The 55,731-nt window shown below is 61.5% G+C and carries 57 protein-coding genes (2 of these 57 running past the window's edge); 28 read left to right on the top strand and 29 right to left on the bottom strand.

Annotation, left to right across the window (positions count from 1 at the left end; genetic code table 11):
- From NT26_RS14435 to NT26_RS14415, 5 genes are all read left to right on the top strand, one after another.
- On the top strand, positions 1–8 hold the final stretch of the coding sequence (locus NT26_RS14435; RefSeq protein WP_052639690.1) for an ABC transporter ATP-binding protein. Its footprint begins 1,027 nt before the window's first position; 8 of the gene's 1,035 nt are visible here — the last part of the coding sequence; its start codon lies off the left edge, out of view; its stop codon occupies positions 6–8.
- On the top strand, positions 5–859 hold the full coding sequence (locus tag NT26_RS14430; protein ID WP_052639688.1) for an ABC transporter permease: 855 nt from the start codon (positions 5–7) through the stop codon (positions 857–859). Before NT26_RS14435 ends, NT26_RS14430 begins: the two co-directional genes overlap by 4 nt.
- Entirely contained in the window at positions 859–1,653 is a 795-nt protein-coding gene (locus NT26_RS14425) for an ABC transporter permease (protein WP_425287714.1), read from the top strand. Before NT26_RS14430 ends, NT26_RS14425 begins: the two co-directional genes overlap by 1 nt.
- The gene (locus NT26_RS14420) at positions 1,650–2,420 is read left to right on the top strand and encodes a carbon-nitrogen hydrolase family protein (RefSeq protein ID WP_052639683.1); all 771 of its coding nucleotides are present in this window, start codon (positions 1,650–1,652) and stop codon (positions 2,418–2,420) included. The genes NT26_RS14425 and NT26_RS14420 overlap by 4 nt, the downstream gene beginning before the upstream one ends.
- 149 nt (positions 2,421–2,569) lie before the next feature.
- Complete coding sequence (locus NT26_RS14415) at positions 2,570–3,553, top strand: zinc-dependent alcohol dehydrogenase family protein (protein WP_052639681.1); 984 nt, start codon at positions 2,570–2,572, stop codon at positions 3,551–3,553.
- A gap of 62 nt (positions 3,554–3,615) precedes the next feature.
- Here the strand turns inward: NT26_RS14415 and ppsA are convergent, their stop codons facing one another.
- Positions 3,616–6,012, bottom strand: a complete 2,397-nt coding sequence (gene ppsA / locus NT26_RS14410; protein ID WP_052639679.1) for a phosphoenolpyruvate synthase — start codon at positions 6,010–6,012, stop codon at positions 3,616–3,618.
- Positions 6,013–6,129: 117 nt separating this feature from the next.
- Entirely contained in the window at positions 6,130–7,023 is an 894-nt protein-coding gene (locus NT26_RS14405; RefSeq protein WP_152335791.1) for a helix-turn-helix domain-containing protein, read from the bottom strand.
- Positions 7,024–7,182: 159 nt separating this feature from the next.
- Here NT26_RS14405 and NT26_RS14400 point away from each other — a divergent pair, with 159 nt between their 5' ends.
- The 6 genes from NT26_RS14400 (at position 7,183) to NT26_RS14375 (ending at position 13,297) form a co-directional block, all read left to right on the top strand.
- The gene (locus NT26_RS14400; protein ID WP_052639675.1) at positions 7,183–8,409 is read left to right on the top strand and encodes an amino acid ABC transporter substrate-binding protein; all 1,227 of its coding nucleotides are present in this window, start codon (positions 7,183–7,185) and stop codon (positions 8,407–8,409) included.
- 144 nt (positions 8,410–8,553) lie between these two features.
- Complete coding sequence (locus NT26_RS14395; RefSeq protein WP_052639673.1) at positions 8,554–9,426, top strand: branched-chain amino acid ABC transporter permease; 873 nt, start codon at positions 8,554–8,556, stop codon at positions 9,424–9,426.
- The gene (locus tag NT26_RS14390; protein ID WP_052639671.1) at positions 9,423–10,379 is read left to right on the top strand and encodes a branched-chain amino acid ABC transporter permease; all 957 of its coding nucleotides are present in this window, start codon (positions 9,423–9,425) and stop codon (positions 10,377–10,379) included. The genes NT26_RS14395 and NT26_RS14390 overlap by 4 nt, the downstream gene beginning before the upstream one ends.
- A complete protein-coding gene (locus NT26_RS14385) occupies positions 10,376–11,104 on the top strand; it encodes an ABC transporter ATP-binding protein (protein ID WP_052639669.1) in 729 nt (242 codons plus the stop codon). The genes NT26_RS14390 and NT26_RS14385 overlap by 4 nt, the downstream gene beginning before the upstream one ends.
- Positions 11,097–11,810: an ABC transporter ATP-binding protein gene (locus NT26_RS14380; protein WP_052639666.1), complete on the top strand. Its 714-nt coding sequence runs from the start codon at positions 11,097–11,099 to the stop codon at positions 11,808–11,810. Before NT26_RS14385 ends, NT26_RS14380 begins: the two co-directional genes overlap by 8 nt.
- Before the next feature lie 35 nt (positions 11,811–11,845).
- Positions 11,846–13,297, top strand: a complete 1,452-nt coding sequence (locus tag NT26_RS14375; protein WP_052642209.1) for an aldehyde dehydrogenase — start codon at positions 11,846–11,848, stop codon at positions 13,295–13,297.
- 71 nt (positions 13,298–13,368) lie between these two features.
- On the opposite strand, the gene NT26_RS14370 is transcribed toward NT26_RS14375, so the two are convergent.
- From NT26_RS14370 to ubiT, 4 genes are all read right to left on the bottom strand, one after another.
- Positions 13,369–14,022: a TerC family protein gene (locus NT26_RS14370; RefSeq protein WP_052639664.1), complete on the bottom strand. Its 654-nt coding sequence runs from the start codon at positions 14,020–14,022 to the stop codon at positions 13,369–13,371.
- Between the two features lie 354 nt (positions 14,023–14,376).
- Positions 14,377–15,309: a ubiquinone anaerobic biosynthesis protein UbiV gene (gene ubiV / locus NT26_RS14365; protein ID WP_425287713.1), complete on the bottom strand. Its 933-nt coding sequence runs from the start codon at positions 15,307–15,309 to the stop codon at positions 14,377–14,379.
- A 5-nt stretch (positions 15,310–15,314) separates the two neighbouring features.
- Positions 15,315–16,292: a ubiquinone anaerobic biosynthesis protein UbiU gene (ubiU, locus tag NT26_RS14360; protein ID WP_052639662.1), complete on the bottom strand. Its 978-nt coding sequence runs from the start codon at positions 16,290–16,292 to the stop codon at positions 15,315–15,317.
- Positions 16,283–16,792, bottom strand: coding sequence for a ubiquinone anaerobic biosynthesis accessory factor UbiT (gene ubiT, locus NT26_RS14355; RefSeq protein ID WP_052639660.1), 510 nt, complete (start codon positions 16,790–16,792; stop codon positions 16,283–16,285). Before ubiT ends, ubiU begins: the two co-directional genes overlap by 10 nt.
- 95 nt (positions 16,793–16,887) lie before the next feature.
- On the opposite strand from ubiT, the gene NT26_RS14350 reads away from it, so the two are divergent.
- Positions 16,888–18,393 (top strand): UbiD family decarboxylase, encoded by a 1,506-nt coding sequence (locus NT26_RS14350; RefSeq protein ID WP_052639658.1) that lies wholly within the window; start codon positions 16,888–16,890, stop codon positions 18,391–18,393.
- Positions 18,390–18,971, top strand: coding sequence for a UbiX family flavin prenyltransferase (locus NT26_RS14345; protein WP_052639656.1), 582 nt, complete (start codon positions 18,390–18,392; stop codon positions 18,969–18,971). The genes NT26_RS14350 and NT26_RS14345 overlap by 4 nt, the downstream gene beginning before the upstream one ends.
- Here NT26_RS14345 and NT26_RS14340 read toward each other — a convergent pair.
- From NT26_RS14340 to NT26_RS14330, 3 genes are read right to left on the bottom strand one after another with little or no spacing between them, the layout of a single operon-like run.
- Positions 18,968–20,251, bottom strand: a complete 1,284-nt coding sequence (locus NT26_RS14340) for a TRAP transporter large permease (protein ID WP_052639654.1) — start codon at positions 20,249–20,251, stop codon at positions 18,968–18,970. The genes NT26_RS14345 and NT26_RS14340 overlap by 4 nt on opposite strands.
- Before the next feature lie 46 nt (positions 20,252–20,297).
- Entirely contained in the window at positions 20,298–20,870 is a 573-nt protein-coding gene (locus tag NT26_RS14335) for a TRAP transporter small permease (RefSeq protein ID WP_197570687.1), read from the bottom strand.
- Between the two features lies 1 nt (position 20,871).
- Positions 20,872–21,864, bottom strand: a complete 993-nt coding sequence (locus NT26_RS14330) for a TRAP transporter substrate-binding protein (protein ID WP_052639652.1) — start codon at positions 21,862–21,864, stop codon at positions 20,872–20,874.
- Between the two features lie 266 nt (positions 21,865–22,130).
- Between NT26_RS14330 and galE the strand changes: the two genes are divergently transcribed.
- The 4 genes from galE (at position 22,131) to NT26_RS14310 (ending at position 26,345) form a co-directional block, all read left to right on the top strand.
- Positions 22,131–23,123, top strand: coding sequence for a UDP-glucose 4-epimerase GalE (galE, locus tag NT26_RS14325; RefSeq protein ID WP_052639649.1), 993 nt, complete (start codon positions 22,131–22,133; stop codon positions 23,121–23,123).
- A 123-nt stretch (positions 23,124–23,246) separates the two neighbouring features.
- The gene (locus tag NT26_RS14320; RefSeq protein WP_052639647.1) at positions 23,247–23,777 is read left to right on the top strand and encodes a DUF992 domain-containing protein; all 531 of its coding nucleotides are present in this window, start codon (positions 23,247–23,249) and stop codon (positions 23,775–23,777) included.
- 180 nt (positions 23,778–23,957) lie between these two features.
- Positions 23,958–25,064, top strand: coding sequence for a carboxynorspermidine decarboxylase (gene nspC, locus NT26_RS14315; RefSeq protein ID WP_280136216.1), 1,107 nt, complete (start codon positions 23,958–23,960; stop codon positions 25,062–25,064).
- A 39-nt stretch (positions 25,065–25,103) separates the two neighbouring features.
- On the top strand, positions 25,104–26,345 hold the full coding sequence (locus NT26_RS14310) for a saccharopine dehydrogenase family protein (protein WP_052639645.1): 1,242 nt from the start codon (positions 25,104–25,106) through the stop codon (positions 26,343–26,345).
- Between the two features lie 92 nt (positions 26,346–26,437).
- On the opposite strand, the gene NT26_RS14305 is transcribed toward NT26_RS14310, so the two are convergent.
- Positions 26,438–26,707, bottom strand: a complete 270-nt coding sequence (locus tag NT26_RS14305) for a DUF982 domain-containing protein (RefSeq protein ID WP_052639643.1) — start codon at positions 26,705–26,707, stop codon at positions 26,438–26,440.
- Between the two features lie 123 nt (positions 26,708–26,830).
- Positions 26,831–27,310, bottom strand: a complete 480-nt coding sequence (locus NT26_RS14300; RefSeq protein ID WP_052639640.1) for a pyridoxamine 5'-phosphate oxidase family protein — start codon at positions 27,308–27,310, stop codon at positions 26,831–26,833.
- A gap of 132 nt (positions 27,311–27,442) precedes the next feature.
- Between NT26_RS14300 and NT26_RS14295 the strand changes: the two genes are divergently transcribed.
- Positions 27,443–29,008 (top strand): putative bifunctional diguanylate cyclase/phosphodiesterase, encoded by a 1,566-nt coding sequence (locus NT26_RS14295; RefSeq protein ID WP_052639638.1) that lies wholly within the window; start codon positions 27,443–27,445, stop codon positions 29,006–29,008.
- Positions 29,009–29,091: 83 nt separating this feature from the next.
- Positions 29,092–29,913, top strand: a complete 822-nt coding sequence (locus tag NT26_RS14290; protein WP_052639636.1) for a bifunctional allantoicase/(S)-ureidoglycine aminohydrolase — start codon at positions 29,092–29,094, stop codon at positions 29,911–29,913.
- Between the two features lie 56 nt (positions 29,914–29,969).
- Here the strand turns inward: NT26_RS14290 and NT26_RS14285 are convergent, their stop codons facing one another.
- From NT26_RS14285 to NT26_RS14245, 9 genes are all read right to left on the bottom strand, one after another.
- Positions 29,970–31,688, bottom strand: coding sequence for an ABC transporter substrate-binding protein (locus NT26_RS14285; RefSeq protein WP_052639634.1), 1,719 nt, complete (start codon positions 31,686–31,688; stop codon positions 29,970–29,972).
- 69 nt (positions 31,689–31,757) lie between these two features.
- A complete protein-coding gene (locus NT26_RS14280) occupies positions 31,758–32,087 on the bottom strand; it encodes a DUF2160 domain-containing protein (protein WP_065814592.1) in 330 nt (109 codons plus the stop codon).
- A gap of 92 nt (positions 32,088–32,179) precedes the next feature.
- Positions 32,180–32,995: a carbohydrate ABC transporter permease gene (locus tag NT26_RS14275; RefSeq protein ID WP_052639630.1), complete on the bottom strand. Its 816-nt coding sequence runs from the start codon at positions 32,993–32,995 to the stop codon at positions 32,180–32,182.
- 10 nt (positions 32,996–33,005) lie between these two features.
- On the bottom strand, positions 33,006–33,872 hold the full coding sequence (locus NT26_RS14270; protein ID WP_052639628.1) for a carbohydrate ABC transporter permease: 867 nt from the start codon (positions 33,870–33,872) through the stop codon (positions 33,006–33,008).
- A gap of 2 nt (positions 33,873–33,874) precedes the next feature.
- Positions 33,875–34,945 (bottom strand): ABC transporter ATP-binding protein, encoded by a 1,071-nt coding sequence (locus tag NT26_RS14265; RefSeq protein WP_052639626.1) that lies wholly within the window; start codon positions 34,943–34,945, stop codon positions 33,875–33,877.
- A 10-nt stretch (positions 34,946–34,955) separates the two neighbouring features.
- Positions 34,956–36,038 (bottom strand): ABC transporter ATP-binding protein, encoded by a 1,083-nt coding sequence (locus NT26_RS14260; RefSeq protein WP_052639624.1) that lies wholly within the window; start codon positions 36,036–36,038, stop codon positions 34,956–34,958.
- 42 nt (positions 36,039–36,080) lie between these two features.
- Positions 36,081–37,595, bottom strand: a complete 1,515-nt coding sequence (gene glpD, locus NT26_RS14255; RefSeq protein WP_052639622.1) for a glycerol-3-phosphate dehydrogenase — start codon at positions 37,593–37,595, stop codon at positions 36,081–36,083.
- 80 nt (positions 37,596–37,675) lie between these two features.
- Positions 37,676–38,458, bottom strand: coding sequence for a DeoR/GlpR family DNA-binding transcription regulator (locus NT26_RS14250; protein WP_052639620.1), 783 nt, complete (start codon positions 38,456–38,458; stop codon positions 37,676–37,678).
- Between the two features lie 103 nt (positions 38,459–38,561).
- Positions 38,562–38,750 (bottom strand): hypothetical protein, encoded by a 189-nt coding sequence (locus NT26_RS14245; RefSeq protein ID WP_052642204.1) that lies wholly within the window; start codon positions 38,748–38,750, stop codon positions 38,562–38,564.
- A gap of 125 nt (positions 38,751–38,875) precedes the next feature.
- Here NT26_RS14245 and NT26_RS14240 point away from each other — a divergent pair, with 125 nt between their 5' ends.
- Complete coding sequence (locus NT26_RS14240) at positions 38,876–39,301, top strand: DUF4112 domain-containing protein (protein ID WP_244467613.1); 426 nt, start codon at positions 38,876–38,878, stop codon at positions 39,299–39,301.
- Between the two features lie 21 nt (positions 39,302–39,322).
- On the opposite strand, the gene NT26_RS14235 is transcribed toward NT26_RS14240, so the two are convergent.
- The 7 genes from NT26_RS14235 to uxaC all read right to left on the bottom strand — a co-directional run bounded on the left by NT26_RS14235 (position 39,323) and on the right by uxaC (position 45,724).
- Positions 39,323–39,652: a cupin domain-containing protein gene (locus NT26_RS14235; protein WP_052639618.1), complete on the bottom strand. Its 330-nt coding sequence runs from the start codon at positions 39,650–39,652 to the stop codon at positions 39,323–39,325.
- Between the two features lie 41 nt (positions 39,653–39,693).
- Positions 39,694–40,542 (bottom strand): 5-dehydro-4-deoxy-D-glucuronate isomerase, encoded by an 849-nt coding sequence (kduI, locus tag NT26_RS14230; protein ID WP_052639616.1) that lies wholly within the window; start codon positions 40,540–40,542, stop codon positions 39,694–39,696.
- Between the two features lie 29 nt (positions 40,543–40,571).
- Positions 40,572–41,342 (bottom strand): FadR/GntR family transcriptional regulator, encoded by a 771-nt coding sequence (locus NT26_RS14225; RefSeq protein WP_052639614.1) that lies wholly within the window; start codon positions 41,340–41,342, stop codon positions 40,572–40,574.
- A gap of 9 nt (positions 41,343–41,351) precedes the next feature.
- On the bottom strand, positions 41,352–42,632 hold the full coding sequence (locus NT26_RS14220) for a TRAP transporter large permease (protein WP_052639612.1): 1,281 nt from the start codon (positions 42,630–42,632) through the stop codon (positions 41,352–41,354).
- A 4-nt stretch (positions 42,633–42,636) separates the two neighbouring features.
- Positions 42,637–43,197: a TRAP transporter small permease gene (locus tag NT26_RS14215; protein ID WP_052639610.1), complete on the bottom strand. Its 561-nt coding sequence runs from the start codon at positions 43,195–43,197 to the stop codon at positions 42,637–42,639.
- Between the two features lie 100 nt (positions 43,198–43,297).
- Positions 43,298–44,275 (bottom strand): TRAP transporter substrate-binding protein, encoded by a 978-nt coding sequence (locus NT26_RS14210; RefSeq protein WP_052639608.1) that lies wholly within the window; start codon positions 44,273–44,275, stop codon positions 43,298–43,300.
- Between the two features lie 39 nt (positions 44,276–44,314).
- Positions 44,315–45,724 carry a glucuronate isomerase gene (gene uxaC / locus NT26_RS14205; RefSeq protein WP_052639605.1) on the bottom strand — a complete coding sequence of 470 codons (1,410 nt, stop codon included), beginning with the start codon at positions 45,722–45,724 and terminating at the stop codon, positions 44,315–44,317.
- A gap of 114 nt (positions 45,725–45,838) precedes the next feature.
- Here uxaC and NT26_RS14200 point away from each other — a divergent pair, with 114 nt between their 5' ends.
- Entirely contained in the window at positions 45,839–46,852 is a 1,014-nt protein-coding gene (locus NT26_RS14200; RefSeq protein ID WP_052639601.1) for a Gfo/Idh/MocA family protein, read from the top strand.
- A gap of 101 nt (positions 46,853–46,953) precedes the next feature.
- Here the strand turns inward: NT26_RS14200 and NT26_RS14195 are convergent, their stop codons facing one another.
- Positions 46,954–47,469: a ferritin-like domain-containing protein gene (locus NT26_RS14195; protein WP_052639599.1), complete on the bottom strand. Its 516-nt coding sequence runs from the start codon at positions 47,467–47,469 to the stop codon at positions 46,954–46,956.
- Positions 47,470–47,630: 161 nt separating this feature from the next.
- Between NT26_RS14195 and modB the strand changes: the two genes are divergently transcribed.
- From modB to mmsB, 4 genes are all read left to right on the top strand, one after another.
- Complete coding sequence (gene modB / locus NT26_RS14190; protein WP_052639597.1) at positions 47,631–48,332, top strand: molybdate ABC transporter permease subunit; 702 nt, start codon at positions 47,631–47,633, stop codon at positions 48,330–48,332.
- Complete coding sequence (modC, locus tag NT26_RS14185; RefSeq protein WP_052639595.1) at positions 48,329–49,399, top strand: molybdenum ABC transporter ATP-binding protein; 1,071 nt, start codon at positions 48,329–48,331, stop codon at positions 49,397–49,399. The genes modB and modC overlap by 4 nt, the downstream gene beginning before the upstream one ends.
- A 107-nt stretch (positions 49,400–49,506) precedes the next feature.
- On the top strand, positions 49,507–50,652 hold the full coding sequence (locus NT26_RS14180) for an acyl-CoA dehydrogenase family protein (protein ID WP_052639594.1): 1,146 nt from the start codon (positions 49,507–49,509) through the stop codon (positions 50,650–50,652).
- Positions 50,653–50,715: 63 nt separating this feature from the next.
- Entirely contained in the window at positions 50,716–51,600 is an 885-nt protein-coding gene (mmsB, locus tag NT26_RS14175) for a 3-hydroxyisobutyrate dehydrogenase (protein ID WP_052639593.1), read from the top strand.
- A gap of 14 nt (positions 51,601–51,614) precedes the next feature.
- Here mmsB and NT26_RS14170 read toward each other — a convergent pair whose 3' ends face one another.
- Positions 51,615–52,280 carry a sulfite oxidase-like oxidoreductase gene (locus NT26_RS14170; RefSeq protein ID WP_052639592.1) on the bottom strand — a complete coding sequence of 222 codons (666 nt, stop codon included), beginning with the start codon at positions 52,278–52,280 and terminating at the stop codon, positions 51,615–51,617.
- A gap of 106 nt (positions 52,281–52,386) precedes the next feature.
- On the opposite strand from NT26_RS14170, the gene NT26_RS14165 reads away from it, so the two are divergent.
- The 3 genes from NT26_RS14165 to NT26_RS14155 all read left to right on the top strand — a co-directional run.
- On the top strand, positions 52,387–53,559 hold the full coding sequence (locus tag NT26_RS14165; RefSeq protein ID WP_052639591.1) for an aminotransferase: 1,173 nt from the start codon (positions 52,387–52,389) through the stop codon (positions 53,557–53,559).
- A gap of 64 nt (positions 53,560–53,623) precedes the next feature.
- On the top strand, positions 53,624–54,880 hold the full coding sequence (locus NT26_RS14160) for a DUF763 domain-containing protein (protein WP_052639590.1): 1,257 nt from the start codon (positions 53,624–53,626) through the stop codon (positions 54,878–54,880).
- 44 nt (positions 54,881–54,924) lie between these two features.
- A protein-coding gene (locus tag NT26_RS14155) for a TIGR03885 family FMN-dependent LLM class oxidoreductase (RefSeq protein WP_052639589.1) crosses the window boundary here: on the top strand, positions 54,925–55,731 show its 5' portion. The gene runs 162 nt beyond the window's last position; 807 of the gene's 969 nt are visible here — the first part of the coding sequence; it begins with the start codon at positions 54,925–54,927; its stop codon lies beyond the right edge, outside the window.

Below are 55,731 nucleotides of genomic sequence, written 5' to 3'. Positions count from 1 at the left end.
CGCGATGAGGCGGGAGGCACCGCAGCGCCTGGCCGACTACGGGCCGCTCGTCTTTCCGGCAGGGATGCTGATCGTCTTCTTCGTCATTCCCTTCGCCACCATGATTGCTGTCTCCTTCTTCGAACGGCAGCAGGGCGGCTTCTACGAACCGGCCTTCGTCCTCGACAATTACGGACGCTTTCTCAGCCTGTTCTTCGGCAAGGTCCTCGGTTTCTCGCTTTTCCTCGCCATGGCGGTTGCGGCCGCATGTGTCGCCATTGGCGTGCCCTTCACCTATCTCCTCTCCTGCGCTTCGAGGCGCATGCAGATCTGGTGGCTCGTGGTCCTCCTCTCCATCCTTTCCCTCTCGGAGGTGATGATCGGCTTTGCATGGTCGACGCTCCTGTCCCGGACGGCAGGGCTTACCAACCTGCTCGTCATGCTCGGCCTCATGGAAGGCCCGCAGGCGCTCACGCCAAGCTTCGGCGCGGTGATGACTGCGATGACCTACCAGGCGCTGCCCTATACGGTTCTCGTCCTCTACCCGGCCCTTGTCAGGCTTGATCCGACGCTCACGGAAGCTGCCCGGACCCTGGGAGCCTCGCCTGTCAGGGCCTTCTTCTCCGTCGTGGTGCCGGCGCTTCGCAACACCATCCTCGCGACATTGATCATGGTGTTCATCTTCGCGCTCGGTTCCTACCTGCTGCCGCAACTGCTCGGCAGGCCGCAGCACTGGACGCTTTCGGTGCTCATTACCGATCAGGCGATCTACCAGTCGAACATGCCGTTTGCCGCAGCCATGGCAGTCTTCCTGGTGCTCGTCTCGCTCGCGCTGGTCGGTCTTGCCTTCTACGCTGGACGGCAAAAGGAGGTGGCGTGATGACGGCCCTGCGACGCTTCTTCTTCCTTGCCGTCGGCCTGTTTCTGGCACTGCCACTGATCGTCGTGGCAGGCGTCTCGATCAATGAGAAGCAGACCCTGGCCTTTCCGCCACAGGGATTTTCCCTGTCGTGGTATGGAGAGATCTTCGCAAATGACGAGTGGAGAAGCGCGCTTCTCGCCTCCCTGACGCTCGCGGCCACCTCAGCCGCACTTGCGCTGCTCGTAGCGCTGCCGCTTGCGTGGTTTCTGTGGCGTCGGGTGGCGCCGTGGGCCAACATCTTCCAGCTGCTCGGGGTTGCTCCGTTCACCCTGCCGCCCGTCATAACCGCACTTGGTCTCCTGACCTTCTGGGCAACCAGCGGGTTCTACGGCCAGCCGTGGACCGCCGTCATCAGCCACGCAATCTTCTTCGTGACGCTGCCGCTCGTCACGCTGTCGCTCGGCTTTTCGGCGATCGACCGGTCCCTCGTCGAGGCCGCCGCGACCATGGGAGCAGACGACCGGACGATCTTCCGCACGGTCATTTTCCCGCTGATCCTGCCCTATATGGTGTCCGGCTATGCCTTCGCCTTCGTCCTGTCGCTCAACGAGTATATCGTCGCCTACATGACGGTTGGCTTCACTATGGAAACCCTGCCCATCAAGATCTTCAACGCCTTGCGCTACGGCTATACGCCCACCATGGCCTCGGTAACCGTCTTCTTCCTGGCGATCGCAGCGCTTGTGTTCGGTGCAATCGCCAGATTTGGCGACCTTCCGAAGCTGCTCGGCGCAATGACGAGTGACCGATGAAGATCGCCGGTTACCAGATGCAGTCGATGACGGGCGACGTCGAAGCCAATCTCGACAAGATCGCCAGGGCTGCTGCACGCGCTGCAGAAGAGGGTGCGAGGCTGCTGATCGCGCCGGAACTTGCGATCAACGGATATGGCGCTGCTGAGGCGCTTGTCGAAACCGCGGTATCGGCACAGTCACCAACGATGGCGCGCCTGTCGGAGATGGCAGCCCGCACCGGGCTCACGATCGTTGCCGGTTTTGCCGAGTCCGATGGTGATGCCATCTACAACAGCGCAGTACTCACCGACGGCTCCGGGGAGTTCGCCGTCTATCGCAAGTCGCACCTTTACGGTCCGTATGAGCGGCGCTGGTTCTCCGTGGAAGAACCTCGCGCCATCCTGGCCGATGTCGACGGCATGCGCGTCGGCATGCTGATCTGCTACGACGTCGAGTTTCCAGAGAACGTCCGCCGGCTGGCGAAGGCGGGTGTCGATCTGGTGGTGGTACCGACGGCTCTTCCCATCGGCTGGTCGGGCAGCTTCATTGCCGAGCACATGATCCGGGTCAGGGCCTTCGAGAACCAGGTCTTCGTCGCCTATATCAACCACTGCGGTGCGGACCGGAATTTCGCCTATGCGGGCCGATCCCATATCGCAGCGCCTGACGGCAGCCTTCTGGCGGAGGCGCCTGCGGATGAGGAGGCGCTCTTCTTCGCCGAAATCGTTACCTCCGCCTTCGACCAGTCGCGCGCAGAGAATACCTATCTGAGGGATCTGCGCTAGTTGCTGTCGGTGGGATCTGCGGTCGTCCGCCTCGTGACGCGCCGCTGGATCGTTCGCGATCGGCGCTGATCGCTTCAGCGGCCTCGTGCCATGTCGACGTTGTCGTTCTTCATGGTGCTATACTCCGACCTAGTAGGGAGGATCGCATCATGCGCGCGATGGTATTGCACGAAATTGGGCAGCCGCTGGTGCTTCTGGAACGGCAAGACCCGCTGCCGGGAGCAGGCGAGATTCTCGTCCGGGTCGAGGCCTGTGCCGTCTGTCGCACTGATCTCCATGTCGTGGACGGCGACTTGTCCAGTCCGAAGTTGCCGCTCGTTCCGGGACATGAAATCGTGGGTCGCGTCGAGGCGGTCGGTGAGGGTGTTTCCCAAGAAAGGATCGGCCGTCGTGTCGGGGTACCCTGGCTTGGCCACACCTGCGGACACTGCAGTTATTGCACGAACGGGCAGGAAAACCTCTGCGACGAGCCGCTGTTCACCGGCTATACCCGCGACGGAGGCTTCGCTACCCATGTGGTCGCGGATCAGGATTATGCATTCGAACTTGCCGAGGATGGGGATCCGGTGTCCCTCGCGCCGCTTCTCTGTGCGGGCCTCATCGGCTGGCGATCGCTAAAGAAGGCCGGTGAAGGGAGGCGGATCGGCCTCTACGGGTTCGGAGCAGCTGCGCATATCATCGCCCAGATCTGCCGTTGGCGGGGACGCGAAGTCTTCGCCTTCAGCAAGCTAGGCGACGTGCAGGCGCAGGATTTCGCCAGAAGCCTCGGCGTCCGCTGGGCCGGTGCTTCCGGCGACAAGCCACCAGAGCTTCTTGATGCGGCAATCCTGTTCGCGCCCGTTGGGGACCTGGTGCCCGAGGCCCTGAAGGTGGTGAGGAAGGGCGGCCGTGTCGTTTGTGGGGGGATCCACATGAGCGACATTCCAAGCATGCCCTATTCGTTTCTTTGGGGGGAGCGAAGCATCTGCTCGGTCGCGAACCTTACCCGAAAGGATGCGGAGGAATTCTTCCCGATTGCCCTGGCGGCAGGGGTGAGAGCCCACACTGTGCGTTACCCTCTGGCCGAGGCGAACGCCGCGCTGGATGACCTGCGCTCGGGCCGGCTGTCCGGTGCGGCGGTGCTGGTGCCCTGAGCAGAAGCCGCGCCCTCATCGTGAGGTGCGCACGCCAGTGCGCCCCTCGGAACCGACCTGCCTCAGGCGGCTGCTGAGCGGCGTCCTTCCGCCTCTGCGACCTTCTTCTTCACAGCGACGAAGCTGTCCGGGCTGACGGAGATGCTGTCGATGCCGCAGTCCACGAGGAACTTCGCGAACTCCGGATGGTCGCTCGGTGCCTGGCCGCAGATGCCGATCTTAGCGCCAGCCTTTCCGGCCTCGGTGATGACGCTGCGGATCATCCACTTCACCGCCTCGTCCTGTTCGTCGAACAGGTCCGCAAGCTCGCCGGAGTCCCTGTCCACCCCCAGGGTGAGCTGGGTGAGGTCGTTCGAACCGATCGAGAAGCCGTCGAAATGCTGCGCGAACTGCTTTGCGAGGATGACGTTGGAGGGGATTTCGCACATCACGTAGACCTGCAGCCCGTTCTCACCCCGCTTCAATCCGTTTTCTGCCATCACCTCCAGTACTTTCTCCGCCTCCGAGACGGAACGGCAGAAGGGGATCATGACGACGACATTCTTGAAGCCGAGTTCGCTGCGGAGCTTCCGGATTGCCCGGCACTCCAGCGCGAAGCCCTCGCGATAGCGGGGCGAGTAGTAGCGGGATGCACCACGGAAGCCGATCATCGGATTTTCCTCCTTCGGCTCGAATTCCGCGCCACCGACAAGGCCTGCATATTCGTTGGTCTTGAAGTCGCTCATCCTGACGATTACCGGCTTCGGGTAGAGCGCCGCTGCAATTCGAGCCAGACCCTCGGACAACTGGTCGACGAAATACTCCGACTTGTCGTCGTAGGCGGCGGTCAGCGCGGCGATTTCCTCTTTGGCGGCCTCATCCCTGAGGCGATCGAAGTGGACAAGCGCCATGGGATGGATGCGGATGGCGTTGCTGATGACGAACTCCATGCGCGCAAGGCCAACTCCGTCCGCCGGTAGCTTCCACCAGCGGAAGGCCGCCCCGGGATTGGCGAGGTTCAGCATGACCTTTGTCTCTGTCGCCGGAACGTCGTCCATGTTGAGCGTTTCGATGTCGTATTCGGCGACGCCCTCGTAGATCATGCCTTCGTCGCCCTCGGCGCAGGAGACGGTAATCTGCTGGCCGGTGTGCAGGAGGCGCGTCGCGTCTCCGGTTCCCACAACAGCTGGAAGTCCAAGTTCGCGGCTCACGATGGCGGCGTGGGAGGTGCGTCCGCCGTGGTCTGTGACAATGGCTGCCGCACGCTTCATGATGGGCACCCAGTCGGGGTCCGTCGTGGAGGTGACGAGGATCGATCCGTCGACAAACTGGTCGATGTCCTTGGCGGTCTCGATCAGGCAGACCTGACCAGAGACGATGGCATCGCCGATGGAGAGGCCGCTGACAAGCTGCTTTCCCTTGCTCTTGATGTGGTAGGCCTTGAAGACCGCAGCTTCGCGGTTGGACTGTACGGTTTCTGGGCGGGCCTGGACGATGTAGAGGCGCCCAGTCTCCCCGTCGCGCGCCCATTCCATGTCCATCGCGCAACCATAGTGCTGCTCGATGGTGGCGGCCCAACGGGCAAGCGTCAGGATTTCCTCATCGGCGAGCACGAAGGCCTCCCGCTCTGCCCTGGACGTCGGCACGTTGCGCGTCGGCTGATCGGCGTTGCCGTAAATCATCTTGATGGCCTTTGCGCCCTTCTTCTTCGCGATGATCGGCGTTAGCGACGGCTGGTCGAGGAGCGGCTTGAAGACCTGGTATTCATCCGGATCGACCGCGCCCTGCACGACGTTTTCGCCGAGACCCCAGGCCGCGTTGATGAGGACCACCTTGTCGAACCCGGTTTCGGTGTCGATCGAGAACATGACGCCGGATCCACCGATGTCGGAGCGGACCATCTGCTGCACGCCGATCGACAGAGCAACCTTCATGTGGTCGAAGCCCTTGGCCTGGCGATAGGAGATGGCGCGGTCGGTAAACAACGAGGCGAAGCAGCGTCGGCACGCGTCGAGCAGCGCCTTTTCGCCCGCGACATTGAGAAAGGTTTCCTGCTGTCCGGCAAAGCTTGCGTCGGGCAGGTCCTCGGCTGTCGCGCTCGATCGGACGGCAACACTGGCATCGGTACGACCTGCCCGTTCCGACAATTCGCGATAGGCGGCGATGATTGCGTCCGCAGTCTCCTTCGGCCAGTCGCCGCGCAGGAAGAGCTTGCGGACTGCCGCTCCTGTTTCCGCAAGGCTGGCTTTGCCTGTCGTCCAATCCGCAATCAGCGCGGCCATTGCGTCGCGGATGCCATTCTCGTCGACGTAATTCCAGTAGGCGTCGGCGGTGGTGGCGAAGCCGGGCGGAACATCCACGCCCCTCTGCCCGAGCGTCTGGATCATCTCCCCAAGGGACGAGTTCTTGCCCCCAACCTTGGCGACGTCGATCCTCCTGAGTTCCTCGAACCACACCACGGGAGCTTCGGTAACGCTCATTGCTGACCTCCAGGAATTACGGTGCGGGCCGCGTGCGGCCACCTTCAATGAGGGAGACGGTAGTCTGAGGGCAGCCGCTCAACCTTGATCCGTGTCAAGATCGGATCATCCTTCCTATCAAGGCCAGGCGGCGAAATTGATCTCCTGCGCCGTTCGCTTCATGGCAGCATCCTGACGGTGTGCTTTCGGAGAATGTCCAGCCACTCGCTTGAAGAAACGACTGAAATAGGCAGGGTCCTTGAAGCCGAGCACATTGGCGATTTCGGCGATCTGCATGGCGCTTCCGTCCAGAAGCATCGCCGCCTCCGCTACAAGTCTGCTGTGAATCAGCTCCATGGGCGTCCGCCCGGTTGCCCGACGGACGGCCGTGTTGAGACGGTCCGCCGTGACACCCAACGTGTTCGCATATTCAGCAAGCGACCAGTGTTCACGCGCGTGAAGTTCGACAAGATGAACGAAGCCGCGAAGGATCATGCGCGGCGAGGGCTGCGCCTGCTCGGCGGATGGCTTCGAGAGGCGCCAGACCTGCAGGAGCAGAAGGGCAAGATGGTGGCGAACAGCTTCCTGCGCGCCCGGCACATCCAGACGCAGTTCCTGATCGATGGCAGCGATCGTGGAGAGCAGCTGCCTGGCGTCCACGGTCGCCAACCGCGCGCCGAGGATCGGGCGGGTGATTGCATCGCGGACCTGCGAGAAAATTGCTCCCACGGGCATGGCCGACCCGAGAAGGACGTCGGGAATGGCAAGTGTTCCACCCTCAGCGCCGGCCTCGAACAAGATCGATCCATTTGCGTCGGCAGGTATCCAGACGATGGCGGGTCCGGCGACGGCCACGTCCTGCTCTGCAAATGTGAGCGAACCGCTGCCGGCTTGAAGAACGAAGATGCGGCTCCGCCGGCCGCGGAAGGTCCATTCCATACCGGCAAGGCCACCCTGGAAGAGGCGGGCTTCGATGGGATCGGAAGGTGCCGCCGGTCTCGCCGCGGCCGATCCTCTAAGAGTAGCTCTCACGTTGTAGTCCCGTTTCCGTGAAAAGTACCAGTATGTCCTGTAAAAGTCTATTCTGCCTTCTGCAGGACCTGTTACCTTTATGAGGTCGAGCCGACCCGCGGAGAACCGCGGTCGGGTTGATCATGACGGCCCGGTGGAGCGGGTCCAAGGGAGGAATCCATGAAGAATTTGCTACGCAGGCAGATCCTGCGCACGACGGCTTTGGCCGTCTCGACGCTGGCATTTGGTATGGGCGCGGTCGCCACTGCGCAGGAGCCCGCGTCGGTCAAGATTGGCTACGCGCTCTCGCTTACCGGGCCGAACGCCGGCGGTACCGGCATCACGACGCTGCCCAACTACCAGCTCTGGGTCAAGGAAGTGAACGACGCAGGTGGGCTGGAAATGCCGGATGGCAAGCGGCTGCCGATCGAAGTCGTCGAGTACGACGATCGTTCCTCTGCAGAGGAACTCGTGCGGGCGCTCCAGCGCCTTGCGACCCAGGACGAGGTCGACTTCATCCTGCCGCCGTGGAGCACCGGCTACAATCTGGCGGCAGCACCGTTGCTCGACCGCTACGGCTATCCGCATCTGGCCGCCACTTCGGTGACGGACAAGGCGCCCGAGTTCGCCGAACGCTGGAAGAAGAGCTTCTGGATGCTCGGCGGCGGCCACGATTACACCAACGCGCTGGCGAAGGTCCTGACCGACTCGGCGGACAAGGGCACGATCAACAAGAAGGTCGCGATGATCTCGATCGCCGACGGCTTCGGTATCGATCTGGTCAACGCTGCTCGTCCGTCGTTCCAGGAGGCCGGTCTCGAAGTCGTCTACGACAAGACCTACCCGGTGGGCACGACCGACTTCACGCCAATGATCAACGAAGCAAAGGCGAGCGGAGCGGATACTTTCGTGGCCTTCTCCTATCCGCCCGAAACCTTCGCCCTGACGCAGCAGGCGCAGGTGGCCGACTTCAACCCGAAGGTCCTCTATTTCGGTGTTGGCACGGCGTTTCCGATCTATGCCAAGAACAATGGCGACGCCATCAACGGCATCATGGGGATCGGTGGCATTGACGGCACCAGCGAGAAGATCGCGGACTACCGCAAGCGCCATGAGGCCGCGACAGGCAAGGCTCCGGACTACTGGGCCAGCGTGATCACCTATGCCTCGCTGGAAATCCTGCAGGAAGCCATCAAGCGCAAGGGCCTCGATCGCGAGGCAGTCGCTGAAGAAATCGCTTCCGGCACCTTCGAGACGGTACTCGGCGAGACCAAGCTCGAAGACAACCAGCTTCGTGACCTTTGGTGGGCCGGCCAGTGGCAAGACGGACAGTTCGTCGCCATCGCGCCATCCGATCGTCCGGGTGCTGCAGAGCCGATGATCCCGCGGCCCGCCTGGAAGAAGTAGGCCGCTACGGCGCAAAGCCTGTCTACAGAAAGACCTCTCCCCTCTGGGGAGAGGACAGATTTCGACACCCGCTTTTGCTGACATCCGGGATGATATCCCACGGCACATACTTGCCGGGATCTGGCCCATAAGAAGGAGCAGGCAGTGCTCACCACGACCCTTATCTCCGGACTGGTGCTTGGAGGGACCTACGCGCTGATCGCGATGGGACTGACGATCCAGTACGGCATCGCGAGGATCATGAACCTTGCCTATGGCGAGACGATCATCGCTGCCGCGTTCCTGGCCTATGTTCTTTACGGACAGTGGGGGATCGACCCCGTACTCGGCTTGCTGATTGCGGTGCCGATCGGGTTCGCCTTCGGCCACGTGATCTACGGCCTGATGCTGAGGCCGCTCGTCTTGCGCTCCGCTAGTCGGGAGAGCCTCGAAATCGATTCCATCCTGGCCACCTTTGGGCTGCTGTTCGTGATCCAGGGGGTGATGCTGGTCGTCTTCGGTTCCAACTATACCAGCTACAATTATCTGAATGTCGGTGTCGACGTGTTTGGTGCCGTGGTTGCCGCCAACCGGCTGCTTGCGCTTGCCCTTGCAATTGTCATCGGCGGCGGGCTGTACCTCCTTCTCACGCGCACCCTCTGGGGCACGGCGTTGCGGGCTGTCGCGGTGGCGCCGAAATCGGCTCCGCTCGTCGGCATAGACGTCAATCGAGCCGCGCGCTTCGCCTTTGCAATTGGCTGCAGCCTGGCGGCGGCAGGTGGCGTCGTCGTCTCCACCTATCAGACCTTCACGGCCACCGCCGGCGTTGTCTTCACCATGAAGGCACTGGTGGTGGTGATCATGGGGGGCGTCGGCAACATCCTCGGAGCGCTCTCTGCAGGGCTGATCCTCGGACTGGTCGAGACCTTTGTCGCCTCCTACCTCGATCCCGGCCTTACGCTTGCCGCCACATACCTCATCTTCCTGGCCGTGCTGCTCTGGCGTCCGGCCGGCCTGTTCGGGAGATCCTCGCGATGACCCTGAAGACCCTCGCCTCCGCCGTCTTCTTCCTGGCGCTGCTCGCCGCGCTTGCCAGTGTGCCTTTCTTTGCCGGCGAGTACGCCGTCACGCTGATGATTGGCATGACTGGCTACGTGGTGCTCGCCACCGCCTGGGGCCTGTTCTCGGGTCCGACGCGCTACGTGTCGCTCGCCACCGTCGCCTTCTTCGGGATCGGTGCCTATACCGTCAGCGTGCTCAGTGAAGTGCTGCCCTATATCCTCGTCCTCGTGGCCGCCGGCCTTGTGGGCCTGGCCGTTGCGCTTGTCGTGGGGCTTGCGACGCTCCGGCTCGCCGGCGTCTACTTCGTCATCTTCAGCTTTGGCCTGGCAGAACTCGTTCGGCAGCTCGTCACCTGGTACGAGGTCAACATCACCGGCACGCTAGGCCGCTATATCTTCCTGCCGGTCACGCCCGAAGGCATCTATTGGCAATTGCTGGCGCTTGCGGCTGCAACGCTCCTGTTCTCCTGGGCGATCGGCCGCAGCCGGCTGGGGTTGGCTCTCAAGGTGATCGGCGACGATGAGGTGGTGGCAAGCCATTGCGGCATCAACATCGCCGGCGTGAAGCTCGCGCTGTTCTCCATCAGCGCCATCATCATCACCCTTGTCGGTGCAATCCAGGCGCCGCGCTGGACCTATATCGAGCCCAGCATCGTCTTCAATCCGACCACGTCGTTCCTGACGCTGATCATGGCCCTGCTCGGTGGTGCGGACCGGCTCTGGGGCCCGTTGCTGGGTGCTATCCCGCTCTTCCTGCTGTTCGAATGGCTCTCGGCCAATTTTCCGAACCATTATCCCATCATCCTCGGCCTGATCTTCATCGCCATCGTATTTGTGCTGCCGAAGGGTGTGCTGGCGGCAGTCGAGAACCTGACTTCCCGTCGGACGTCCGCCAAGCGACCCGCCGCTGGAGTGGAGGCCGTACAATGACCGAGATCCTGGCCCTGTCCGGCATAACCAAGCGCTTCGGCGGACTGACCGCCGTCAACGAGCTGAGCTTTTCGCTGGCGGCAGGCGAAGTGGTCGGTCTGCTCGGACCAAATGGCTCGGGCAAGACAACCGTGATGAACATGATTTCCGGCTTCTTTGCCCCGACGCAAGGAGTGATCGCGTTGAAGGGCGAGCCGATCCAGGGACTTGCACCCCATCGGATTGCGCCAAAGGGGGTAGCCCGGACGTTCCAGCTGGTCCGCGCCCTTCCATCGTTGACAGTTTCAGAAAACGTTCAGACCGCGCTCGCCTTCGGCAAGCAGAGGCTGTGGGGCGAGGAAGCCCGCGAGCGCGCCCTGCACCATCTGGAGGAAGTCGGGCTTGCCGAGCGTGCCGGCGAGAAGGCCAGCGACCTGACCTATATCGACCAGAAACGGATGGAGCTTGCGCGGGCGCTCGCTGCCGAGCCCGATCTTCTCCTGCTCGACGAGTGGTTGGCGGGCCTCAATCCGACTGAATTGCGAACCGGAATAGATCTGATCCAGTCGCTTGAGCAGCGCGGCATGACGATCCTGCTGGTGGAACATGTCATGGATGCCATCCGGGCATTGTGCGGGCGCTGTGTCGTGATGAATGCCGGCCGCAAGATTGCTGACGGGCCCACCGACGAAGTATTGCGAGATCCGGAGGTCGTGCGCGCCTATCTGGGAGATGATCATGCTTGAGATAGGGGACCTGTCCTTGCACTATGGCCAGCACCTTGCGCTCGACCGGATATCGATCTCGGTGGGCAAAGGCGAGACTGTGGTCATCCTGGGAGCGAACGGCGCGGGCAAGTCATCGCTCTTGAAGGCGATCGCCGGTATGACACCGGCAGACAGCGGAGCATCAATTGTGTTCGGGGGTCGGCGAATCCATGCACTTCCGGCGCACGAGGTCCTGGAGGCCGGCATAGCTTTGGTGCCGGAGGGCAGAGGGGTGTTCGGCGACCTCACCGTCGAGGAGAACCTCGCGCTCGGAGCCTATGCCAAGAGGGCTCGAGCCCATGCGAACGAGAATCGTGCCTTCGTCTACGAGCTGTTTCCAAAGCTGCTGGAGCGCCGGCGCCAGTATGTAAACACCATGTCCGGCGGTGAACAGCAGATGGTGGCGATCGGACGGGCACTGATGTCGAAGCCGGAACTGCTGATGCTCGATGAGCCGAGCCTCGGACTTGCACCGGTCGTAGTCGGCGACCTGTTCCGTAGCCTCGGACGTATACGCGAGCGGGGCCTGGCGCTTCTGATCGTGGAACAGAACGTCAAGATGAGCCTTTCGATCGCAGACCGAGGCTATCTGGCGGAGGCCGGCCGGATCACCGGCGAGGACACGGCCGCAAACCTGATGAACGACCTAGCTGTGCAGCGTGCATTTCTTGGCAGCGCCGCATGATCGACCTCAACAATGCGAGGATAGTGGAGAACTGCATGAGCATCCTGGGACTGAAGATCGATAACATCGAAATGGAAGCCGCCGATGGGCGCTATTTCGAGCGCATGAACCCGATAACAGGCGAGGTGGCGTCAAAGGTGGCCGCAGCGTCCGTCGACGAGGCTCGACAGGCCGCCAATGCGGCGGCGAAGGCGTTTCCTGCCTGGGCGGCTACTGGCCCGGGCCAGCGCCGGAAGCTACTCATGGCGGCCGCCGACCGGCTGCAGGAGAAGGCGCAGGAATTCGTCTCCGCAATGGCCGAAGAAACCGGGGCCACGGCGGGCTGGGCGATGTTCAACGTCGGACTTGCAGCCGACATGCTGCGGGAAGCGGCGTCGATGACCACGCAGATCGCCGGAGAGGTGATCCCGTCGAACCGGCCGGGCAGCCTCGCAATGGCTGTGCGGCAGCCGGCAGGCGTCGTCCTGTCCATGGCACCCTGGAACGCACCGGTCATCCTCGGTGTACGGTCGATCGCAATGCCGCTCGCCTGCGGCAACACGGTCGTCATGAAAACCTCCGAAATCTGCCCGCGCACCCATCGCCTGATCGTCGATGCACTTCATGAGGCGGGGCTTCCGGAAGGTGTGCTCAATGCCATTTCCAACGCACCGGAAGATGCAGGCAAGATCGTTGAGGCGCTCATTGCGCATCCGGCAGTCCGGAGGATCAACTTCACCGGCTCCACGCGTGTCGGGAAGATCATCGCCGAAACCGCAGCGCGGCACCTGAAGCCAGCCCTGCTGGAGCTCGGCGGAAAGGCGCCACTCGTGGTTCTGGACGATGCAGACGTCGGAGAGGCGGTCGCCGCAGCCGCGTTCGGCGCTTACATGAACCAGGGGCAGATCTGCATGTCGACGGAGCGCCTGGTCGTCGACGAGAAGATCGCTGACGAATTCGTTGAAGCCATGGCGGCCAAGGTTCGCACGCTCAAGGCAGGCGATCCGCGTCGCAGCGATTCACCCCTCGGTTCGCTGGTGGATCTGAAGGCCGCACAGCGCGTCGAGGCCTTGGTAAAGGATGCCGTTTCCAAGGGCGCCGTACTCGCCGCCGGTGGTGGCTGCGAAGGGACGCTGATGGATGCGACGCTTCTCGACCGGGTTACACCGGCGATGCGTATCTATTCGGAAGAGAGCTTCGGGCCCGTCGCCTCGGTCGTGCGAGTGGGCTCGATCGACGAGGCGGTCCGGATTGCCAATGACACGGAATACGGGTTATCTGCGGCGGTGTTCGGTCGCGACGTCAATCGTGCCATGAGCGTGGCGCGCCGCATCGAATCCGGCATCTGCCATGTCAACGGGCCGACGGTGCACGACGAGGCGCAGATGCCCTTCGGCGGCGTCAAGGATTCCGGCTACGGGCGCTTTGGGGGCAAGGCCGGTATTGCCGAGTTCACGGAGCTTCGCTGGCTGACGGTACAGGACGGGCATATCCATTATCCCATCTAAGGCGTCCATTCCGACCACAAAGAAAAACGGCGCAGCAATGGCTGCGCCGTTTTCCATTAGCCGGGTTCCGGTCAGAGCCCTACGTAGGGCGACACTTCGTTGAAGCCGCGCCAGATCATCTCCAGAGCGACATAGAGGATTACCGCGAGGCCCACATAGGCAATCCAGCGGTGCTTGTGCAGCAGACGAGCGATGAAGCTTGCGGCAAGGCCCATCAGCGCGATGGACAGGGCCAGGCCGAAGACCAGAACGGTCGGGTGCTCGCGCGCGGCACCGGCCACAGCCAGAACGTTGTCGAGCGACATGGAGACGTCGGCAATGACGATCTGCCAGGCGGCTTGTGCAAATGTCTTGCGGGGTACGGTGCCCGCAACCGTGCCGTCGGCATTAAGATCCTGATCCTCAAGCGCCTCCGTCGCGTCGGTTTCCTCGGCATGTGTGGTGCGCAGTTCGCGCCACATCTTCCAGCATACCCAGAGAAGCAGAACGCCACCTGCCAGCAGCAGTCCGACAATCTGCAGCAATTGCGTCGTCGCCGCGGCAAAGACGATGCGAAGCACCGTGGCGGCGATGATGCCGATTAGGATCGCCTTGTTACGCTGTTCCTTCGGAAGCCCGGCGGCGGCGAGTCCGATAACGATGGCATTGTCCCCAGCCAGCACTAGGTCAATCATGATGACCTGAATGAAGGCGGTCAGCACTTCCTGCGAAAACATTTCGCCCATTTTGCACCCTGTCCTTTTCTGCGGGAGCCCGGACACGGCATCATTGATCCGTCGTCCGCCGCACCGGTTGGTGCGAGGAGCAAGCTAGATCGTCGACGGCCGCTATCTGATCAAAACCGGGACACCCTGATCGAAATTTTTCCAGTCCGACATCACAGCCAATGGCTGCCAGAGGGGCCCGGCCTGGTAGTGCCACACCTATTCCTATCGCTGCAGAAACTCAAGCGTCCTCCCGATTGGTGGGATGGAAAGTACCTGTGGCAAAAGGCCAGAAAGGAAAGGGCGGATGGGTGTCTCTCCCAGTTCGTCTCCGCTCGCATTTGCTAGAAGGAACAGAAGCTGCGTGTGAGACTGCTAATGCGCGGCTTGGGCGGTGGTGTTGCGTGCTCGCGCTACCCAGGCCGCGCCTTCGCGAGCGTGAAGAAAGCCATTCGAGAGGGGAACCTCCGGATAGACGAGGCCGACCCGTTCCACAGCCTCTTCCGCCGCGATGCGATCCGCCAGAAGATCAGCGAACACCTCCGCAATCGCCACCATGTCACAGTCCTGCGGCGACAGGCGGAAGCGCGAAACGCCCGCCTCGCGCAACGCCGGCAGCTCCGTGGCAAGCATCTGGCAGGTGTGGGACATGGTCTGGACGCCGTTCAGGACCAGGAAGGATTGTCGGTCGAGTGTCCGGACGGGAAGACCATCCGGCTCTTCGCCGCAGACGAACTGGCAGTTGTCCTTGATGTGTCCCTTGGACCTTGCGTGGGCGCAGCGGGCGGAAATCGCAAGGGGCATCCGCCCGAAGGCGAAGACTTCATAGTCCACTTCCCTTGCGTCTGAGGCAATCGCCGAGATGGACGCCATTGGCAGTTCCGGCGGCAGGCAGATGGTTCGCGCACCGCGAGACGCCAGAAGCCTTGCCGTCGCCGCGTTGTAGACATTGATGAGGGGGCCGATTACGTGCTCGCTGCCGTTCAGCAGACCCAGGGCGGACAGGTCGCTCGCCTCCACCAGGTTCGTCGTCGCCTCGATCAGATTGCGCACATGCTGGCTTTCCCGCTCCAGCGTCACCATGGCAAGCGTCGAGAACACGATCTCCTTTCCCGCCGCTGCCAGTCTCTCAACGACATCGGCGATGTATGGCTCGGTAAAGTGCAGCCGCTTGGAGCAGACGGTCTCGCCTATTACCACGCGACTGACGTCCGCCTCGTCGGCGATGCGGAAATAGAAGTCGCGCCATTTGGGGCCGTCCCAGAGATAGAGCACGGGTCCGAGGGTCAGGCTGGCGGCTGCAGGCATGCACTTCATCTCCATCTTTTCTCGTAGGCGCCGGAGGTGGTCTTCTGTCCTTCGCTCAGATGGCGCAGGCGGCTGAGGAGCGCCTGGCGCTCGGTCCCCTGGGCCGCGAGTGCGCGCCTCAAGGTCCCGACGACCTCCGCAACGTACGCTTTGCCGCGCTGGCGGCCTTCCACCTTGAGCGCGCTGACCCCTGCCTCCCGCAGGGCGTCGACGTGATCCATGATGTCCAGGGAGACAGGGTCCTCGAAGGCATAGCCATGACTGTCGGCCACTTCGAAACGGCCCTTGCACAGGGTCGGATAGCCTGCCGCCTCTCCGGGGGGGAACCGGTTTATCGTGTAGTCGCCCAGTTCGGAGACGAGCTCGCCCTTGTCTTCACGGTATCGCACATGTGTCGCGGGCGAGCAGACACCGTTCATATTCGGCGACTTGCCGGTGGCATAGGAGGAGAGGGAGCAGCGGCCTTCAGCCATGACGCACAGCCCGCCGAAGACAAAGACCTCCACCTCACAGTCGATCTTGCGGGCGATCCGGGCGATGTCGGCGATGGTCAGGGTTCGCGGCAGGACGACCCGCTTCACGCCGAATGCCGTGACCAGGAAGTTGATGGCATCGACATTCGACGCGGAGGCCTGCACGGATGCATGCAGGCGCTGCTCAGGATGATGTTCTGCCACATGCGCCATCAGGCCGAAATCAGCCACGATCAGCGCATCCGCACCGACCGCGACCGCGTCGGCGGCCCTCGTGTACCAGAGCGTTTCGCTTCCCGCTCGCATGAAGGTATTGAGCGCCACCAGGGTTCGAACCCCCTTCTGCCGTGCGTAGGAGATGGATCTGGCCAGTTCCTCGCGACTGAAGTTCAAGCCGGGGAAGTTGCGGGCATTGGTCTCGTCGGCAAAGCCGCAATAAACCGCATCGGCACCGGCATCCACGGCCTCACGAAAGGCGGCTGGAGTGCCTGCCGGACAAATCAGTTCCATCTCTGTTGCTCCCGTGGAAGAACTCGCTCCCGTATCTCGTAAGCGGCCCGTCTGAGCAGCGAGCCGAAAGGTCCTGCCAGCTTGCCGATCTCTGTCGGCAGGTCGATCAGGCTGTCGTCTAACGCATTTCGAAGCGCGAGCATTGCTTCCATATCGCCCGTGACGGTGATCTCGCGGGCGAAGAACAGAGCATCGGCATCGCACCGCCCCTCCAGAAGCGCCAGCAGGTGGATGATCGTAGCTTCGATGGTGCAGTCGGCAGCGGCATTCTCCGTCTTCCGGATGACGGAGAGGGACGGGAGCGATGGGTTGACGATAAATGCGACGGGCAGATCGGTCGGCCGGAATGCGAACCGCTTCTGCCGATAGGGGCCAAGCCGCTGGAAGAGATCCGGATGCTCGGCGAGGACTTTCCGAAAGACCGTCCGCGTCGCTCTTTCGAGGATAGGGACCGGCACATACTGGATCGGGATCGACAGGTAGGAAGGGATTTTCATCATTTGAATCCTAGAGATGGGGGAACCTAGTCCGGATTCGGCGGACCGACTTGCGCTAGAGCAAAGACAGCTCGGTTTTTGCCCGCGACAGACAGCGCATGGACACATGCACGCCGCCGCGCAGCTATGAATCGCTTCAGCATTTCGTGGGGGAGCTCGAACGACGTGGACGGCTGACGCGGATCACGCAGCCGGTCAGTCTCGTTCATGAGGCGACTGAAATCCATCGCCGGGTCCTGAACGCGGGAGGGCCTGCCCTTCTGTTCGAGAACCCGGTCCATGCAGACGGGCGCCCCTCCAACATTCCGCTGCTGGCAAACCTCTTCGGGACGCGGGAACGTATCGAATGGGGACTTGGGCTTGCCGGAGGCGGGATTGGCGGACTGGCCGAGTTGCTTGCCAGGCTGCGTCACCCGGAGCCGCCGAGGTCGATCCGCGACGTGATGAACAGCGCCCCGTTGCTGACCGCTGCGCTTGCGATGCGCTCCAACCGGACCATCAACCCACCATGTCAGGAAGTCGTTTGGCGGGGCGAGGAGATGGATCTTTCAAGGCTCCCGATCCAGTGGTGCTGGCCGGGAGAGCCGGCGCCGCTCGTGAGCTGGCCACTGGTGATTACGCGCAGTCCCGATGATCCGAGCGATATCAATGTTGGCATCTACCGGATGCAGGTGCTCGGCAAGAACCGGTTGGTCATGCGCTGGCTCGCGCATCGAGGAGGCGCGGGTCACCATCGCCTGTGGCAGAAACGCGGGGAGGATATGCCGGTGGCTGTGGTCATCGGCGCCGATCCTGCCCTGCTTCTTGCCGCTGTCATGCCTCTGCCCGAGGGCATGAGCGAGCTTGCCTTCTCGGGCGTCCTTAGGAAACGGCGAACCGCTGTCGCCCCGGCGCTTACCGTGCCGCTCCCAGTCCCGGCAAACGCAGAGATCCTTCTGGAAGGTACGGTGTCGGCGACCGAGATTGCCGATGAAGGGCCTTATGGCGACCATACGGGTTACTACAACTCGGTCGAGCCGTTTCCGGTCATGCGATTGTCTGCGATCACCAGCCGACGAAAGCCCGTCTACCTCTCAACCTTTACCGGACGACCGCCGGACGAGCCGTCCGTTCTGGGAGAGGCCATGCTGGAACTCTTCCTGCCTCTCGCCAAGCGGCAGTTCCCCGAGATCACCGACCTGTGGATGCCACCGGAGGCCTGCTCCTATCGCGCGATGGTCGTGTCGATCGACAAGCGCTATCCGGGGCAGGCGAGGCGGATCATGATGGGGCTCTGGTCGATGCTGCCGCAGTTCAGCTATACGAAGCTGATCATCACCGTCGATCCCGACATCAATGTCCGCAATTGGGCCGATGTCCTGTGGGCGCTATCCACCCGGTTCGATGCCGGCCGTGACCTGCTGCTCATCCGCGACACGCCGATCGACTATCTCGACTTCGCGTCGCCCCAGCCGGGGCTTGGCGCAAAGCTCGGGCTCGACGCGACCAACAAGCTTCCGCCGGAGACCGATCGCGAATGGGGGCGGGTGCTGTCGATGTCGCCGGATGTCGTATCGAAGGTCGATGCCCTTTGGGCAGATCTCGGCCTGGAGCAGCGGCGATGAGCGCCCTCAGGATCGTGATCGGCATTTCGGGGGCATCCGGGGCTTTCATCCCGCTCAGGATCCTGCGCCTGCTGGCGGAAACGGGATCGGTCGAAAGCCACGTGGTGATCTCATCCGCAGCCGAAGAGACGCTGTTGCACGAGGCCGGCGCGGACGCGCTCGACCAGATCCGGCAGCTTGCCGGACGGCTCTATCGCCGCGACGACATCGGCGCGGCGATTGCCAGCGGTTCCTTCCACACGGATGGCATGATCATTGCGCCCTGTTCCATGCGGACGCTCGCCGCTATTGCGACAGGCGTTTCAGACAATCTCCTGCTGCGTGCAGCTGACGTCCATTTGAAGGAGCGGCGCAAGCTGGTCCTGCTGGCGCGGGAGACGCCGCTGCATCTCGGGCATCTCCGCAACATGTGTGCCGTGACCGAAATGGGCGGCGTCATCATGCCGCCGGTTCCGGCCTTCTACCACCGGCCAATCACAGTCGACGAGATCGTCGATCATGTGGCCGCGCGGGCGATCGACCAGTTGCACCTGCCGATCGGCTCGCGGTCACGGGAGTGGAACCCGGACTTGCCCTAGAATCCAGCCAGCCTCGGCAGCCATGTCGAAAGGGCCGGTACGAACGTCACCAGGAGCAGCACCACCACATAAGCGATGAGGAAGGGGGAGATTTCCCGGGTGATCTCGCTGACCCTGATCTTGACGACGGACGAAACCACGAAGAGCAGGGCACCCACCGGCGGCGTGATGAGGCCGACCGTGAGGTTGAGGATCACGATCATGGCGAACTGTATCGGGTCTACGCCAAGCTGGAAGGCAATCGGCGCGAGGATCGGGACAAGGATCATCACCCCGGGCAGCGGGTCCATGAACATGCCGAAGATCAGCAGCAGCACGTTGACCGCGAGGAGGAAGACGATCGGGCTGAGGTCCCAGCCAATGATGGTGTCGGCAAGGAATTGCGGAACGCCCTCGATGATCAGCACCCAGGCGAAGGCACGCGCGGAGGCCAGGATCAGCAGTATGCCGACGGTCACCATGGCAGAGCGGAAGATGATCTCGGGAAGGTCCTTCACCTTCAGCGAACGGTAGATGAACAAACCGCAGAAGAGTGCGTAGAAGACCGCGATCACGGAAGCCTCGGTGGGCGTGAACCAGCCGAAACGGATGCCGCCGACGACGATGACGATGAGTGCGAGCGCGGGTACCGCGTAGAGCGTATTTGCCACCATCTCCTTGAGGCTTGGCCTGATGTCCAGCGAGCGATAGTTCCGCTTGCGAGAGACATAGAAGTTCACGACGCACATCGCCGCAGAGATGACGAGGCCAGGCACTACGCCCGCCAGGAAAAGGCCGCCCACCGACACCCGCTGATCCTGAAGTGCATAGATGATCATGGTGATGGAGGGAGGGATGATCGGGTCGACCACGGCGACCGCTGCCGCAAGCGCGGAGGCATACCGCTTGTCGTAACCGCTCTTCTCCATCATGCGGATCGACATTGCTCCGGGGCCGGCGGCGGCGGCGAGCGCGGAGCCGGAAATCCCGGCGAAAAGCGTGGTCGAGATGATGCTTGCGTAGCCCAGGCCACCCCGTGCCCTGCCGACGAACTGGGATGCCAGCCGCAGCAGGTGGTGGGTGAGCGCGCCGCCTGTCATGAGTTCGGCAGCCAGGATGAAGAACGGTACGGCCAGGAGAGGAAAGCTGTCTACGCCCGTGAACATCTCCTTGATCACCACGATCTGCGGATAGCTGCTGCCGAGCACGACTGCCAGCCAGGTGGCGATCGCGAGCGTGAAGGCGACAGGAACGCCCAAAGCCAGAAGGATGAAGAACGAGGCAAAAAGGATGATGATCATCGGGTTTCAGTGTTTTCGGCTGGATCGTGAGGGGCGGCGGTCACCATTATCCTGCAACCGGCGGGGCGTCGTCGCTCTGTTGGAGAGCGCCCATTCCGCCCGCAAGATAAGTCCTCAGGACCAGCAGGAAGTGGATGATGAGCAGGCCGAAGCCGATGGGCATGGCGAGGTAGATGTAGCCGAACGGAATCCTCGTGGAGGGCGTCGTCTGAAACATTGTCCGCTCCACGTAGATCTTTCCGGCCCAGATCATCGTCAGGAAGAAAATGATCATGATCGCTGCGACCAGCGCGCGGAGCGCCCGTGCCTGGCGCCCACCCAGCACCGCCTGCAGATTGTCGATCGCGACGAGGCCGCCGTGGCGGAGTGTAAGGCCGGCGCCGATGAAGGTGAGCCAGATCATCAGATGGCGGGAGACCTCGTCCGACCATGTGATGGAGTGGTTGGTGAAGTAGCGAAGGCAGACATTGGTGAAGACCAGAACGGCCATCAGCGAGAGGATCGCGATCAGCGCCCATCTATTGGCTTCGATGAAGATAGTTTCGGCCTTGCGTGCCAGCATTTCAGAGGCCCCCGTCGAAGTGGCGCCCCGCCGTTCGGCGGGACGCTTCAATGTCATTTCACTTCGTTGCAATGATCTGGTCGATCAGTTCCTTGGTGAAGGTCTCGTAGTACTGCTCGTAGGCCGCCTGGATTGCCTGCTGGAACTGCGCCTTCTGCTCGTCGCTCAGTTCGTTGACCTGCATTCCCGCCTGCTTGGCAGTTTCAACGCCGTTCTTCTCCGAATCATCGACGAAGGCGCGCATGGCTTCCTTGCCCTTGAGAGCGCCATCCGCGAAGATCTTCTTGTCCTCGTCCGAGAGACTGTCCCAGAAGGTCGGCGAGACGATCAGCATGGCGGGAGAGTAGACGTGGCCGGAAACGGTCAGGTACTTCTGCACTTCCCATAGCTTGGCGGAGACAATCACCGACAGAGGGTTTTCCTGCCCATCGATGGCGCCTTGCTGCAGGGCGGGAATGACTTCTGGCCAGGACATAGGCGTCGGAGCGGCACCGGCCGTCGCGAAGGCGGTGATGTGAACCGGGTTTTCCATCGTGCGGATCTTCAGGCCGGCAAGATCTTCCGGCTTCTCGATCGGCTGGCGATTATTGGTGATGTGGCGGAAGCCCTGTTCGCCCCAGGCGAGTGCGATCAGCTGCCGGTCCGCGAACTTCGAGAGGATATCCTGGCCGATCGGCCCGTCGAGGACTGCACGCGCATGGCCGAGGTCGCGGAACAGGAAGGGGATGTCCGTGACACCGATCTCTGGCACGAAGTTGGAGAGAGCGCCGGACGAGACCACAACGGCCTGAACGCCGGTTCCGAGCTGCAGCCCTTCGATGACTTCACGCTCGCCGCCCTGGGCGGAGGAGGGGAAATGCGTGAAGGTGAATCGGCCGCCGCTGGTTTCGGTAACATATTTGTCCCAACCATCGGCAGCAGCGCCGTAGTGGGATTCCCGCGCCAGAGCGTAGGCGATCTTGACTTCGGTAGTCTGGGCAAAAGCGCCACCGGTCCAAAGAGTGGATGCAGCAAGGCCAAGGGCGGCGAGGCGCCCGATAAACATGTTCATGAGTGTTCCTCCTACTACGAGACCCGCATGTGCAGAGTTCCCGTCCGTCCATCCGCGAAAACCATAGCAGGGTCAAGCTGTCAGACAACCCGAGGAGTACGCTTCCCACGTCGAAGGAGCTGTTTTTCGACATTGTCCGGCCGGGGCTCCGAGGGAGCTGCACCACCTTCCCGCCACGCCGGTAACCTTACTATGTCTCGCTTGTTTCAATCTATTCTGTGCCGTCTATATTGCCGCCGTTCCAATCGTTGGTGTGGCGAGGGCGTATGACGCAGAAGAAAGTCCTGGTAGTCGGGGGAGCGGGATATATCGGCTCGCACACCTGCCTCGTTCTGGCTGAGCGGGGTTACCAGCCCATCGTCTTCGATAACCTCTCCAACGGCCATTCGGAGTTCGTTCGCTGGGGGCCGCTCGAGGAGGGGGATATCCGCGACCGGAAACGGCTGGACGAGGTTTTTGCGACCCATCGCCCTGACGCGGTTCTTCATTTCGCAGCACTGATCGAAGTAGGCGAATCCGTCAAAGATCCGGTCGCCTTCTACGAAAACAATGTCGTGGGCGCTCTGACCCTGTTGTCGGCGGCCATGTCGGCGGGTGTCGACGCGTTCGTGTTTTCCTCGACCTGTGCGACGTACGGACTCCCCGATCAGGTGCCGATGGACGAGACCCACCGGCAGGTCCCCATCAATCCCTATGGCCGGACCAAATGGATCATAGAGCAGGCCCTTAAGGACTTCGGTACCTATAAGGGGCTGCGCTCCGTCATGCTGCGCTATTTCAATGCCGCCGGGGCGGATCCCGAGGGGCGGATCGGCGAGTGGCATAGCCCGGAGACGCACGCCATCCCGTTGGCAATCGAAGCAGCACTTGGCCGCCGAGATGGTTTCAAGGTCTTCGGCAGCGACTATGACACGCGCGACGGCACGTGCGTACGCGATTACATCCATGTCCTTGACCTGGCGGACGCACATGTCCGGGCCGTCGACTATCTTCTGGAGGGGGGAGAGACCGTCGAGATGAACCTGGGAACCGGTACCGGAACGACGGTGAAGGAGTTGCTGGCGGCCATTTCCGCTGTTTCGGGTCGACCCTTCCCTGTCGAATATGTGGGCCGTCGCGACGGCGATTCCACGTCGCTCGTCGCAGACAATGCGAAGGCAATGGAGGTGCTTGGATGGCAGCCTCGGTTCAGCCTCGAGGAGATCATCCGCTCCGCCTGGCACTGGCATTCCCGCACCAATCATGGCGATGGCGGCTGAAACAAAGGGTAACAAACCGTCATTCGCGGCCTGGATCATTTTCGCGACGTTTTCGTTCTCTCTCCTGAAAACGGTGCAGGGGCCTTCAGGTCACCTGCGGGGGCGTTTCCAAGGAGACCTATGATGAGAAGAATTTTTGCGTCCGTACTCGCTGCCGCTGTCGCAGGTTCAGGCGTATCGGGAGCCATTGCTGCTGATGCCGTTCGCTATTCTGAGCCGGCGCCGGTTTATCAACAGGAGGATGCCCGCAACGGGGTAAAAATCGGCTACCTCACCTGCGATATCGGAGGGGGAGTGGGATATGTCCTTGGCTCTGCGAAGGAAGTCGGCTGCGTTTTCACCTCCACCGACGGCAGCCGCCGGGATGAATATGCCGGCAACATCCGCAAGATGGGGATAGATCTTGGCTTCACGACCCGCGGCAAGCTGGTCTGGGCCGTTTTTGCGCCCACCGCGGGCTACCATGCCGGTTCGCTCGGTGGCCTGTACCAGGGCGCTACGGCTGAGGCGACCGTTGGGGCTGGCGTCGGTGCCAACATCCTCGTCGGCGGTACGTCCGGCTCCATCCACCTGCAGACAGTCAGCGTCCACGGTCAACTGGGTCTGAATATCGCTGCTACGGGCACTTCCATGACCCTCACGCCGGTGGGTTGAGCGTCGAACCTGTCTGAAACATGAAAAAGGCCCTCCAGTCGAGGGCCTTTTTCATGTCGCATCACGAACCTGCGCTGGCCCACGGCCCCTAGGTTGATCGGCCTCAGGAAGCTTTGCTTGAGTCTCGTGACGATCCGGGGTATTCGCCCCCCTTTCTAGCGACCAAGTTCCGAGGCAGTTGTGAACGACGGCATCCAGACCCCGTATTACCTGATCGACAAGTCCCTCCTGCTGCGCAACATGGAGCGGATTGCGCGGGTCCGTGAGGCTTCGGGGGCCAAGGCGCTTCTCGCCCTCAAATGCTTCGCGACCTGGTCGGCCTTCGACTTCATGCGGGAGTACATGGACGGCACGACCTCCTCCTCGTTGAACGAGGTGCGCCTCGGCCATGAGCGGTTCGGCAAGGAGACACATGCTTACTCCGTGGCCTATGCCGACTACGAGATCGATGAAGTCGTCAGCCATGCCGACAAGATCATCTTCAATTCCATCAGCCAGCTCGAGCGGTACGCGGACAACGCCGCAGGCATCGTTCGCGGCTTGCGGCTGAACCCGCAGGTTTCGTCCTCCAGCTTCGATCTCGCCGATCCGGCCCGTCCGTTTTCGCGTCTCGGGGAGTGGGATCTTTCGAAGGTCGAGCAGGTGATGGACCGCATCAGCGGCTTCATGATCCATAACAACTGCGAAAACAGCGACTTTTCGCTGTTTGACCGCATGCTCGGCCAGATCGAAGAGAGGTTTGCGCCGTTGCTCCGCAAGGCGGAATGGGTGAGCTTGGGGGGCGGCATCCATTTTACCGGTGATGATTATCCGATCGATCAGTTTGCGGAGCGGTTGAAGCGCTTTGCCGGTGAATACGGAGTGCAGGTCTATTTGGAACCTGGCGAGGCCTCAATCACCAAGTCGACAACGCTCGAAGTCACCGTTCTCGACACCCTGTTCAACGGAAAGAACCTCGCGATCGTGGACTCCTCCATCGAGGCCCATATGCTCGATCTGCTCATCTACCGGGAGAGCGCCAAGGTGGCGCCGAACACCGGGCCGCACCGCTACATGATCTGTGGCAAATCCTGTCTTGCCGGTGACATCTTCGGCGAGTTCGACTTCGAGCAGGAGTTGAAGGTCGGCGACCGCATCTCGTTCCAGGATGCGGCCGGTTACACGATGGTCAAGAAAAACTGGTTTAACGGCGTGAGAATGCCGTCAATCGCCATCCGCGAACTGGATGGCAGCATCAGGACGGTCCGCGAGTTCGACTACGCGGACTACGAACAAAGCCTCTCCTGAGGCTTCTGACGATTGGACACGAAGGAGTTGGTCCCCATTATGAAAAAGAACGTCCTCATCATCGGCGCCGGCGGCGTCGCCCAGGTGGTGGCGCACAAATGCGCCCAGAACAACGATGTGCTGGGCGATATCCATATCGCCTCCCGCACGAAGTCAAAGTGCGACGCCATCATCGCCTCCGTTCATGAAAAGAAGGCGATGAAGCAGCCGGGCGTGCTGGAAGGGCATGCATTGGACGCATTGGATATCGAAGCCACCAAGGCGCTGATCAAGAAGACCAACTCCCAGATCGTCATCAATGTCGGCACCGCCTTCCTCAACATGTCGGTGCTGCGCGCCTGCATTGATACGGGTGTTGCCTATATCGACACGGCAATCCATGAAGAGCCGAACAAGATCTGCGAAACGCCGCCATGGTATGGAAACTACGAGTGGAAGCGTGCGGCTGAATGCGAGGAGAAGGGCATCACCGCCATTCTCGGCGCCGGCTTCGATCCGGGCGTCGTCAATGCCTATGCCCGCCTTGCCAAGGACGACTATCTCGACAAGGTAACCGACGTTGATATCGTCGACATCAATGCTGGCAGCCACGGCAAGTATTTCGCCACGAACTTTGACCCGGAAATCAACTTCCGCGAATTCACCGGCGTCGTCTACTCGTGGCAGAACGGCCAGTGGCAGACCAACAAGATGTTCGAGATCGGCAAGGACTACGACCTGCCGGTCGTCGGCACGCGCCGCGCCTATCTCTGCGGCCATGACGAAGTGCATTCGCTTGCCAAGAACATGGATGGCGCCGATGTGCGCTTCTGGATGGGCTTTGGCGACCACTACATCAACGTCTTCACCGTCCTTAAGAACATCGGCCTGCTCTCGGAGCAGCCAGTGAAGCTCGCCGACGGTTCGGAGGTCGTTCCGCTCAAGGTCGTCAAGGCCTGCCTTCCGGACCCTGCTTCGCTTGCTCCGGAATACGAGGGCAAGACCTGCATCGGCGACTTCGTGAAGGGCATCAAGGACGGCAAGGAACGGACGGTGTTCATCTACAATGTCGCCGACCACAAGGAAGCCTATAACGAGGTCGGTTCTCAGGGCATCTCCTATACCGCCGGCGTCCCGCCGGTTGCGGCAGCCATGCTGGTCGCCACCGGAGAATGGGACGTGAAGAAGATGGCCAACGTCGAGGAATTGCCGCCGAAGCCTTTCCTCAACATCCTCAACAACATCGGCTTGCCGACCTGGATTCGCGACGAGGAGGGCGAGCGTCCTCTCTCGTTTTCCTGATCGATTGCTTCCGTGACTACGGGGTGCCGCAACGTTCGTCGTTGCGGCATTTTCGTTTCCTGAAACCGCTCGGGACGGCTCGCCGGTACCGTTCAGGCCGAGTGCTCGTCCAGCATCCGGGCCTCGACGCACGCCTCGACGAAGCAGTCCCGGGCAATCTGGGTTTGGCGGCTGTCGCTCAGTGCGCCCAAGCATGCCTCCTTGGCCTGCCGATAGAAGTGGCCATGGATCGCCGGCCAGCGGAAGTCGAGGTAGGCGAGGGCCTCTCGCGGGCCTCTGATGGTTTCCGGAAAACCATAGCCGATGCGGACGCGGACCGGGGAAAGCCAGCGGACGTCGCTGGTCGTGATCATCATGTTCATTGCAGTACCCTAGATTGCGGGCTGATGAACGTGACTCTGGGGGAAAGGTTGCGGCACCAGGAAAATTATCTGCGGCAAATATCGGCCAGCAGCATCGGACGCCGCTGGCCGATGTTGCGAATACTATAGCTTCACTTTCTCGTTTTCGCCCATCTCGGGGCGAGTGCTCGAGACAGCAGCCGCAGCCATCTTGATATAGCTGACGACGGTACCCGGGCTGTCCCAGAACTCAGCGAACGAGGGATTCACCTTGAGCACGCGGATGGACGGGTCATCAGGACTGTCCCACCAGGCCTTGGCCGGGGTCGACCAGATCTCCCGGATCAACTCACGATCGTTGGAGACCTCTGCAGCACCGGAAACCGACACGTAGCTCTGGCCCTTGGTGTCAGCAAATGCGAGGCACACGTTGGGCCAACGGGAAATTTCCTCGTCCTTGTGGCTGGCGACGTCGGTGAGAAAGTAAACGGCGCCATCCCGCCTCTTCGTGTAAGCGGACATCGGCCGAGAGCGGATATCGCGGCCATCCTGTGTGGCGAGCATGCAGAAGCCGATCTTATCGATGAGGTCCCACACCTTCGCTGTATCGTTGTGACTGGTCATTCCTGGGTCTCCTTTTGCCAGTTCGGAGAACCCAGAAACCTGCCATCGGTTCCGGCCCTGATCGCCACACCTCATTCGTGAACTTCTCGTTCAGCAATTGCTGATACCCTCTGACGCGGGTGGAGTTCTAGTATGAGTGAGTTTCTCAACAGCCGCGCGGGTACGCAGTTCCTTTATACTTGCCTTGCCGCCATCGTGCTGTGGGGCCTCGCGATGGTTTTCATGCGCGAGATCGTCGACTATCTCGGCACGGCCAATGGGAAGGGCGTTGCAATTGCCCTGGTCATGGCGAACGTCGCAGGGGGGGTCAGCATCGTCTACTCGCTGCTTCGCATCCTCGACATGAAGGACGAGATGCTTCGCAGACGTGATGCAGAACGTCGGGCCGACTACATCGCCACCCGCGATCATCTCACCAAGCTGCCCAATCGCTACGCCTTCGATCGTTGCGAACTGGCACCGAACATGCGTTTGGATGACGCTTCGGAGCCCGCCACCGACGCTCCGTTCGCGACCGTCTACGCCATAGACCTGGATGGCTTCAAGAAGGTCAACGACCTGATGGGGCATCAGGGCGGGGATGTCCTGCTGAAGGAAGTGGCGCGTCGCATCTGCGCATTGGCGGAGCAGGATTGCGTCTTTCGTTTCGGCGGAGACGAGTTCATCGCCATTGGTCGCCACTTCTCGGAAGCCAAGGAGAAACGCTTTGCGGAGCTGTTGATCCAGTCCATCACGAGACCGGTTCGGATCGGCAGCCTTACTGCGGAGGTGGGCGCCAGCATCGGCTATGCCCGCCTGCCGGAACATGGCGCCACGCTGGCGGAGGTCTCCCATGTTGCCGATATCGCGCTGTACGAGGCAAAGGGGCGGGGTCCCAACAATCACGTTCTCTTCGAGCCAGAGATGCAGGCCAAGGTCAGCCGGCGTGCCAAGCTTGAAGGTGAATTACGCCGGGCAATCGACAAGGGGTCGATCGGGGCCTTCTATCAGCCGCTCGTGGACCTGCGCAGCGGCGACGTATGCGGCTTTGAAGCGCTGGCACGGTGGAAGAACGAAGATGGAGAATTCGTACCCCCGAACGTCTTCATCCCCTTGGCCGAAGAGTCAGGCCTCATCACGCCTCTGTTCCAGCAGCTGCTGCGCGAGGCCTGCGAGGCGGCAAGGTCATGGCCTGAGGATATGGGGCTTTCCTTCAATCTGTCGCCGGTGCAGATGGAAGACCGCATGCTGCCGACCCGTGTCATCGGCATCCTGGACGAAGTCGGCTTTCCGCCCGAACGGCTGGAACTGGAGATCACGGAAAATGCTCTGGTCTCTGACCCGGATCTCGCCGCTCACATCATGGACAGCCTGAGCAGCAGGGGCGTTCAGATTGCTCTGGACGATTTCGGCACCGGCTACTCCAATTTCTCGCAACTGGCGCGCTTCCGATTTGACAAGATCAAGATCGACAAGAGCTTCGTCGCCGCCTGCGGCACCGACGAGCGGCAGGAGAAGGTTATCCAGGCGATGCTGGGCCTCAGCCGCAGCCTTCATGCCAAGACGACCGTGGAAGGTATTGAGGACCACCGCCAACTGGCTCATTTCGTAAGTCAGGGTTGTGATCTCGGGCAAGGCTACCTGCTCGGCAGGCCCATGCCGGCGGAAGATGTTGTGACCTATCTTTCCGACCGACGTCAGGTGCTGGCGACCGGTTAGCGAACGGCATCCTGCGGTGGGATTGCATGATTTCGGTCCGCCGCTTAAGCAGGTTGCCGATGTCAGCGCGAAACGGATCGGCAATGAACGACAGCACCTACCATTCACGGCTCGGCGGTCTTCCCGGGCAGACCGAACTCCTCTCCAGCAAGGCCATCTTCACGACCGCATACGCCGTCATCCCGCGGTCGGTCATGACCGACATCGTCACCAGCATCCTGCCCCATTGGGATAACACCCGCGCCTGGATCATCGCCCGGCCAATGACCGGTTTTGCAGAGACCTTTGCCCAGTATGTTATGGAGGTCGAAGCCGGAGGCGGTAGCCTGCGTCCGGAGCCGGACAGCCGGGCTCAGGCGGCACTCTTTGTCACTGAAGGCGAGATGATTGTCGAACTGGATGGCGGGGCCCACCAGCTTCGGACCGGCTCATTTGCCTATCTGCCGGCAGGCAGTTCCTGGAGCGTGCGGAACCATTCCGGATCGGCAGTCCGGTTCCATTGGATCCGTAAGGTGTTTCAGGCGGTGGACGGTCTTGCACCCCCGCCCGCCATATTCACGCATGAGGGCGAGCAGCAGATGGTCGCCATGCCAGATACCGAGGGTAAATGGGCGACAACCAGATTTATCGATCCTGCCGACGTCCGCTACGACATGCACGTTAATATTGTCACGTTCGAACCTGGCGGCACGATCCCCTTCATGGAGACCCATGTGATGGAGCATGGGCTCTATGTTCTCGAGGGGAAGGCCGTGTACCGGCTCAACGCGGACTGGGTGGAGGTCGAGGCTGGTGACTTCATGTGGCTGCGAGCCTTCTGTCCACAGGCCTGCTATGCGGGTGGACCTGGCCGCTTCCGCTATCTTCTCTACAAGGACGTAAACCGTCACGTACCGCTCTGGTAGCGACGGTCGTCGAGGCTGCTCGGGGGCCGGATTGGCCCGGCCCCCGAGCTTACGCGTTACTGCCAGCTCTTGACCAGCTCATCGTAGTTGACGGTGATCGGCTTTTCCTTCTCGTTCTCGATCTTCAACTGAGGAGCGAGATTGCCGGCCTTCACCGCTTCGGCGTTCCAATATTCGAGATCGTGCTCTTCAGCGAGCTTCGGGCCGATGTCGCCCTGAACGCCTGCACGCTCAAGACGCTCCATGACCTTCTCCTGCTCGGCGCAAAGCGAGTCCATGGCTTCCTGAGGAGTTTTTGCGCCGGACGAGGCATCTCCGATCGCCTGCCACCAGAGCTGGGCGAGCTTCGGGTAATCCGGAACGTTCGTCCCGGTCGGCGACCACTGCACGCGGGCCGGCGAACGGTAGAACTCGATCAGGCCGCCGAGCTTGGGCGCACGCTCGGTGAAGCTCTCATGCTGGATGGTGCTTTCGCGAATGAGCGTCAGCCCGACATGGCTTTTCTTCACATCGACCGTCTTGGACGTGACGAACTGAGCATAAAGCCAGGCCGCCTTCGCCCGATCGTCCGGCGTCGACTTCAGCAGCGTCCAGGAACCGACGTCCTGATAGCCGAGCTTCATGCCTTCCTTCCAGTAGACGCCATGCGGCGAAGGCGCGAACCGCCACTTCGGCGTGCCGTCCTCGTTGACCACCGGCAGCCCGTCCTTGACCATGTCGGCGGTAAATGCCGTGTACATGAACATCTGCTGGGCGATTTCACCCTGAGCGGGTACCGGCCCGGATTCGGAGAAGGTCATGCCCTGTGCGGCAGCCGGTGCATAGGCCTTCATCCAGTCGAGATACTTCTGGATGGAGTAGACCGCCGCCGGCCCATTGGTATCGCCGCCACGCGCGACGCAGGAGCCGACCGGACGCGAGTTCTCGTCGACCTTGATGCCCCACTCGTCGACCGGAAGACCGTTCGGCAGACCCTTGTCACCGTTGCCGGCCATGGACAGCCAGGCATCGGTGAAGCGCCAGCCAAGCGACGGGTCCTTCTTGCCGTAGTCCATGTGGCCATAGACCTTCTTCCCGTCGATCTCGCGTCCGGTGAAGAATTCGGCGATGTCCTCATAAGCCGACCAGTTGACCGGCACGCCGAGATCGTAGCCGTACTTCTCCTTGAAGTCCGCCTTGTTCTTCTCGTCGTTGAACCAGTCGTAGCGGAACCAGTAGAGGTTGGCGAACTGCTGGTCGGGCAGTTGGTAGAGGTCGCCATCCGGCGCCGTGGTGAATTTCAGGCCGATGAAGTCCTCCAGATCCAGCATGGGATTGGTGACATCCTTGCCCTCGTTTGCCATCCAGTCAGTCAAGGAGCGTGCCTGCTGATAGCGCCAGTGGGTGCCGATCAGATCGGAGTCGTTGACATAGGCGTCGTAGACGTTCTCGCCGGACTGCATCTGTGTCTGCAGCTTTTCGACAACATCGCCTTCGCCAATCAGGTCATGGGTGATCTTGATGCCGGTAATCGCCGTGAACGCAGGAGCCAGGACCTTCGATTCATACTCGTGGGTCGTGATGGTTTCGGAGACGACCTTGATGTCCATTCCCGCGAACGGCTGGGCCGCGTCGATGAACCACTGCATCTCCTTTTCCTGATCTTCGCGGGAAAGCGAAGACATGTCGCCGATTTCCGCGTCCAGGAACTGTTTGGCTTCCTCCATGCCTGCAAATGCAGACCCTGCCATTGCCAGCAGCACCGCTGCCGTTGTTGTCATCAGATGCCTTCGCATATCATCCTCCCAAGGTTGCGATTGCACTTACTCATGCGGAGGCAGGCGACCGCCTCCGTATTGCTTGCGTCAGACGGTTCTGAACACGACCATCGCGTAGAGAATGCTGACGGCAAGAGCCCACCAGAGGCTGAGGTCGGACAGACCCAGCCACGCGAGGTGAATAAAGGCAGAGCCGAGCAGCGAGATGAACAGCCGGTCGCCCCGGGTCGTCTCGAAACGCAGGATGCCAATTCGTGGATGTCCTCCAGGTCGCGCATATTCCCAGACCGCCATGCAGGCGAGCAACGCGAAGATCGTGAGGAAGAACATCGCCGTCGGGAAAGACCAGGCCATCCAGCCGCCCGGTATGAGCGGCGCCGTCCAGTCGCGCGCGCCGTCCTTCACCGGAAGCGACATGGCCAGCGACACGGCGACAACCCCATAGACGACCAGAACGGCAGCGAGTGCGACGGGCCAGCGGCGGCTTGAGTGATCGTGAGCTTTCGACATCAAACTCTCCCCAGGGCGAAGCCCTTGGCGATGTAGTTGCGAACGAAATAGATGACCAAGGCACCGGGAATGATCGTGAGCACGCCGGCAGCGGCGAGAACGCCCCAATCAAGCCCTGAGGCCGAAACAGTGCGGGTCATCGTCGCCGCGATAGGCTTCGCGTCCGTCGTCGTCAGCGTCCGGGCGATCAGCAGTTCGACCCACGAGAACATGAAGCAGAAGAATGCGGCGACACCGATGCCGCTGGCGATGAGCGGCATGAAGATTTTCACGAAGAAGCGGGGGAAGGAGTAACCGTCGATATAGGCGGTCTCGTCGATCTCCTTGGGGACGCCCGACATGAAGCCTTCGAGGATCCAGACCGCCAGCGGCACGTTGAACAGGCAGTGGGCGATTGCGACGGCGATATGGGTGTCGATCAGGCCGAACGCGGAATAGAGCTGAAAGAACGGCAGCGCGAAGACCGCCGGCGGGGCCATCCGGTTCGTCAGGAGCCAGAAGAACAGGTGCTTGTCGCCAAGGAACCGGTATCGCGAGAAGGCATAGGCCGCGGGAAGGGCGACGGTGACCGAGATGATCGTGTTCAGGACCACATAGATGATCGAATTGATGTAGCCGTTGTACCAGGAGGGGTCGGTAAAGATCACCGAATAGTTCCGGAGTGTCGGATACTGTGGCCAAAGGGAGAAGGGGCCGAGGATCTCGGCATTCGTCTTGAAGCTCATGTTGACGAGCCAGTAGATCGGCAGGATGAGGAAGATGATATAGACGGTCGGGACGATCCAGGACCAGCGCGGCTTGATGTTCGAGCTCATCGCAAACCTCCTATCGCTGCGTGTCGTGACTGGTCATGACGGTATAGAAGACCCATGACAGCAGCAGGATGATCAGGAAGTAGATGATCGACATTGCCGCCGCCGGTCCGAGGTCGAACTGACCCACCGCCATCTTCACCAGGTCGATCGACAGGAACGTCGTGGAGTTGCCGGGTCCGCCGCCCGTCACCACGAAGGGTTCGGTGTAGATCATGAACGAGTCCATGAAGCGCAGGAGGACGGCGATCAGCAGCACCCGCTTCATTTTCGGAAGCTGGATGTATCGGAAGACGGACCAGCGGGAGGCACCGTCGATCTGGGCTGCCTGATAATAGGCGTCCGGGATTGATACCAAGCCTGCATAGCACAGGAGAACGACGAGGCTCGTCCAGTGCCAGACATCCATGATGATGACGGTCGCCCAGGCGTCTACCGGATCTTGTGTATAATTGTAGTCCACCCCGAGGACACGGAGGTAGTGGCCAAGGAAGCCGATATCGACGCGCCCGAAGACCTGCCAGATGGTGCCGACAACGTTCCAAGGAATGAGCAGTGGCAAAGCCATCAGGACGAGGCAGACCGGCACGCCGATGCCGTGCTTCGGCATGTTCAGCGCGATGAATATTCCGAGCGGTATCTCGATGGCGAGGATCGTCAGCGAGAAGATGAGGTTGCGTAGCAGCGCATCCCAGAAACGGTCCGATTCCAGGATGTCAACGAACCAGTCTGTGCCGGCCCAGAAGAAGGCATTGTTGCCGAACGTGTCCTGGACGGAGTAGTTCACAACCGTCATTAGCGGCACGACTGCAGAGAATGCCACGAGCAGCAGGACCGGGAGGACCAGGAACCAGGCCTTGTTGTTCCATGTCTTTTCCATGCTCAGCCTCCAAGCTCGACGCGCCAGGAATCGGCATAGATGCCGATTGCAGCTTGATCGAAGTGAACCCTTGGCTCGGACGGGATCTCCTCATCCTCCGGCACCACCACGGCAATCGGCTGTCCGCAGAAGCTGGCCCGCACGATCTTCTGCCGGCCGATATCCTCGACCTTGGCGATTGTGATCGGCATGCCGTCGCGGGAGATACGTATGAACTCCGGCCGGATGCCCAGCTCGAGCCTCTGCGGCGTCTGCACCATGGGCGTGCCTGAGAGCGGGATCGTCTGGTCGCCGACGACGGCATTGGCACCTACGATTGAGACCGGCATGACATTCATGCCGGGCGACCCGATGAAATAGCCGACGAAGGTGTGGCTCGGACGTTCGAAGAGTTCTGCGGGCGTCCCGATCTGGACGATCTGACCATCATGCATGACCACCACCTTGTCGGCGAAGGTCAGCGCCTCGGTCTGGTCGTGGGTCACATAGACCATGGTGAAGCCTGATTGGCGATGCAGTCGCTTCAATTGCGACCGAAGCACCCACTTCATGTGAGGGTCGATCACGGTGAGGGGTTCGTCGAAGAGGATCGCATTGACGTCGGAGCGAACGAGGCCTCGACCGAGCGAGATCTTCTGCTTCTGGTCCGCTGTCAGCCCTCGCGCGGGGCGCGTCGCCATGCCGGCAAGGTCAGTCATCTCCAGGATGTTTTCAACCCGCTTCCTGACCTCAGCCTCCGGTACACGCCGGTTTCGCAGCGGGAATGCCAGATTGTCGTAGACGGTCATCGTGTCGTAGATCACCGGGAACTGGAAGACCTGCGCGATATTGCGCTGCTGCGTGGTGAGGTGGGTTACATCCGCCCCGTCGAACAGGATCTTCCCTTGGGTCGGATGAATCAGGCCTGATATGATGTTGAGAAGCGTGGTCTTGCCGCATCCCGACGGCCCGAGCAGCGCGTAGGCGCCGCCGTCGTCCCACTCGTGATGGACCTCCTTGAGCGCGTAGTCGCCCGCGGCCTTGGCCTTGGCGCCGTAGGCGTGGCGGATATGGTCGAGATTGATGCGTGCCATGTCCGCTCCCTCACATCTCTTCGTGGGCGGCACCCGCCCAGGAGCGACCGCTCCTGGGGTCGAATGCCATCAGGTGACGGGCGTCCAGGAAGAAATCGATCGGCTGGTCGGGGTCGATGTCATGAATGCCGTGGGTCAGCAGCACCCATCGTGCTCCCGAAAACTCCAGATGGATGAAGCTCTCGGAGCCTGCGATCTCCGAAACCTGCGTGCGTGCCGTCAAGGGAACGCTGGATGGCCGCGGCTTCAGTGAAAGGTGATGCGGGTGAAAGGCAACAGTTACCGGTCCGTCGGGGATGCCGGTCAGGTGCATCGGGACCGGGAGGATTTTCTGCTCACCGAGGAGAAAATCGTCACCGTAGCGGGCGACGTCGATGGTGTTCAGAGGTGGATCTGCGAAGGTTTTCGCCGAAACCAGGTCGGCCGGCTCCCGATACACCTTGATCGTCTCGCCGAATTGCGTCACCCGGCCCTCGGCAAGTGTCGCCGTATTACCGCCGAGCAGAAGCGCTTCGGAAGGCTCTGTCGTGGCGTAGACGAAGATTGCGCCGGACTCCGCGAAGATCTTAGGTAGTTCCTCGCGCAACTCCTCCCGCAGCTTGTAGTCCAGATTTGCCAGGGGCTCATCAAGCAGCACGAGGCTGGCATTCTTAACGAGCGCCCGCGCCAGAGCAGTGCGTTGCTGTTGCCCGCCGGACAGGTTGAGCGGAGTCCTCTTGAGATAGGGTGTGAGCTTCAGCAGTTCGGCCGCGCGGTGCACCTCGCGATCAATGGTCTTGCGGTCCTTGCCGGCAATGCGCATGGGCGAGGCGATGTTCTCGTAGACGGTCATGGCCGGATAGTTGATGAACTGCTGGTAGACCATCGCGACATTGCGGTCCTGCACGCGAACGCCCGTGACGTCGACACCGTCGAAATGGATCGTGCCGCTGGTGGGGACGTCCAATCCAGCCATCAGCCGCATGAGCGACGTCTTGCCGGAGAGCGTCGGTCCAAGCAGGACGTTCAGCGTGCCCCGTTCAAGGCTGAGGCTGGTCGGATGAATATGATACTCATCCGCCACCACTTTCTCGGCATTTCGAAGTTCCAGCATTCGGCTCCCGGGCCTCCTCCACCGCGGGGAACCACATGCGCGTTAGCCGACGGACCTCGCCGGCACAGCAGCCATGTATTCCTCCAAAAAATTCGTTTCTTCCTGCGACAGGCGCAGTCCCTGCTTGGTCCTGCGCCACAAGATGTCTTCTGCGCGAAATGCCCATTCCCGCGTCATCAGCCAGTCCACTTCGCGGGCATAGAGGTCGCTGCCGAAGTGGTGACCGAGGTCCCGTTGGCTCCGCGCATCTCCCAGCAGCGCGGCTGCCGCCGTGCCGTAGGAACGAACGAGGCGCCTTGTATGTGCGTCAGTCAGGAACGGATAGGCCGCCGCCAACGCTCGAACCTGCTCCTCGTAGCCTAGTACAGGGAAGTCTCCGCCCGGCAGGCGACTTTTCGCGGTCCATGGAGATCCCCTGGTGCCGATCTTCTCGCCGATCTTCTCAAGCGCATGTTCGGCAAGGCGTCGATAGGTGGTCAGCTTCCCGCCGAACACATTCAACAGGGGGGCGCCATTCGCCTCGTCGACTTTCAGCACGTAGTCTCGTGTCGCCTCCTGTGCCTTGGAGGCACCGTCGTCATAGAGCGAGCGTACTGCGGAATAGCTCCAGACAATATCCTGGGCCGTCACCGGTTCCGAAAAATACTCGCTTGCGGCCGAGCAGAGGTAGCCGATCTCGCCCTGACTGATCTTCACGTCCTTCGGGTCGCCTTCGAAGTCGCGATCGGTGGTTCCGATCAGCGTAAAGTCCTGTTCGTAGGGGATGGCAAAGATGATGCGGTTGTCGGGGTTCTGGAAAAAGTAGGCACGGGGTCCTTCGAATTTCTTCTTCACGACGATGTGGCTGCCTTGTACCAGCCGCACGTTTCGACGCGCATTCGCCTCCACTGCGCCGGAAAGCACGTGATCCACCCACGGACCGGCGGCATTGACCAGCATGCGCGCCGTAATCACGCGCCTTGCCCCGCTCGCCTGGTCTTCGATTTCGATGCTCCAGAAGCCGTCTCTTCGCCGGGCCGACACCACCTTCGTCCGCGCGAGAATCAAGGCACCCTTGTCAGCCGCGTCGCGTGCATTGAGCACGACCAGCCTTGCGTCATCCACCCAGCCGTCGGAATACTCGAACGCCTTCGTAAACAGCGGCTTCAGCGGGCCCCCAGCCGGATCCCGTCGCATGTCCAGGCTTCTGGTGGGCGGCAGCAGCTTTCTGCCACCCAGATGATCATAGAGGAAAAGGCCGAGGCGGATCAGCCAGGCGGGCCGCACGCCGCCCTTCTGGAATGGCAGGACGAACCGCAGCGGCCAGATGATATGGGGCGCCATCGCCCACAGGACCTCGCGCTCCATCAATGCTTCTCGCACCAGTCTGAACTCGTAGTATTCGAGATAGCGCAGACCGCCGTGGATAAGCTTCGTGGAGCCGGAGGACGTGCCGGCGCCAAAATCGTTCATTTCGGCAAGGGCAACTTTATATCCGCGGCCGATGGCGTCGCGCGCAATCCCGCATCCATTGATGCCGCCGCCAATCACGAATATGTCGAATTCCGGCCCGTTCACGCTCGCCCCACGATTTCGGAAGTCGCATCAGGCGACAATAACGAAAGTCAGAGACAGTTCATACGAGCTAAAAACGAATGTCAAACGAAAGTTTTCGGAATGGTGTCCGTTTCGATCAGCGCGACGCCGCTTTCGGTACAGATCCTTCGAAGCGATGGTACGGGGCAGTGATCCGTTATGAAGGTGTGGACTTGCGTGATCTGCGCGATCCGGACGGGCGCAGTTCGCTCGAACTTGGTCGAGTCGGAAACGAGAATGACATGTCTGGCATTGGCGATGATCGCCTGAGCAACCTTCACTTCCCGGAAGTCGAAGTCGAGCAGGGCGCCGTCTGCGTCGATGGCTGACGCACCGATCACCGCAAAGTCCACTTTGAACTGGCGGATGAAGTCCACCGCCGCTTCCCCGACGATGCCGCCGTCGGAAGCACGGACCACGCCTCCCGCGATGATCACCTCGATCGAGGGAAGCAGGCGCAATCGATTGGCAACATTGATGTTATTGGTGATGACCATCATTTCTTGATGCTTGGTCAACGCCTCGCCCACAGCTTCCGTCGTAGTGCCAATGTTGATGAACAGCGATGCGTTGTTGGGGATGAGTGCGGCGGCCGCCAGCCCGATCGCCTGCTTTTCCTGGGCTGCAATCTGGCGTCGCGCCTCGTACTGCATGTTTTCGGTACTGCTGGGAAAGGTTGCTCCGCCATGGATGCGATTGAGCAGTTGGCGGTCGCAGAGGTCATTCAGATCCTTGCGGATCGTCTGAGGAGAGACGGTAAAGCGGTTGGACAACTCGTCGACCAGGACTCGCCCATGCAGTCTGGCCAGTTGGACGATTTCCTCCTGCCGGGGGGTCAGAAACATGCGCCGTCTTTCGTGTCGCTTTCGATTGAAACGACGGCATCATGAACGAGGTAGAAAACGAAAGCCAGCCCTTGTTCCCGCGGAGCTGGCTCTCATGATTTCGTCAGTCGTGTTGCTTGTCACCCGCGCTTCGGCCGTCGGAGCTGCGCGCACGTTCTTCGAAGCGGTCAGCGCCCTTGGCCAGATCGCTGCCTTTCTCGGCTTCAACGTGCCGTTCTTCTGCCTTGCTGCTGTCTTTCAAACCACGGGCGGATTCCTTGCCCTCTTCGGTTGGTGCCTGTTCGATGCCCATTGTCTCCTCCATCAGGATGCGAGAATAACTCATCGCCATGGCTGTGGTTCCGGTTTGAACGGAACCCCGCAGCCAGTTTCCTCATTCTGTCCTGACGACGAGGTGGTGCATCAAGAGATTGGCACATGATGTCTGGGAACGATGAAGGATGGGGTACCGGCAGCCGGTCTCACGAGGAGCGGATCCAGTTGCTTCGGCGACTGCGTCGGCTGAATAATCTCGCCCGGCTTCTCGATACAGCCGTCCGCGTACCCGGAACCGGCATCCGCTTCGGGGCTGATTCACTTCTGGGATTGCTTCCGGTGATCGGCGATGCGAGCGGCGCGATCATCGGACTGGCGATCGTCAACGAAGGCCGAAAGCTTGGAGTCCCATCAGACAAGCTGGCGCGAATGCTGACCAATATTGCTGTCGATGCGGCTGTCGGAAGCGTGCCGCTGCTAGGCGACGTATTCGATGTCTACTTCAAGGCCCACAAGCGCAATATCGGCATTATCCTCGATCATTTCGATGTGGAGGCGGCGGAGTTGGCAGAGCCAAGACGCCGCTGATCTGCGCTATCGCTGGGCGTGTCACGCGAGGAAATCGGCCCGGTGCGGTGTGAACGAGTCGACGAGGCGCCCCTCCTCAAGCGCAACCACTCCGTGCACGACATTCGACGGAACTATGAAGCTGTCGCCTGCCGACAGGACATTAGTCCTGTCCCCGACGGTTACCTCGAAACGGCCTTCGGCGACATAGCTCGCCTGCACATGCGGGTGGGAGTGGGGTGCGCCGACCCCGCCTTCATCGAAAGCAAACTCCACCATCATCAGCTCATCGGTGTGCAACAGGATGCGGCGGCGATTGCCGCCGCCCAGGTCTGTCCAGTCACCTTCATCCTTGCGCGCGAAGATCTTCATATCGGTCTGCCTTGTCTGATCGGTCTGATGCCCGGGATCTGCTATCGGAGCATGTCCATGGGCACGGCGTCGACGTCGGTATAGTCGACATTGTCCCCGGCCATTGCCCAGATGAATGTGTAGCTGGACGTTCCGCAGCCCGAGTGGATGGACCACGGCGGAGACACCACCGCCTCCTCGTTTGCCATGACGATGTGGCGTGTCTCGGTCGGCTCGCCCATGAAGTGGAAGACCCGCGCCGTGTCCGGCAGGTCGAAATAGAGATAGGCTTCCATGCGCCGGTCATGAACGTGGCAGGGCATGGTGTTCCACACGGAGCCGGGAGCAAGTTGCGTCATCCCGACGACGAGTTGGCAGGTTCTTGCACCTTCTGGGTGGATGAACTGGAAGATCGAGCGCTCGTTCGAGGTCTCTCTGCTGCCGAGGTCGATACGCTTTGCATCGCCGATCTGGATCAGCTGCGTGGGGTGCTTCTGGTGAGCCGGGGCACTGAGAAGGTAGAACTTCGCAGGCGTGGAGGCGTCGTCTGATGCAAAGGTTACGTTGCTTCCCATCCCGACATAGAGCATGTCGCGGGTTCCGAGGGCGTGACGCTCGCCATCGACCTCGATCGATCCCTTGCCACCGATATTGACGACGATCAGTTCGCGGCGATCGAGGAAGCCGGGGGTTCCCGTCGGCTTGATTGTTTCCAGCGCGAGCGCGGCGTTTGTCGGCACTGCGCCGCCGATCACCATCCGGTCGTAGTGGGTGTAGGTGAGGTTCACCCGACCGGAGACAAAGAGATTTCCGATGTGGAAGTTGTCGCGAAGTGCGCTGCTGCCCATCTGCGCGCCCGTTGCCGTGTCGAAGGCCTGGCGGATGGAATAGTCTGTATGGTTCGCAGTCATGGCGTCCTCGCTGTGATGGTCATTGTGGTTCAGGGCGTCGCGGCGGAACCGAAGCGATAGTCCGCCTGCTGACCCGCCAGCCGATCTCGATAGCGTCGCTGGCTTTCTGTCAGGTGCGCGCGCATTGCAGCACGCGCCGCCTCGGCATCTCCGGCAGAGATAGCCTTCAGGATGGCCAGGTGCTCCCGCTGGAGCATGACCTGGTACTCCCTCGTCAGGAGGCTGTCGGTGCCCCAGGGAGATGTGATGTCGCAGGGAATGGCCCGCATGCCCAGGGCATCCAGCACTTCAACGTAGAATGGATTGTTGGTGGCTGCAGCAATGGCGCGATGAAACATGAAATCGCTGCGCCCGGTGGCCTCGCCCATGGCAAGCAGCCGGTCGAACTCGAAGAAGGCCTCCTGAATGGCAGCCTCCTGGGCAGCATTCCGGCGTTGTGCCGCAAGACCCGCACTTTCGATCTCGAGCCCCATGCGGACCTCGATGACATTGAGGGCATGCGAGATCTTCATCCCGATGTCCTGCGTGATCGACGCGAAGGCCATGGCAGGCCTTTCGCAGACAAAGATACCTGCGCCCTGGCGAGACTCGACCAGCCCATCGGCTGCTAGGTTCGCAACCGCTTCCCGGATGACGGTGCGGCTGACGCCGAAGGCTTCCGTAAGCTGGCTCTCCGTCGGAAGCTTCTGTCCCACGCCGATATCGCCCGTCAGTATCTGGGAACGCAGGGACGCGGCGACGTGGGCCGAGAGTTTCGGCTTGCGTTCAACCTTGGTTGCGACGGTCAGATCTGCAGGCATATCCGCGTCCTATTTGAAAACGCCCGGGAGCCATAGCGATATGGCGGGGACGTAAGTGACGAGGCCGAGTACCGCAACGCCGGCGAGATAGAAGGGCCAAATGGAGCGCATCGCCTGCCAGACACTGATCTTACCAACCGCACAGGCGACGAACTGCACCGCACCCACGGGCGGCGTGTTCAGGCCGATCCCGAAGTTCAGGATCATGATCACCCCGAAGTGCACCGGGTCGACCCCATAGGCCTGCGCCACCGGCAGGAAGATCGGCGTGGCAATGATGATGGTCGGGCCCATGTCCATGAACGTGCCCAGGAAGAGCATCAGGATATTGAGGAGCAACAAGATGATCAGCGGGTTGTCCGAGATGGTGTTCATCCAGGCGATCAGGGCTGCGGGCACCCGGAGGAAGGCCATCAGCCAGGAGAAAGCGGCTGCCATGCCGATGATGAGCAGGACCATTGCGGTGGTGCGCACCGCACCCATGGTGGCATGAACGAAGCCCTCCCAGGTCATCTGCCGGTAGACGAAGACCGTGATGAGCAGGGCGTATAGAACGGCAATGCACGAGCTCTCGGTCGCCGTGAAGATACCGGAGCGGACGCCGCCGAAGATGATGGCGATCAGAAGCAGGCCTGGGATGGCAACGGCTCCCAGCTGTAGTGCGATCTGGAAGCCCGGGAATGATTCGACGGGGTAGCCGCGGCTGCGGGCCACAAAATATGCGGTGACCATCAATGTGAGCGCGAACAGGAGACCGGGGATAACGCCGGCAGTGAAAAGATCGGCGATGGAGATCTTCCCACCCGCAGCGATGGAATAGATGATCATGTTGTGGGAGGGCGGAAGGAGAAGGGCGATCAACGCCGCCATCGAGGTCACGTTCACGGCATAGTCTGCGCCGTAGCCTCGTTCCTTCATCTGCGGGATCATCAAGCCGCCAACGGCTGCTGCCTCGGCAACTGCAGAGCCGGAAATACCACCAAAAAGGGTCGCAGTTACGATGTTGACTTGACCGAGTCCGCCACGGATGTGGCCCACGAGGGACGCCGCGAATGCCACGATCTTCTGAGCGATGCCGCCACGAACCATAAGGTCGCCAGCGTAGATGAAGAAGGGGATGGCGAGCATCGAAAAGACGCTCATCCCGGAGTTCAACCTTTGGAAAACGACCAGCGGGGGAAGCCCGATATAGGCTACGGTGGCAAAGCTGGCCACGCCAAGACAGAAGGCGATCGGCGTGCCGATCAGCATCAGAAGGGTGAAGACGCCAAAGAGGATCCAATATTCCATAGCATCAAGCCTTCACATTGGCAGTGTCGAGTTCGGCCGCCACTTCCGCAGACGGCGTTTCGTCCAGAATGTCGTCGATAGGAGCGCCAGAAAGTCTCAAAAGTATCCGCTCCAGGGTGAACAGAACGATCAGTACCCCACCGCCCACCAGCGGTACGTAATCCCAGGCACCTGAAATGCCGAGCGACGGCAGTGTCGTGTTCCATGTCAGCAGGATGAGCTCCCAGCCGTACCAGATCATGCCGACTCCGAAGCCGAACGCTACGACGTCAGAGATCATGCGCAGCCATTTCTTGCCGCTACGGGGGATCACGTAGAGGATGACGTCGAAGCCGAGATGATAGTTCTCGCGCACGCCAACCGCTGACCCCAGAAAGATGAACCAGCTCATCAGCATGACCGCGCCTGGCTCGGTCCAACTAGGAGAGTCGTTGAGCACGTAACGGCAGAAGACCTGCCAGGCTACAAAAGCCGTCATCAGGACGAGGCCGATGCCGGCGCTCCAGAGGGCCAGTGTATTGAGCCGGCCGAGAAGCCCGGCCGCAAGTTTAAGACGGTCCGACATGATGTGCTCGTGGTTGTGCTTGTGGCAGTTGCAGATCGCTTCCGGCTGACGTCCGCCCGAAGCTCGGGGCGGCTGGAGACCAGCCGCCCCGGAACTTGCGTTACTGGACAGCCTTGACGTCATCCACCATCTTCTGGAGCACAGGATCGGTCACGTGCTTGGCGTAAACCGGTTCCATCGCATCGATGAAGCCCTGCTTGTCGGGTGTGGTGATTTGCGCGCCCGCTTCTTCCACGATCTTACGGGACTCGCTTACCTTCGCCGCCCAGAGTTCGCGCTGCTTGGCGACGCTGTCTTTCCCGGCCTGGCGGAAGATTTCTTGATCCTCAGGCGTCAGCTGATCGAAGGCTGCCTTGTTCATCACGAAGACTTCCGGAAGGATGGTATGCTCGTCGAGCGAGTAGTGCTTGGCCACTTCGTAGTGCTTGGCCGTGTCGTAGCTCGGGAAGTTGTTCTCCGCACCGTCGATGACGCCGGTTTCGATGGAGGAATACACTTCGCCATACGGCATAGGCGTCGCATTTGCGCCAAGTGCTGCGACCATGTCGACGAAGATGTCCGACTGGATGACGCGGAACTTCAGGCCCTTCATGTCGTCGACGCTGTTGATGGGCTTCGTCCTGTTGTAGAACGAGCGGGAACCCGCATCGTAAAAGGCCAGGACTACGAGGCCGGCTCCCTCGAAGGCCGTCTTGATCTGATCGCCGATCGGACCGTCCATGACCTTGTGCATGTGTTCTTCCGAACGGAAGAGGTAGGGCAAGGCCGGAACGATCGATTCCTTCACCGTGCCGTTGAACGGGGCCATGGACACGCGGTTGAGTTCGAGAACGCCGGAACGAACCTGCTCGATCGTGTCCTTTTCCTCGCCGAGTTGGGCGGAGTGGTAGACTTCCACCTCGTAGCGGCCCTCGGTTCGTTCCTTGATCAGTTCGCCGAAATATTTCACGCCCTCAACGGTCGGATATCCATCCGGGTGCGTGTCCGACGACTTCAGTACCGTCTGCGCCAGCGCTGTGCTCGCAAACAGCGTTGCTGCGACCGTGAAGGCAGCAGCGACCTTTCCAAAATGCAACATGATGTTCTCCTCCCTGTTTCCTCGGCGCCCACGCGCCACTCAAAGCCGATACGCTTTTTTCGCGAGCGTATAGGCAAGCTCTCTGGCCAGATCGAAGGCTTCCTCCTCCCTCAATCTGTGTTCGGCGACGAGGCGCGCCAGAAAGGCGCAGTCCACGCGTCGCGCAATATCGTGCCGCGCCGGTATGGATGGGAAGGCGCGGGTGTCGTCGTTGAAGCCGACGGTGTTGTAGAAGCCGGCGGTCTCGGTCGTCATCTCCCGGAAGCGGCGCATGCCCTCCGGGCTATCGTGGAACCACCAGGCCGGTCCAAGTCTCAGCGCCGGATAGACACCCGCCAGCGGCGCAAGCTCGCGGGCATAGGAGGTCTCGTCCAGGGTGAACACCACGACGGTGAGGTCACGCTCTAGGCCAACCGCGTCGAGTAGCGGCTTCAGCGCGCCGACATAGTCGGTACGGGTTGGGATATCAAAACCCATGTCGCGACCATGGCGGGATAGCATTGACGGCGAGTGGTTGCGCCAGGAGCCGGGGTGAATCTGCAGGACCAGCCCATCGTCCAGGCTCATTTTCGCCATTTCCGTCAGCATCTGCGCCCGGAACTGGCGGTGATCGCCGGCGTCTCCCCTGCCGCTTCTGATCCTGTCGAAAAGGGCGGCGGCCTCCGCTGCGGAGAGGTTCGCCGTGTCCGCAGTGGCATGACCGTGATCGGAAGACGTGGCGCCAAAGGACTTGAAATAGTCTCGGCGCTTGCGGTGGGCTGCAAGATAGCCTGCCCACGTCCCGGTATCCTCGCCGGTGATCTCCCCCAGCTGATCGAGATTGGCGGAGAAGCCTTCGAAGTCCGGATCGACCACCGCGTCGGGACGGTAGGCCGTCACCACACGGCCATCCCAGCCGCTCTCGCGGATCATCCTGTGCCAGCGCAGGTCGTCGAGTGCTCCCTCCGTCGTGGCGATAGCCTCGATGTTGAACCGCTTGAAAAGGGCCCGCGGCCGGTACTCGGGCTGGCGGAGCTTCTCGGCGATGCGGTCATAGCTGCTGTCTGCCGTTTCCGCGTTCAGAGGCTCCTCGATGTGGAAGAGGGAAGACAGGACGTAGTCCATCCAGAGGCGGGTCGGTGTGCCACGAAAGAGATGGTAGTTCTCTGCGAATAGCTGCCAGATCCGCCTGCCGTCGGTTTCGGTCTCTGCTCCGTCAAGCCGCCTTACCCCGAGATCCTCCAGTGCGATCCCTTGACTGAAGAGCATGCGGAAGATGTAGTGGTCCGGAACGATCAGAAGCTGGGCGGGATCGGGGAAGGGCTCGTCGAGCGCGTACCACCGGGGGTCCGTATGGCCATGCGGACTGATGATCGGCAGGTTTGACACGGTCCGATACAGAGCGCGTGCAATCGAGCGGACGCCGGGTTCCGGCGGCAACAATACGTCCTCGTGTACCAGTGAATTCATCGAGACTGCCGCTCCTCCTTCGGCATAAGAATGGCTAGAGCAGCGACGTGTGGTATGTCAACATACAAAAATCGGTATTTTGTATGACAACCATTTTCTGCAGAGGAGGTAAGTATGCGAATAGGGGTGATCGGACTGGGTATGGCATCGGCGCCACATGCCCAAAGCCTCCTCGACCTTAGCGATCGTGTACAGGTGATTGCTGCTCACAGCCCGACGCCCGCAAGGCGCCAGACCTTTGCGAGCCGGTGGGGGATGCCCGTCACCGATACCCTCGACGGCATTTTTGAGGACCCACGGATCGAAGCCGTCCTCATCCTTACCCCACCGAATACCCATCGCCAGTTGGTGGAGCAGGCCGCTGCCAGGGGCAAGCATGTCCTGCTGGAGAAGCCGCTGGATGTGTCACTGGAAAACGCCGAGGCACTGGTTAACGCCTGTGAGAAGGCCGGCGTGACGCTCGGGGTCGTGCTGCAGCACCGGTTCCGTCCGGTGAGCATCGCGCTGGCACAGATCGTCACTGACGGCCGGTTGGGACAAATCGTGGGTGCGTCAGCCAGGCTGTCCAACTGGAGGCCGCAGAGCTACTACGACGAGCCCGGTCGCGGGACGAGGGCAAGGGATGGCGGCGGCGTGTTGTTGACGCAGGGGATTCACACGCTTGACCTTCTGATTTCGGTTGCCGGTCTTCCGATGGAAGCCATAGCCTATGCTGTGACAACGCCGGTGCATCGCATGGAGACGGAGGACCTGGTCGCCGGGGCAATCCGCTATGAGAACGGTGCAATAGGTACCGTGGGTGCAACCACCTGCGCCTATCCCGGTACGCCTGATGCGATCGAATTGATCGGCACCAAGGGGATGGCAAGGATAGAAGGCGCGACTCTCATTGCGAAATTTCACGACGGGTCCGACATCGAGATGGACGATGGCGAGGTCGGCGGCGGTGCGGGTGCCGATCCCATGGCGTTCTCGCACATGCATCATCGGGCTGTGATCGAAGACTTCGTGGATGCCGCCGAAAAAGGGCGCTCCCCCAAGGTGAGCGGCCGGGAGGCACTGAAGGTCCATCGCCTGATCGAGGCAATGCTTCGGTCGGCCGCGACGGGTCGTCGGGAACAGGTCTGAGGCGGGATCGCGCGAAACCGATCAGTAGTGATTTCGTGACGTTCAGGAAAGAAGCGGCGCCTGACGGCGCCGCTTCTTTGTTAAAGTGTTATCTTGGAGACCTAGACCTTGGCACTTTCGCCGGCCTCGCGAAGTTCCACGAAGCGCGTTGTCACGGTGCGCAGGTTGTCGTCGATCCATTTCGCCATGTTCTGCTCCTCCTGCAGGTTCGCCTGGAGGGCGGAGGTCGCTGACGGGAAGCCGCCGAGTTCTGCTACAGTCAAAAGAGACTTGTAGGCAGCAATCTCGTAGTTCTCGAAGGCGAAGTTGGCGAAGGAGTTCTTGACGATCTCGTCGCCCGCGATCGTGTGGCCCATTGCCGCCATCGAGCCGGTGAAGGAAAGCGCCATGTCCTTCATCGAGGAGTGGCTTTCATCCAGTTGCTGAAGCAGTTCTTCGAGACGCGTCATCTGCCCTTCCGTCTCGCGGATATGCTCCTCAAGGCGGCGGGCGACTTCCGGGTAGTTCTCAATTCTCGAAACCTGCGGCTTCATGATCGACAGAGCCTGGTTTTCCATAGCGTGAGCGTTTTTCAGGCCGGTCACGAAGATCTCACGGGTCGCGCTGGTGTCAGCCATGTCATTCTCCAAGATGGGTTGACGTTCCGGGACACGAACCTTGGTGCGCAGCAAAAGTTCCGATCCGGTGCGGGCTTTGCGGCGTAGATTTTCCGTTGTCGCCCGTTTATCCGTTAAGGGGGCGGGTCGCGGGAGCAGTCGCTGATGAGCGGGGGAAGAAAGTGGATTGGCTGGCGCTGAGCGAGGAGGAATGGACGGCCGTCCGCCTGAGCGTGAAGGTTGCGACGGTAGCAGTCGCATGCAGCCTGCCGGCTGGCATCGCCATAGCGTTCCTGCTCGCACGCGGTCGGTTCTGGGGCAAGTCCTTCCTGAACGGGATCGTTCATCTGCCGCTCGTCCTCCCGCCCGTGGTCACGGGATTTCTTCTCCTGGTGACCTTCGGCCGGCAGGGTGCGGTCGGCTCCTTCCTCTATGACTGGTTCGGCATCAGCTTCTCGTTCCGGTGGACGGGAGCAGCGCTTGCCTGCGCGATCATGGGATTCCCACTGATGGTGCGGTCGATCCGCCTGTCCATGGAGGCTGTTGACACGAAGCTGGAGGAGGCGGCAAGCACGCTCGGCGCCCGTCCTGCCTGGGTATTTCTCACAGTCACGCTGCCGCTCGCCGCCCCGGGCATCATTGCCGGCATGATCCTTTCCTTTGCGAAGGCGATGGGAGAGTTCGGGGCCACGATTACTTTCGTGTCAAATATCCCCGAAGAGACACAGACTCTGTCGGCCGCGATCTATACCCTTACGCAGGTGCCGGGGGGTGACGCCGGGGCGATGCGGCTGGCGATGGTCGCGATCGGCATTTCCTTTGCGGCGCTGATGGCATCCGAATGGGTGGCGCGGCTGGTGGGACAGAAAGCTGTCGCGTCATGAAACTGACCGTTAATGTGACGCAGGCTCTCGGAAACTTCCATCTGGACGCGGCCTTCACTGCCGAGGGTGGCGTGACGGCATTGTTCGGCCAATCGGGCTCCGGCAAAACCTCCCTTGTGCGGGCGATTTCGGGCCTCGCGAAACCCCAGTCGGGAAAAGTGCTGTTTGATGAGGAGATCCTGCTGGACACGGAGAAGGATTGCTTTGTGCCGCCGCACCGCAGGCGGTTCGGATATGTGTTTCAGGAGGCAAGGCTCTTCCCGCATCTGAGCGTGCGGCGCAATCTGGGCTTCGGCCAGTGGTTCGCGTCCGCGAGGAAGGATGCGACCGCGTTCGAGCGGGTTGTCGATCTCCTCGGTATCGCATCCTTGCTTGACCGGCCGCCAACTCACCTGTCCGGAGGCGAACGCCAGCGCGTTTCGATCGGACGCGCCTTGCTGTCCTCCCCGCGGCTGCTGCTGATGGACGAGCCGCTTGCTGCCCTTGACGACGACCGCAAGGCGGAGATCCTCCCCTATCTCGGCCGCCTCAGGGATGAAGCGCGGATTCCAATCGTCTATGTCAGCCATTCCGTCACCGAGGTGGGGCAACTAGCCGATCGCGTCGTCATGATGCGAGACGGGCGCGTTGCCGCGATCGGCTCGCCGTCGGAGGTTCTCAAGGGGCACCTTCTATCCGTCCATGAGCGTCGCGATGCAGGTGCCGTCTTGAGCGGGGTTGTCCGCTCGGTAGAGGCCGGTCACGGACTGGCCGTCGTAGCTGCCGGGTTCTTGGAGATCACGGTTTCCGATCCGGCCTTGCATGAAGGCCAATCGGTGCGCCTGCATATCCCGGAACGGGATGTGATGATTGCAACAGAAATGCCGGTCGGGATAAGTGCGCTGAACATTCTCCCTGGAACGATCTACGGATTCGAGGACGATCCTGACGGGTCGGTTCGCGTGGCGATCGCCATTGGTGAAGTGCGGATCTTCGCGCGGATCACCGCCTTCTCCCGTGACCGACTGGGCCTTTCGACTGGTCGACGGGTCTATGCCGTGGTCAAGTCGGTCGCACTCGCGCGCTGACCTTCCGTTGGCAAATGGTTGGAGAACGGAAGACCGTGCTGGCGCAAGCGGCCGGCTTGTGCAAAATCCATCCCCTGAGCTTGGCGGGAGGCCAAGGGAGGTCAGACATGAATTTCACGCTCACCGAGGAGCAGGCTGCCATACGGCAGATGGCTCAGGACTTCACCCGTGAGGAAATTGCGCCGTTTGCCCTGGAATGGGATCGGGAGAAGCATTTTCCCGTAGAAACGATCCGCAATGCGGGTGCGCTTGGGATGGGTGCCATTTATGTTCGCGACGATATCGGAGGCACAGGGCTTGGGCGTGTCGAATCGGCCCTCATCATAGAGGCGCTTGCGTCCGGTTGTCCGGCAGTCGCATCCTATATCTCCATCCACAACATGTGCGCCTGGATGATCGATCGGTTCGGCAACCAGCAGCAGCGGGAGCAATGGCTACCCGGGCTCGTGACCATGGAGAGGCTGGCAAGCTATTGCCTCACCGAGCCGGGGTCCGGATCCGACGCTGCGGCCCTCAAGACACGGGCGGTTCGGGAAGGCGATCATTATGTGGTCTCCGGCCAGAAGCAGTTCATCTCGGGTGCGGGCGCCTCGGATGTCTACGTTGTCATGGTGCGGACCGGAGATGACGGTCCGAAGGACATCTCGACCCTGGTCGTGCCGGCGGATACGCCTGGTCTTTCGTTCGGCGCTGATGAGCGCAAGATGGGCTGGCATGCGCAGCCGACCCGGGCGGTCATTCTCGATGGTGCGCGCGTTCCCGTCGCTAATCGGCTGGGCGAAGAGGGAGACGGGTTCAAGATTGCGATGTCGGGCCTCGATGGCGGGCGCCTCAACATTGCCGCGGCCTCGCTCGGGGGCGCGCAGTCGGCCTTCGACAAGGCGCTTGCCTACATGGGGGAACGACGTGCCTTCGGGCAACCGCTGACGGCTTTCCAGGCACTGCAGTTTTCCCTGGCGGACATGGCCGGCAATCTGGAAATGTGCCGAACTTTCCTCTGGCGCGCCGCCGCTGCCCTGGATGCCAAGGCTCATGATGCGACAACCCTCTGTGCCATGGCGAAACGCCTGGTCACGGACCGGTGCTTCGACGTGGCCAACAACGCGCTTCAACTGCATGGCGGCTATGGCTACCTCGCCGAATACGGGATCGAGAAGATCGTGCGTGACCTGAGGGTGCACCAGATCCTCGAGGGGACGAACGAGATCATGAACGTGATCATTGCACGCTCGCTGATCGGACGTGCATCTTAGAGGCCAGGGCAAGAGAGTTGTGAATCGGCGGCACGCTGCGCCGTCCGCTTACGGAGGAAAGACATGGAAGACCGCGTTGCGTTCATTGGGCTGGGAAACATGGGCGGGCCGATGGCAGCCAATCTCGTGAAGGCAGGGTACCAGGTCACGGGCTTCGATCTGTCGCCGGAATCGTACGAGACCGCCGCGAGGAATGGGATCTTTGTCTCCGCAAGTGCTGTGGAGGCGGTGAAAGAGGCAGGCATCGTCGTCACAATGCTGCCGGCTGGCAAGCATGTGCTGTCGGTCTGGGAAGAGTTGATTGCCGCCGTGGCGCCCGGCACGCTCCTTATCGACTGCTCAACCATCGACGTCGAAAGTGCCAGGCAGGCCCATTCCCTGGCGAAGACCGCAAGTTGCCTCTCGCTCGACGCGCCAGTCTCGGGCGGCACTGGTGGCGCGACTGCCGGCACTTTGACGTTCATGGTCGGTGGAGCGAACGAAGCCTTTACGCGGGGGGAGGCGGTCCTCCAGAAGATGGGCAAACGGATCGTGCATTGCGGCGACGCCGGTGCGGGGCAGGCGGCCAAGATCTGCAACAACATGATCCTCGGCATCACGATGGCAGGGGTCTGCGAGGCATTCGTACTGGGGGAGAAGCTGGGTCTGTCCCACCAGGCACTGTTCGATGTCGCCTCGACCTCGTCAGGCCAATGCTGGTCGATCAACACCTATTGCCCGGTACCGGGCCCGGTGCCCACCTCGCCGGCGAACAACGGCTACAAGCCGGGATTTGCCGCGGCGCTGATGCTGAAGGACCTGAAGCTTTCGCAGGACGCCGCGGGCGCGGCGGGCGCCAAGACGGAAATGGGAGCCCATGCGGCGGAACTCTACGAACGGTTCGCCGCGCTGGGGCACGGGGGCGATGATTTTTCCGGGCTGATCAACTTCCTGCGCGAGGGAAAGTAAGCCGCTCCGCCCGCTCAGTCATCGGCGTAACGCTGCTCGGCCCACGGGTCGCCTCGCATGTGGTAGCCGTTCTGCTCCCAGAAACCGGCGCGATCCGATCCGATGAACTCGATCCGCTTCAGCCACTTCGCGCTTTTCCAGAAATACAGGTGCGGAACCACAAGCCGCACGGGACCTCCGTGTTCGGTCGCCAACGGTTCATTCTGCCAACTGTGGGCGAGGACGGCATCCTCTGCCGCGAAGTCGGCAAGCAGGAGGTTGGTGGTATAGCCATCATAGCTCGTCAGCATGACGGCGGCTGCATCGGCCTTGGGGGCGACCATGTCCATGAGGTCACGAGTGGAGACACCCTTCCAGTCATTGGCATAGCGGGACCAGGTGGTGACGCAGTGAATGTCGGAGCGGCGCTCCGTCTGAGGCAGGGCGAGCAGGGCATTCCAGTCCAGTGAGCGGGGGTTCTCCACGAGGCCTGCAACGTCAAGACGCCATTGTGCCGTCGATACCTCCGGCTGCTCACCGAGATCCAAGACCGGCCAGTTCTTTACCAGGTGCTGCCCAGGCGGGAGCCGTTCGGTCTCGGGGCGCGCGGTCTTGCCAGTCAGGAAGCGGCCTTCGTGTGCCCATGCCCGTTTGCTGCGCGTCAGCTTGCTATCCTCGGGCTGAGTAGGCTCGTCGTCCATGACCTGTCCTTCCGTGGAGATCTCGTCCTTGCCAGAGGCAATAAACTGGTAGATGTGGAGGCCAAATCAATGCCAGTTGCCGCAATCGCCTCTATTCGGATTTACCATGCCTGCCTTCAATCCCCTCGTCGAAAAGCTCGCCCCGCCGCCCGTTCCATCGGTCTTTGCCTGGGGCAGGGCATATGACGGGTCGCGCGGCCCATTGATCGACCTCTCGCAAGCCGTACCGGGCTATCCGCCACATCCCGACATGCTGGCCCTGCTCGGCGAAATGGCCTCTTCGACCGCCTATTGCGGCTATGGCCCAATCGAGGGTGATGCCGATCTGCGGCGAGCCTATGCGGAGCATGTGAGCCAGGTCTATGGTGCGACGCTGGAGCCGTCGAACATCCACGTCACTTCGGGATGCAATGAAGCCTTCGCCAGTGCCGCCATGACCGTCGCCGGCCCCGGCCAGACAGTGCTGATGACCAATCCCTTCTACTTCAATCACGACACGACGCTGGCGATGATGGGCGTCAAAATGCGCACCGTTGCCTGCCGACCGGACGACGGGTTCCTTCCGAAGCCCGATACGATCGCCGCTGCCATCACGCCCGAGGTGCGCGCTCTCGCGCTCGTTTCGCCGAACAATCCGACAGGAGCCGTCTATCCACCCGACCTGCTGCTGGCGATCTTCGAGCTGTGCCGGACAAAGGACATCTGGCTGATTCTCGACGAGACCTACCGCGATTTCCTGCCCGAGGCAGGCCATGCACCCCATGGCCTCTTCGCCCAGGATGACTGGCAGGAGCACCTGATCAGTCTCTACAGCTTCTCGAAGTCTCTCTGCATTCCGGGCCACCGCCTGGGTGCGATCACTGCCGGATCAAAGACGGTGGAGCAGATCGCCAAGGTCATGGACAATCTGCAGATCTGCGCGCCGAGGTCGGCACAGGCCGCGGTTGCGCGGGCCCTGCCAATGCTGGCGGACTGGCGGGAGCGCAACCGGCAGGAAATCGTCCGCCGTGCCGACGCGCTGACGGTAACGATGGCGAAGCTGCCGGAGTGGCGGGTCGATTCGCTCGGCGCCTATTTTGCCTTCGTCCGTCATCCCTTCCCGGGGCTCGGATCGGCTGACGTGGCCGAGCGACTGGCCAGGGAGGCGGGCATCATCTGCATTCCCGGCGCCTATTTCGGCGATGGCCAGGAGGCCTACCTCCGCTTTGCCTTTGCTAATGCGGATGTCGCGACGATCTCCCTGCTGGAAGAACGGCTGCGGGATTTCCGGCCGGCGTAATAGAATGATCCTGTTTCGTTCTCGGATTCCAGCTATATAAGCTTGATCTGGAGAAGGACCGGCCATGGCACAGAGAGCAGGCAGCGCTGATCTTCCGCTTCACGGCGGCCGCGTTCCGCAATGGCTCGGGCAGCGCATGACCCGCCTCGGCGCGCTGATCACCGAGGCCGTGGTCCACCACTACGGCCGCGACGAATTCCTTCGTCGCATGGCGCATCCATTCTGGTTCCAGTCCTTCGGCGCCGTTATGGGCATGGACTGGCATTCCTCCGGCATCACCACGAGCGTGATCGGTGCGCTGAAGCGCGGGCTGACGCCGCGTTCGGCGGAACTCGGCATCCATGTCTGCGGCGGACGAGGACAGCATTCGCGCAAGACACCGGACGAGCTCACGGCAATCGGCGATCGCATCGGGATCGACGGAGCGTCTCTCGCCACCACCAGCCGGCTCGTCGCCAAGGTCGACAGTGCGGCCGTGCAGGATGGCTTCGATCTCTATCTGCACGGGTTCATCGTGACGGACGATGGAAAGTGGGTGGTGGTGCAGCAGGGAATGAACGGCGATCGGCGACAGGCCCGGCGCTATCACTGGCTGTCGGAGGGGCTGGAGAGCTTTCTGGACTCGCCCCATGCGGCGATCGAGGGGCGAGAGCAGGGCCGGATCGTCAACCTGGCCGACCGGCGGGCGGATGCGTCCCGCATGTCGCAACTGGACATGCTTTCAAGCCTCGGGCCGGACCGGATCGTCAGCGAGCTCGTTTCACTCGAGCGGCGCGAAACGCCCCGCGATGTGCCGCAACCGATGCTGCCGCATCTTTTCATGCCCGCCCATCACGATGTCCGCGAGAAGGATGTCAACATGAAGCGTCTTCACAGCACCCTGGCAGCGGCGGCGGACCGTGGCCCCACCGACTTCCAGCAATTGCTGCTCACGCCTGGTGTCGGCGCGCGCACGGTGAACGCGCTTGCCATGGTCGCGGAAGTCGTTCACGGCGCCCCCTGTCGCTTTTCCGACCCTGCGCGTTTCTCGCTTGCTCACGGTGGAAAGGACCGCCACCCGTTTCCCGTTCCGCTCAAGGTCTACGATGAGACGATACGGGTAATGAAGTCCGCGGTCAGCAAGGGCAGGATGGGTCGAGAAGAGGAACTGCAGGCGCTGAAACGGTTGGACGATCAGGCGCGGCGCCTGGAGCAATATGCGACTGGCCCGGATCTCAAGGAAATCGTGGCTGGCGAATTTCGCGATTCTCACGCCCTGGGCGGACGCAGCATCTTCGGGTGGGAAGAGGAACTCGAAGCCCGCGGCTTGAAGAGAGGCTGACGTTTTCGACGGAACCAAGCGAGCGTTTCAGCCTTCTAGGTGCCATGACGATCATCGGTTACCACGCTTCCCACGAGCAGTTTTCCCCGAACCAACTCGTCGTTTGCGTCCAAGCGGCGGAAAATGCCGGCTTCGGAGCCGTCATGTCTTCCGATCACCTGGCGCCCTGGAGCGAGCGGCAGGGACACTCAGGCTTCGTCTGGACCTTCCTCGGTGCCGCCATGCAGGCGACGAAGACGATCCCCTTCGGACTGATTACCGTACCGATGGGCTGGCGATATCATCCGGTGATCACCGCCCAGGCGGCGGCGACCCTCGGAGAACTCTTCCCTGGCCGCTTCCCCTGGATGGCGGTCGGGAGCGGGCAGGCCCTCAGCGAGCACGTGGTCGGGGAGCGCTGGCCGTCCAAGCCCGAGAGGAATGAGCGGCTCCTGGCTGGGGTCGAGATCATCCGGTCGCTGTGGGACGGCAACACGGTAAGTCGCGAGAGCCCCATTCGGGTGGATGAGGCAAGGCTCCACACCTTTCCGCGTAAAGCTCCGAAGGTGATTGCCGGCGCACTTTCCATCGCCACGGCCGAATGGGCGGGAAAATGGGCGGACGGGCTGATCACGATCAACCAGCCGCGAGACAAGCTGGCCCAGATTGTCGAGGCTTTCCGTCGTGGCGGCGGTGAAGGAAAGCCGGCCTATCTTCAGGTTCACGTTTCCTATGCCCCGACCGACGCAGAAGCCCGCGAGAACGCATACGATCAGTGGCGGAGCAACACGCTGCCCGCCGCAGTCGCCGAGACGCTCAGGACGCCGGAGGAGTTCGATGCTGCCTGCGCACGGGTCAGGCCCGAAGATATG

Origin of the sequence: Pseudorhizobium banfieldiae (assembly GCF_000967425.1) — a bacterium.
Classification (GTDB): domain Bacteria; phylum Pseudomonadota; class Alphaproteobacteria; order Rhizobiales; family Rhizobiaceae; genus Neorhizobium; species Neorhizobium banfieldiae.
This window is presented reverse-complemented; position numbering and strand designations above follow the sequence as displayed.

Coding starts and splice junctions, on each gene's coding strand:
- NT26_RS14370 (WP_052639664.1), bottom strand. CDS start 14,022: ATGGGCGAAATGTTTTCGCAGGAAGTGCTGACCGCCTTCATTCAGGTC.
- modC (WP_052639595.1), top strand. CDS start 48,329: ATGAAACTGACCGTTAATGTGACGCAGGCTCTCGGAAACTTCCATCTG.
- NT26_RS14195 (WP_052639599.1), bottom strand. CDS start 47,469: ATGGCTGACACCAGCGCGACCCGTGAGATCTTCGTGACCGGCCTGAAA.
- NT26_RS14295 (WP_052639638.1), top strand. CDS start 27,443: ATGAGTGAGTTTCTCAACAGCCGCGCGGGTACGCAGTTCCTTTATACT.
- kduI (WP_052639616.1), bottom strand. CDS start 40,542: ATGACTGCGAACCATACAGACTATTCCATCCGCCAGGCCTTCGACACG.
- NT26_RS14400 (WP_052639675.1), top strand. CDS start 7,183: ATGAAGAATTTGCTACGCAGGCAGATCCTGCGCACGACGGCTTTGGCC.
- NT26_RS14260 (WP_052639624.1), bottom strand. CDS start 36,038: ATGCTGGAACTTCGAAATGCCGAGAAAGTGGTGGCGGATGAGTATCAT.
- NT26_RS14415 (WP_052639681.1), top strand. CDS start 2,570: ATGCGCGCGATGGTATTGCACGAAATTGGGCAGCCGCTGGTGCTTCTG.
- NT26_RS14170 (WP_052639592.1), bottom strand. CDS start 52,280: ATGGACGACGAGCCTACTCAGCCCGAGGATAGCAAGCTGACGCGCAGC.
- NT26_RS14165 (WP_052639591.1), top strand. CDS start 52,387: ATGCCTGCCTTCAATCCCCTCGTCGAAAAGCTCGCCCCGCCGCCCGTT.
- NT26_RS14340 (WP_052639654.1), bottom strand. CDS start 20,251: ATGATCATCATCCTTTTTGCCTCGTTCTTCATCCTTCTGGCTTTGGGC.
- NT26_RS14385 (WP_052639669.1), top strand. CDS start 10,376: ATGACCGAGATCCTGGCCCTGTCCGGCATAACCAAGCGCTTCGGCGGA.
- NT26_RS14225 (WP_052639614.1), bottom strand. CDS start 41,342: ATGCCTGCAGATCTGACCGTCGCAACCAAGGTTGAACGCAAGCCGAAA.
- NT26_RS14335 (WP_197570687.1), bottom strand. CDS start 20,870: ATGACATTGAAGCGTCCCGCCGAACGGCGGGGCGCCACTTCGACGGGG.
- NT26_RS14290 (WP_052639636.1), top strand. CDS start 29,092: ATGAACGACAGCACCTACCATTCACGGCTCGGCGGTCTTCCCGGGCAG.
- uxaC (WP_052639605.1), bottom strand. CDS start 45,724: ATGAATTCACTGGTACACGAGGACGTATTGTTGCCGCCGGAACCCGGC.
- NT26_RS14310 (WP_052639645.1), top strand. CDS start 25,104: ATGAAAAAGAACGTCCTCATCATCGGCGCCGGCGGCGTCGCCCAGGTG.
- NT26_RS14215 (WP_052639610.1), bottom strand. CDS start 43,197: ATGTCGGACCGTCTTAAACTTGCGGCCGGGCTTCTCGGCCGGCTCAAT.
- NT26_RS14180 (WP_052639594.1), top strand. CDS start 49,507: ATGAATTTCACGCTCACCGAGGAGCAGGCTGCCATACGGCAGATGGCT.
- mmsB (WP_052639593.1), top strand. CDS start 50,716: ATGGAAGACCGCGTTGCGTTCATTGGGCTGGGAAACATGGGCGGGCCG.
- galE (WP_052639649.1), top strand. CDS start 22,131: ATGACGCAGAAGAAAGTCCTGGTAGTCGGGGGAGCGGGATATATCGGC.
- NT26_RS14320 (WP_052639647.1), top strand. CDS start 23,247: ATGAGAAGAATTTTTGCGTCCGTACTCGCTGCCGCTGTCGCAGGTTCA.
- NT26_RS14265 (WP_052639626.1), bottom strand. CDS start 34,945: ATGGCACGCATCAATCTCGACCATATCCGCCACGCCTACGGCGCCAAG.
- NT26_RS14235 (WP_052639618.1), bottom strand. CDS start 39,652: ATGAAGATCTTCGCGCGCAAGGATGAAGGTGACTGGACAGACCTGGGC.
- ubiU (WP_052639662.1), bottom strand. CDS start 16,292: ATGGAACTGATTTGTCCGGCAGGCACTCCAGCCGCCTTTCGTGAGGCC.
- NT26_RS14285 (WP_052639634.1), bottom strand. CDS start 31,688: ATGCGAAGGCATCTGATGACAACAACGGCAGCGGTGCTGCTGGCAATG.
- NT26_RS14280 (WP_065814592.1), bottom strand. CDS start 32,087: ATGTCGCTTCCGGTGAAGGACGGCGCGCGCGACTGGACGGCGCCGCTC.
- NT26_RS14160 (WP_052639590.1), top strand. CDS start 53,624: ATGGCACAGAGAGCAGGCAGCGCTGATCTTCCGCTTCACGGCGGCCGC.
- NT26_RS14240 (WP_244467613.1), top strand. CDS start 38,876: ATGATGTCTGGGAACGATGAAGGATGGGGTACCGGCAGCCGGTCTCAC.
- NT26_RS14300 (WP_052639640.1), bottom strand. CDS start 27,310: ATGACCAGTCACAACGATACAGCGAAGGTGTGGGACCTCATCGATAAG.
- ubiT (WP_052639660.1), bottom strand. CDS start 16,792: ATGATGAAAATCCCTTCCTACCTGTCGATCCCGATCCAGTATGTGCCG.
- NT26_RS14380 (WP_052639666.1), top strand. CDS start 11,097: ATGCTTGAGATAGGGGACCTGTCCTTGCACTATGGCCAGCACCTTGCG.
- NT26_RS14220 (WP_052639612.1), bottom strand. CDS start 42,632: ATGGAATATTGGATCCTCTTTGGCGTCTTCACCCTTCTGATGCTGATC.
- NT26_RS14425 (WP_425287714.1), top strand. CDS start 859: ATGACGGCCCTGCGACGCTTCTTCTTCCTTGCCGTCGGCCTGTTTCTG.
- NT26_RS14350 (WP_052639658.1), top strand. CDS start 16,888: ATGGACACATGCACGCCGCCGCGCAGCTATGAATCGCTTCAGCATTTC.
- NT26_RS14275 (WP_052639630.1), bottom strand. CDS start 32,995: ATGAGCTCGAACATCAAGCCGCGCTGGTCCTGGATCGTCCCGACCGTC.
- NT26_RS14200 (WP_052639601.1), top strand. CDS start 45,839: ATGCGAATAGGGGTGATCGGACTGGGTATGGCATCGGCGCCACATGCC.
- NT26_RS14305 (WP_052639643.1), bottom strand. CDS start 26,707: ATGAACATGATGATCACGACCAGCGACGTCCGCTGGCTTTCCCCGGTC.
- ubiV (WP_425287713.1), bottom strand. CDS start 15,309: ATGCCTGCAGCCGCCAGCCTGACCCTCGGACCCGTGCTCTATCTCTGG.
- NT26_RS14420 (WP_052639683.1), top strand. CDS start 1,650: ATGAAGATCGCCGGTTACCAGATGCAGTCGATGACGGGCGACGTCGAA.
- NT26_RS14390 (WP_052639671.1), top strand. CDS start 9,423: ATGACCCTGAAGACCCTCGCCTCCGCCGTCTTCTTCCTGGCGCTGCTC.
- NT26_RS14375 (WP_052642209.1), top strand. CDS start 11,846: ATGAGCATCCTGGGACTGAAGATCGATAACATCGAAATGGAAGCCGCC.
- NT26_RS14250 (WP_052639620.1), bottom strand. CDS start 38,458: ATGTTTCTGACCCCCCGGCAGGAGGAAATCGTCCAACTGGCCAGACTG.
- NT26_RS14270 (WP_052639628.1), bottom strand. CDS start 33,872: ATGGAAAAGACATGGAACAACAAGGCCTGGTTCCTGGTCCTCCCGGTC.
- NT26_RS14330 (WP_052639652.1), bottom strand. CDS start 21,864: ATGAACATGTTTATCGGGCGCCTCGCCGCCCTTGGCCTTGCTGCATCC.
- NT26_RS14210 (WP_052639608.1), bottom strand. CDS start 44,275: ATGTTGCATTTTGGAAAGGTCGCTGCTGCCTTCACGGTCGCAGCAACG.
- NT26_RS14245 (WP_052642204.1), bottom strand. CDS start 38,750: ATGGGCATCGAACAGGCACCAACCGAAGAGGGCAAGGAATCCGCCCGT.
- NT26_RS14345 (WP_052639656.1), top strand. CDS start 18,390: ATGAGCGCCCTCAGGATCGTGATCGGCATTTCGGGGGCATCCGGGGCT.
- NT26_RS14430 (WP_052639688.1), top strand. CDS start 5: ATGAGGCGGGAGGCACCGCAGCGCCTGGCCGACTACGGGCCGCTCGTC.
- ppsA (WP_052639679.1), bottom strand. CDS start 6,012: ATGAGCGTTACCGAAGCTCCCGTGGTGTGGTTCGAGGAACTCAGGAGG.